Source organism: Pseudomonas sp. Root569, from assembly GCF_001427465.1.
Classification (GTDB): domain Bacteria; phylum Pseudomonadota; class Gammaproteobacteria; order Pseudomonadales; family Pseudomonadaceae; genus Aquipseudomonas; species Aquipseudomonas synxantha.
In genome coordinates this window covers 228,309-284,932 of sequence record NZ_LMGQ01000028.1, presented here as the reverse complement: position 1 = coordinate 284,932, position 56,624 = coordinate 228,309, and the positions used below count along the sequence as shown (strand labels likewise).

Annotated in this window: 57 protein-coding genes (2 of these 57 cut by a window edge); 29 read left to right on the top strand and 28 right to left on the bottom strand. The window is 59.0% G+C overall.

All coding sequences use genetic code 11. The annotated features are described in order from the left end of the window. Together ASD70_RS26290 and ASD70_RS26285 are read right to left on the bottom strand one after the other, a co-directional pair. Positions 1-48, bottom strand: the beginning of a protein-coding gene (locus tag ASD70_RS26290) for a CheR family methyltransferase (protein WP_173664487.1). Its footprint begins 783 nt before the window's first position; only the first 48 of its 831 coding nucleotides appear in the window; its start codon is at positions 46-48; the stop codon falls past the left edge of the window. Next, on the bottom strand, positions 49-3,546 hold the full coding sequence (locus ASD70_RS26285) for a response regulator (RefSeq protein ID WP_056847845.1): 3,498 nt from the start codon (positions 3,544-3,546) through the stop codon (positions 49-51). 254 nt (positions 3,547-3,800) lie between these two features. Here ASD70_RS26285 and ASD70_RS26280 point away from each other — a divergent pair, with 254 nt between their 5' ends. Beyond that, entirely contained in the window at positions 3,801-4,166 is a 366-nt protein-coding gene (locus ASD70_RS26280; protein ID WP_046068185.1) for a response regulator, read from the top strand. Positions 4,167-4,317: 151 nt separating this feature from the next. Next, a complete protein-coding gene (locus ASD70_RS26275; RefSeq protein WP_056847844.1) occupies positions 4,318-5,718 on the top strand; it encodes a DUF1254 domain-containing protein in 1,401 nt (466 codons plus the stop codon). Positions 5,719-5,737: 19 nt separating this feature from the next. On the opposite strand, the gene ASD70_RS26270 is transcribed toward ASD70_RS26275, so the two are convergent. From ASD70_RS26270 to ASD70_RS26250, 5 genes are all read right to left on the bottom strand, one after another. Beyond that, positions 5,738-6,409 (bottom strand): DUF3313 domain-containing protein, encoded by a 672-nt coding sequence (locus tag ASD70_RS26270; RefSeq protein ID WP_043049917.1) that lies wholly within the window; start codon positions 6,407-6,409, stop codon positions 5,738-5,740. 125 nt (positions 6,410-6,534) lie between these two features. Continuing rightward, a complete protein-coding gene (locus tag ASD70_RS26265) occupies positions 6,535-7,029 on the bottom strand; it encodes a hypothetical protein (protein WP_046068188.1) in 495 nt (164 codons plus the stop codon). Positions 7,030-7,116: 87 nt separating this feature from the next. Continuing rightward, entirely contained in the window at positions 7,117-7,662 is a 546-nt protein-coding gene (gene idi, locus ASD70_RS26260) for an isopentenyl-diphosphate Delta-isomerase (RefSeq protein WP_056847843.1), read from the bottom strand. A gap of 79 nt (positions 7,663-7,741) precedes the next feature. Next, positions 7,742-8,542, bottom strand: coding sequence for a class I SAM-dependent methyltransferase (locus ASD70_RS26255; RefSeq protein ID WP_056847842.1), 801 nt, complete (start codon positions 8,540-8,542; stop codon positions 7,742-7,744). After that, on the bottom strand, positions 8,539-10,764 hold the full coding sequence (locus tag ASD70_RS26250; RefSeq protein WP_056847841.1) for a cytochrome P450: 2,226 nt from the start codon (positions 10,762-10,764) through the stop codon (positions 8,539-8,541). The genes ASD70_RS26255 and ASD70_RS26250 overlap by 4 nt, the downstream gene beginning before the upstream one ends. A 258-nt stretch (positions 10,765-11,022) precedes the next feature. On the opposite strand from ASD70_RS26250, the gene ASD70_RS26245 reads away from it, so the two are divergent. Further along, a complete protein-coding gene (locus tag ASD70_RS26245; protein ID WP_056847840.1) occupies positions 11,023-11,715 on the top strand; it encodes an aspartate/glutamate racemase family protein in 693 nt (230 codons plus the stop codon). Positions 11,716-11,727: 12 nt separating this feature from the next. On the opposite strand, the gene ASD70_RS26240 is transcribed toward ASD70_RS26245, so the two are convergent. The 4 genes from ASD70_RS26240 to ASD70_RS26225 form a co-directional block, all read right to left on the bottom strand. Continuing rightward, positions 11,728-13,191, bottom strand: a complete 1,464-nt coding sequence (locus ASD70_RS26240) for a M10 family metallopeptidase C-terminal domain-containing protein (RefSeq protein ID WP_056847839.1) — start codon at positions 13,189-13,191, stop codon at positions 11,728-11,730. A gap of 221 nt (positions 13,192-13,412) precedes the next feature. Further along, a complete protein-coding gene (locus tag ASD70_RS26235) occupies positions 13,413-13,925 on the bottom strand; it encodes a GNAT family N-acetyltransferase (protein WP_046068193.1) in 513 nt (170 codons plus the stop codon). A 104-nt stretch (positions 13,926-14,029) separates the two neighbouring features. Next, positions 14,030-15,169, bottom strand: a complete 1,140-nt coding sequence (locus ASD70_RS26230; protein WP_056847838.1) for a glycerate kinase — start codon at positions 15,167-15,169, stop codon at positions 14,030-14,032. A 100-nt stretch (positions 15,170-15,269) separates the two neighbouring features. Further along, positions 15,270-16,370, bottom strand: a complete 1,101-nt coding sequence (locus ASD70_RS26225) for a sugar diacid recognition domain-containing protein (RefSeq protein ID WP_046068195.1) — start codon at positions 16,368-16,370, stop codon at positions 15,270-15,272. 156 nt (positions 16,371-16,526) lie between these two features. Here ASD70_RS26225 and ASD70_RS26220 point away from each other — a divergent pair, with 156 nt between their 5' ends. Then, complete coding sequence (locus ASD70_RS26220) at positions 16,527-17,837, top strand: MFS transporter (RefSeq protein ID WP_046068196.1); 1,311 nt, start codon at positions 16,527-16,529, stop codon at positions 17,835-17,837. A gap of 112 nt (positions 17,838-17,949) precedes the next feature. On the opposite strand, the gene ASD70_RS26215 is transcribed toward ASD70_RS26220, so the two are convergent. Then, on the bottom strand, positions 17,950-18,654 hold the full coding sequence (locus tag ASD70_RS26215; RefSeq protein ID WP_056847837.1) for an SDR family oxidoreductase: 705 nt from the start codon (positions 18,652-18,654) through the stop codon (positions 17,950-17,952). Between the two features lie 101 nt (positions 18,655-18,755). On the opposite strand from ASD70_RS26215, the gene ASD70_RS26210 reads away from it, so the two are divergent. The 4 genes from ASD70_RS26210 to rarD all read left to right on the top strand — a co-directional run bounded on the left by ASD70_RS26210 (position 18,756) and on the right by rarD (position 22,524). Next, entirely contained in the window at positions 18,756-19,658 is a 903-nt protein-coding gene (locus tag ASD70_RS26210) for a LysR family transcriptional regulator (protein WP_056847836.1), read from the top strand. Between the two features lie 81 nt (positions 19,659-19,739). Beyond that, positions 19,740-20,756, top strand: a complete 1,017-nt coding sequence (locus tag ASD70_RS26205; protein ID WP_056847835.1) for an aldo/keto reductase — start codon at positions 19,740-19,742, stop codon at positions 20,754-20,756. A 301-nt stretch (positions 20,757-21,057) separates the two neighbouring features. Beyond that, positions 21,058-21,549: a DUF2569 domain-containing protein gene (locus ASD70_RS26200; protein WP_056847834.1), complete on the top strand. Its 492-nt coding sequence runs from the start codon at positions 21,058-21,060 to the stop codon at positions 21,547-21,549. A 93-nt stretch (positions 21,550-21,642) separates the two neighbouring features. Further along, positions 21,643-22,524, top strand: a complete 882-nt coding sequence (gene rarD / locus ASD70_RS26195; RefSeq protein ID WP_046068202.1) for an EamA family transporter RarD — start codon at positions 21,643-21,645, stop codon at positions 22,522-22,524. Positions 22,525-22,593: 69 nt separating this feature from the next. Here the strand turns inward: rarD and ASD70_RS26190 are convergent, their stop codons facing one another. The 3 genes from ASD70_RS26190 to ASD70_RS26180 all read right to left on the bottom strand — a co-directional run bounded on the left by ASD70_RS26190 (position 22,594) and on the right by ASD70_RS26180 (position 26,236). Continuing rightward, positions 22,594-23,823 (bottom strand): dermonecrotic toxin domain-containing protein, encoded by a 1,230-nt coding sequence (locus tag ASD70_RS26190; protein ID WP_082561479.1) that lies wholly within the window; start codon positions 23,821-23,823, stop codon positions 22,594-22,596. A 167-nt stretch (positions 23,824-23,990) separates the two neighbouring features. After that, entirely contained in the window at positions 23,991-25,067 is a 1,077-nt protein-coding gene (gene hppD / locus ASD70_RS26185; RefSeq protein WP_046068203.1) for a 4-hydroxyphenylpyruvate dioxygenase, read from the bottom strand. A 245-nt stretch (positions 25,068-25,312) separates the two neighbouring features. After that, positions 25,313-26,236 (bottom strand): DMT family transporter, encoded by a 924-nt coding sequence (locus tag ASD70_RS26180; protein ID WP_056847833.1) that lies wholly within the window; start codon positions 26,234-26,236, stop codon positions 25,313-25,315. A gap of 77 nt (positions 26,237-26,313) precedes the next feature. Between ASD70_RS26180 and ASD70_RS26175 the strand changes: the two genes are divergently transcribed. Continuing rightward, positions 26,314-27,201: a LysR family transcriptional regulator gene (locus ASD70_RS26175; RefSeq protein WP_046068205.1), complete on the top strand. Its 888-nt coding sequence runs from the start codon at positions 26,314-26,316 to the stop codon at positions 27,199-27,201. On the opposite strand, the gene ASD70_RS28730 is transcribed toward ASD70_RS26175, so the two are convergent. Genes ASD70_RS28730 through ASD70_RS26150 form a run of 5 tightly spaced genes read right to left on the bottom strand, consistent with a single transcriptional unit; the run spans position 27,192 to position 33,007 of the window. After that, entirely contained in the window at positions 27,192-28,196 is a 1,005-nt protein-coding gene (locus ASD70_RS28730; RefSeq protein WP_148666877.1) for a fimbrial protein, read from the bottom strand. The two genes, ASD70_RS26175 and ASD70_RS28730, sit on opposite strands and share 10 nt — an antisense overlap. Positions 28,197-28,255: 59 nt before the next feature. Continuing rightward, positions 28,256-29,005, bottom strand: a complete 750-nt coding sequence (locus tag ASD70_RS26165; protein ID WP_056847832.1) for a fimbrial biogenesis chaperone — start codon at positions 29,003-29,005, stop codon at positions 28,256-28,258. After that, the gene (locus ASD70_RS26160) at positions 29,005-31,626 is read right to left on the bottom strand and encodes a fimbria/pilus outer membrane usher protein (RefSeq protein ID WP_056847831.1); all 2,622 of its coding nucleotides are present in this window, start codon (positions 31,624-31,626) and stop codon (positions 29,005-29,007) included. The genes ASD70_RS26165 and ASD70_RS26160 overlap by 1 nt, the downstream gene beginning before the upstream one ends. Before the next feature lie 2 nt (positions 31,627-31,628). Next, complete coding sequence (locus ASD70_RS26155; protein WP_056847830.1) at positions 31,629-32,402, bottom strand: fimbrial biogenesis chaperone; 774 nt, start codon at positions 32,400-32,402, stop codon at positions 31,629-31,631. 44 nt (positions 32,403-32,446) lie between these two features. Further along, on the bottom strand, positions 32,447-33,007 hold the full coding sequence (locus ASD70_RS26150; RefSeq protein WP_056847829.1) for a fimbrial protein: 561 nt from the start codon (positions 33,005-33,007) through the stop codon (positions 32,447-32,449). A 296-nt stretch (positions 33,008-33,303) separates the two neighbouring features. On the opposite strand from ASD70_RS26150, the gene ASD70_RS26145 reads away from it, so the two are divergent. Further along, the gene (locus ASD70_RS26145; protein WP_056847828.1) at positions 33,304-34,845 is read left to right on the top strand and encodes an EAL domain-containing protein; all 1,542 of its coding nucleotides are present in this window, start codon (positions 33,304-33,306) and stop codon (positions 34,843-34,845) included. Positions 34,846-35,043: 198 nt separating this feature from the next. Then, positions 35,044-35,409, top strand: coding sequence for a histone-like nucleoid-structuring protein, MvaT/MvaU family (locus tag ASD70_RS26140; protein WP_046068211.1), 366 nt, complete (start codon positions 35,044-35,046; stop codon positions 35,407-35,409). Between the two features lie 112 nt (positions 35,410-35,521). On the opposite strand, the gene ASD70_RS26135 is transcribed toward ASD70_RS26140, so the two are convergent. After that, complete coding sequence (locus ASD70_RS26135; RefSeq protein WP_046068212.1) at positions 35,522-36,058, bottom strand: DUF4946 domain-containing protein; 537 nt, start codon at positions 36,056-36,058, stop codon at positions 35,522-35,524. Between the two features lie 176 nt (positions 36,059-36,234). Between ASD70_RS26135 and gloA the strand changes: the two genes are divergently transcribed. Beyond that, positions 36,235-36,756: a lactoylglutathione lyase gene (gloA, locus tag ASD70_RS26130; RefSeq protein WP_046068213.1), complete on the top strand. Its 522-nt coding sequence runs from the start codon at positions 36,235-36,237 to the stop codon at positions 36,754-36,756. A 64-nt stretch (positions 36,757-36,820) separates the two neighbouring features. On the opposite strand, the gene ahpF is transcribed toward gloA, so the two are convergent. The 3 genes from ahpF to ASD70_RS26115 all read right to left on the bottom strand — a co-directional run bounded on the left by ahpF (position 36,821) and on the right by ASD70_RS26115 (position 40,145). Further along, positions 36,821-38,386, bottom strand: a complete 1,566-nt coding sequence (gene ahpF, locus ASD70_RS26125; RefSeq protein ID WP_056847827.1) for an alkyl hydroperoxide reductase subunit F — start codon at positions 38,384-38,386, stop codon at positions 36,821-36,823. A gap of 130 nt (positions 38,387-38,516) precedes the next feature. Continuing rightward, positions 38,517-39,080, bottom strand: a complete 564-nt coding sequence (gene ahpC / locus ASD70_RS26120) for an alkyl hydroperoxide reductase subunit C (protein WP_003191303.1) — start codon at positions 39,078-39,080, stop codon at positions 38,517-38,519. 132 nt (positions 39,081-39,212) lie between these two features. Next, the gene (locus tag ASD70_RS26115) at positions 39,213-40,145 is read right to left on the bottom strand and encodes a site-specific integrase (protein ID WP_056847826.1); all 933 of its coding nucleotides are present in this window, start codon (positions 40,143-40,145) and stop codon (positions 39,213-39,215) included. A 168-nt stretch (positions 40,146-40,313) separates the two neighbouring features. On the opposite strand from ASD70_RS26115, the gene ASD70_RS26110 reads away from it, so the two are divergent. Beyond that, a complete protein-coding gene (locus ASD70_RS26110) occupies positions 40,314-41,321 on the top strand; it encodes a DNA-binding protein (protein WP_056847825.1) in 1,008 nt (335 codons plus the stop codon). Here the strand turns inward: ASD70_RS26110 and gorA are convergent, their stop codons facing one another. Together gorA and galU are read right to left on the bottom strand one after the other, a co-directional pair. Further along, entirely contained in the window at positions 41,322-42,680 is a 1,359-nt protein-coding gene (gene gorA, locus ASD70_RS26105) for a glutathione-disulfide reductase (protein WP_056847824.1), read from the bottom strand. Positions 42,681-42,785: 105 nt separating this feature from the next. Then, on the bottom strand, positions 42,786-43,625 hold the full coding sequence (gene galU, locus ASD70_RS26100; RefSeq protein WP_046068218.1) for a UTP--glucose-1-phosphate uridylyltransferase GalU: 840 nt from the start codon (positions 43,623-43,625) through the stop codon (positions 42,786-42,788). A 309-nt stretch (positions 43,626-43,934) separates the two neighbouring features. On the opposite strand from galU, the gene ASD70_RS26095 reads away from it, so the two are divergent. The 12 genes from ASD70_RS26095 (at position 43,935) to ASD70_RS26040 (ending at position 53,814) form a co-directional block, all read left to right on the top strand. After that, positions 43,935-44,120, top strand: a complete 186-nt coding sequence (locus ASD70_RS26095; RefSeq protein ID WP_046068219.1) for a hypothetical protein — start codon at positions 43,935-43,937, stop codon at positions 44,118-44,120. Between the two features lie 491 nt (positions 44,121-44,611). After that, positions 44,612-45,133: a fimbrial protein gene (locus ASD70_RS26090; protein ID WP_046068220.1), complete on the top strand. Its 522-nt coding sequence runs from the start codon at positions 44,612-44,614 to the stop codon at positions 45,131-45,133. 52 nt (positions 45,134-45,185) lie between these two features. After that, positions 45,186-45,746, top strand: coding sequence for a fimbrial protein (locus ASD70_RS26085; RefSeq protein WP_046072465.1), 561 nt, complete (start codon positions 45,186-45,188; stop codon positions 45,744-45,746). A 19-nt stretch (positions 45,747-45,765) separates the two neighbouring features. Continuing rightward, positions 45,766-48,375 carry an outer membrane usher protein gene (locus ASD70_RS26080; RefSeq protein WP_148660741.1) on the top strand — a complete coding sequence of 870 codons (2,610 nt, stop codon included), beginning with the start codon at positions 45,766-45,768 and terminating at the stop codon, positions 48,373-48,375. Further along, a complete protein-coding gene (locus ASD70_RS26075) occupies positions 48,372-49,133 on the top strand; it encodes a fimbria/pilus periplasmic chaperone (RefSeq protein ID WP_046068221.1) in 762 nt (253 codons plus the stop codon). Before ASD70_RS26080 ends, ASD70_RS26075 begins: the two co-directional genes overlap by 4 nt. Positions 49,134-49,151: 18 nt before the next feature. Continuing rightward, positions 49,152-49,733 carry a fimbrial protein gene (locus ASD70_RS26070; protein WP_056847823.1) on the top strand — a complete coding sequence of 194 codons (582 nt, stop codon included), beginning with the start codon at positions 49,152-49,154 and terminating at the stop codon, positions 49,731-49,733. A gap of 10 nt (positions 49,734-49,743) precedes the next feature. Beyond that, positions 49,744-50,235: a fimbrial protein gene (locus ASD70_RS26065; protein ID WP_046068223.1), complete on the top strand. Its 492-nt coding sequence runs from the start codon at positions 49,744-49,746 to the stop codon at positions 50,233-50,235. 29 nt (positions 50,236-50,264) lie between these two features. Next, a complete protein-coding gene (locus ASD70_RS26060; protein ID WP_056847899.1) occupies positions 50,265-50,744 on the top strand; it encodes a fimbrial protein in 480 nt (159 codons plus the stop codon). Between the two features lie 13 nt (positions 50,745-50,757). After that, on the top strand, positions 50,758-51,300 hold the full coding sequence (locus ASD70_RS26055) for a fimbrial protein (RefSeq protein ID WP_046068224.1): 543 nt from the start codon (positions 50,758-50,760) through the stop codon (positions 51,298-51,300). Positions 51,301-51,413: 113 nt separating this feature from the next. Then, positions 51,414-52,382 carry a fimbrial protein gene (locus tag ASD70_RS26050; protein ID WP_056847822.1) on the top strand — a complete coding sequence of 323 codons (969 nt, stop codon included), beginning with the start codon at positions 51,414-51,416 and terminating at the stop codon, positions 52,380-52,382. 50 nt (positions 52,383-52,432) lie between these two features. Then, the gene (locus tag ASD70_RS26045; RefSeq protein WP_056847821.1) at positions 52,433-53,389 is read left to right on the top strand and encodes a fimbrial protein; all 957 of its coding nucleotides are present in this window, start codon (positions 52,433-52,435) and stop codon (positions 53,387-53,389) included. A gap of 143 nt (positions 53,390-53,532) precedes the next feature. Next, a complete protein-coding gene (locus ASD70_RS26040) occupies positions 53,533-53,814 on the top strand; it encodes a hypothetical protein (protein ID WP_005788201.1) in 282 nt (93 codons plus the stop codon). Positions 53,815-53,823: 9 nt separating this feature from the next. On the opposite strand, the gene ASD70_RS26035 is transcribed toward ASD70_RS26040, so the two are convergent. Both ASD70_RS26035 and ASD70_RS26030 read right to left on the bottom strand, forming a co-directional pair. After that, positions 53,824-54,054 carry a hypothetical protein gene (locus ASD70_RS26035; protein ID WP_043051522.1) on the bottom strand — a complete coding sequence of 77 codons (231 nt, stop codon included), beginning with the start codon at positions 54,052-54,054 and terminating at the stop codon, positions 53,824-53,826. Positions 54,055-54,218: 164 nt separating this feature from the next. Next, positions 54,219-54,569 carry a hypothetical protein gene (locus ASD70_RS26030; RefSeq protein ID WP_046068227.1) on the bottom strand — a complete coding sequence of 117 codons (351 nt, stop codon included), beginning with the start codon at positions 54,567-54,569 and terminating at the stop codon, positions 54,219-54,221. 212 nt (positions 54,570-54,781) lie between these two features. On the opposite strand from ASD70_RS26030, the gene ASD70_RS26025 reads away from it, so the two are divergent. The 4 genes from ASD70_RS26025 to ada form a co-directional block, all read left to right on the top strand. Beyond that, complete coding sequence (locus ASD70_RS26025) at positions 54,782-55,084, top strand: DUF1883 domain-containing protein (protein ID WP_003173824.1); 303 nt, start codon at positions 54,782-54,784, stop codon at positions 55,082-55,084. 26 nt (positions 55,085-55,110) lie between these two features. Then, positions 55,111-55,278 carry a hypothetical protein gene (locus tag ASD70_RS29185; protein WP_164486648.1) on the top strand — a complete coding sequence of 56 codons (168 nt, stop codon included), beginning with the start codon at positions 55,111-55,113 and terminating at the stop codon, positions 55,276-55,278. A 3-nt stretch (positions 55,279-55,281) separates the two neighbouring features. Further along, the gene (gene alkB, locus ASD70_RS26020; protein ID WP_056847820.1) at positions 55,282-55,947 is read left to right on the top strand and encodes a DNA oxidative demethylase AlkB; all 666 of its coding nucleotides are present in this window, start codon (positions 55,282-55,284) and stop codon (positions 55,945-55,947) included. 75 nt (positions 55,948-56,022) lie between these two features. Then, positions 56,023-56,624: the 5' portion of a bifunctional DNA-binding transcriptional regulator/O6-methylguanine-DNA methyltransferase Ada gene (gene ada, locus ASD70_RS26015; protein WP_056847819.1), read on the top strand. It continues 445 nt past the right edge of the window; 602 of the gene's 1,047 nt are visible here — the first part of the coding sequence; its start codon is at positions 56,023-56,025; its stop codon lies off the right edge, out of view.

Genomic DNA, 56,624 nt, shown 5'->3' with positions numbered 1-56,624 from the left:
CAGGCGCAGCTCAATATCGCTGTTTTTGTCCAAAAAACACTGTTCCACTTAAATGCGTTCCATCTTCGGTAGCCATACGCGAATCAGTGAGAACAGGCGGTCAAGGTCAATCGGCTTGGCCAGGTAGTCATTGGAGCCTGCTGCCAGGCACCGTTCCTGATCGTCCTTCATGGCCTTGGCCGTTACTGCAATGATTGGCAGTTTTTTCCAGCGCGGGTCCTGGCGGATCAAGGCGGTGGCCTCGTAACCGTCCATTTCCGGCATCATCACGTCCATCAGTACCAAGTCGATATCCTCGACTTCATTGAGTTTGTCGATGGCCTCGCGACCGTTACGCCCGATCACGACCACCGCGCCTTTGTGCTCCAGGGCGCTGGTCAGGGCGAAGATATTGCGTACGTCGTCGTCCACCAGCAGGATCTTGCGCCCTTCGAAGACCTTGTCACGACTGCGGGCAGTCTTGAGCATCTTCTGGCGGTCATGGGACAGCTGGGATTCGACTTTGTGCAGAAAGAGTGTGACCTCGTCCAGCAAGCGCTCAGGGGAGCGGGCGCCCTTGATGATGATCGAACGCGAGTACTTGCGCAGTTCGGCTTCTTCATCGCGAGTCAGGTTGCGCCCGGTGTAGACGATGACCGGCGGGAACGAGCAGATATCCTCGGTGGCCATGCGCTTGAGCAGCTCGTTGCCGAGCATGTCCGGCAGCTTGAGGTCGATAATCATGCAGTCGTAGATGTTGGTTCGCAGCAGGTCGAGAGCTTCCTGGGCGAAGCCGACGGCCGTGATCTCGATGTCATCGTCGCCGATCAGGCGGGCAATGCTGTCGCGCTGCAGGTCATCGTCTTCCACCAGCAACACACGTTTGACCTTCTGCGTCAGCTTGGCTTCCAGGCGCGCGAACACGTCCTTGAGCTCTTCGCGGGTGGTGGGCTTGACCGCATAACCGATGGCGCCCATGTGCATGGCCGCCTCGACGCGATCTTCCACGGAAATCACATGCACGGGAATGTGGCGGGTGTTGGCGTGTTCCTTGAGACGCTGCAGCACCGTCAGCCCGGAATGGTCCGGCAGGCGCATGTCCAGCAGGATCGCGTCGGGGATGTATTCCTCAGCGAGGCTGTAGCCTTCGTCGGCACCATGGGCGACCAGGCAGTGGTAACCCAGCTCATGGGCCAGGTCGAACAGGATACGCGCAAAGTTCGGCTCGTCCTCCACCACCAGGATGCACCGGGTGCTGAACGGGGCTTTTTCACGGTCATCGGCAAACCGTGGAATCTGCTGGGTGTCGGCAACCGGCAGTGGCGAAACCCGCACTGGCATGGGGGCCGGCACCACCACCGCTTGACGCGGTTGTTCCACAGGTGCGGCGTCGTCTTCACGCTCCACGTATTGCTCAGGCAATACCAGGGTAAAGATGCTGCCCTTGCCCGGCTCGCTGGTCACGCTGATGTAGCCGCCCAGCAAGGTGGCCAGGTCGCGGGAAATCGACAGGCCCAGACCGGTGCCGCCGTAACGGCGATTGGTGGTGCCATCAGCCTGGCGGAAGGCTTCGAAGATGCTTTCCTGTTGGTCCGGGGCAATGCCGATGCCGGAATCGCGCACGGTAAAGGCAATGCCCTCCCCTGGCGCGCGGGACACTGTCAGGCTGACCTCGCCCTGTTCGGTGAACTTGATCGCGTTGGACAACAGGTTCTTGAGGATCTGCTCCAGGCGTTGGCGGTCGGTAAACAGCAGGGTCGGCGAGCCTTCCTGCACATCCACCTGGAAGCCCAGCTTGCGATCCGCCGCCAGCGGTTCGAACATGCCGCGCAAGCCGTCCACCAGCCGCACCACGCTGGAATTCTCCGGGCGCACTTCCAACTTACCGGCCTCGACCTTGGAAATGTCCAGGATGTCGTTGATCAGGTTGAGCAAGTCGTTGCCGGCCGAGTAAATCGACTCGGCAAACTTGACCTGCTCGGCGCTGAGATTTTCCTGGGGGTTTTCCGCCAGCAGCTTGGCCAGGATCAACGAGCTGTTCAGCGGTGTACGCAGCTCGTGGGACATGTTGGCGAGGAATTCGGACTTGTATTTGCTGGAACGCTGCAGTTCATCGGCGCGGTCTTCCAGCTCGAGCTGGGCCTGGTTCAGTTCGACGTTCTTGCGGTCCATGGCGTCGCGCTGCTCGGCCAGGGTCTGGGTCTGTTCGGCCAGTTGCTCGTTGGTTTGCTCAAGCTCGGCCTGCTGGGTTTCCAGATGGGCCTGGGACTCCTTGAGGATGCGCGATTGTTCTTCCAGCTCTTCGTTGGCGGTCTTGAGCTCTTCCTGCTGCACTTGCAGCTCTTCGTTGAGCTGCTGGGTCTCGGCCAGCACTTCCTGCAAACGCTGGCGATAGCGGGCGGCTTCGATGGAGGTGCCGATATTGCCGGCGATCAGCTCCAGCAGCTCGACATCACGCTCATCCAGCGCACGCAGGAAACCCAGCTCGACCACACCATTGACGCGGTCGTCATCGCTGGTGGGCATCACCAGCACGCTGCGGGTAGCGCCTTCGCCCAGGCCGGAACTGACCTTGAAGTAATCCACTGGCACATCGTCCAGGCGAATCAGGCGATCCAGCTGGGCAGCCTGGCCCACGATGCCCTCGTCGCTGTAGATCGACTGCTCCTGTCGTTCCTGCTCGCGGGAGAAGCCATAAGTGGCCACGCGCTTGAGGCCACCATGTTCTTCGCGCACGTACAGCGCCGCCACGGCCGAGCCCATGTATTGGGCGAAGAACTGCAGGATATTGCGCCCAAGCATATTCAGGGTCAGTTGGCCGAGGACTTGTTCAGCCAGCTCAGTCTGGCCATTGCGCAGCCAGGCTTGCTGTTCCAGGCGCCGTGCAATCTTCTGTTGGGACTTGAGGTTTGCGCTGTAACTTTCTGAAAGTGAGACTAAATTTTTTCTTCCGACATACGCTAGAAAACCGCTCAACCCGAGTACGAATACCAAGTATAGGGTGACGCTGATCACCGTCGTTCGAGTGACTTCTTCGTTACGGGTGATACGGAATTGCTGCTCCATCGCCACCGCATCGTCGTACTCCTTGCGGATCTCGTCCGTCAGGCGCTTGCCACGGCCGGCCTTGACCGCATTGCGGTAGTCTCCGTTCTGGCGCTGCATATCAATCATCGACTGGGCGTAGTTGTTCCATTCGACCTGCAAGGCTTCCAGACGCTTGAGGCGGTCGACCTGCTGGGGATTGTCCGCCACCAGCTCCTGCAGATTGCGCAGATCGGCAATGATCCGCGGCTTGGCCACTTCATAGGGGTCGAGGAAATGCTCGTCGCCGGTGATCAGGAAACCCCGCATGCCGGTTTCCAGGTCTACCGTCAGCTTGGACGACTCATTGAGGTTATTGATAACCCGGTCGGTGTGCTCCACCCACTGGATCACCGAGAGCAAATAGGTAATCAGGCAGACGAAAAACACCGCGCTGAGCACGCCCACGCCCAAGGGTAGGGCCACGTTTCGGCTCAACAGGGTACGGAAGCTCTTTTCATCGACGGACGACGCGGGAGTCATGGGCATGCCTTGGCCAAGTGCGGAAAAACCGGGAGTTTGCCCCAAAGTGACGCCTGAACGCTATTTTTCTGCGGGGGACGAGGGCAAGAAACATCGGCGATGGGCAAAAAGGACGCCATACAGCTAGCTGGCGGGACATTCGCTCGCCCAGCGTTCACAATGCCATCAATTGCTTCGGAACTTGCTGGCATTGCCGTCACTCACAATCAAGTTGCCTTTAAGCCCTACGCTCTCACTTTTCAGGAATACCCACCATGTCTGCACCCGCCTCCACCATCCTCGTAGTCGAAGACGACGCCATCGTGCGCATGCTGATCGTTGATGTGCTGGAAGAATTGGAGTTCAAGGTGGTTGAGGCCGCTGACGCTGCAGAGGCGCTCACAGCGGTGCAAAACACCGAGCAGGTGATCGACCTGATGATGACCGATGTCGGCCTTCCGGACATGGACGGCAAGGAACTGGCGAAAAAAGTCCGTGAATTACGCCCCGCCCTGCCCATCCTGTTTGCCAGCGGCTACGCCGATAACATTGATGTACCGGCCGGGATGCAGGTCATCGCCAAGCCGTTCTCGATTGATCAATTGCGTGACAAGGTCAAATCCATGCTGCCCGAGGCCTGATTTCTCCCTTACAACCCCGACCTTCTGTGAGTAAGCGCCCGACGAGGCTGAAAGCGTCGCAGGGATTAACGTGACGTGCGGCCAATAAAACTGGAAACTCAGCGCCTTGCCCCCTCGCCCCCTTAAAAGCACTCTGGAAGGACGCTACAACATGATTGGAAAACCGACGCGCCTGCTGTTGGCGAGCCTCTCGATAGTCATCAGTACCGGCGCCTGGGCCGACTTCATTGCCAGCCCCAGTGAAGCCCGTGCCATCGCCAAGGAAGCCTACCTGTACGGGTTCCCGGTGGTGCAGATGTACAAGACGCTCTACACCCAGGCCGTTGATAAAGGTGGCGCCAACTTCAAAGCGCCATTCAACCATATCGGCCATACCGCCCAGTTGCTCACGCCCAAAGACGCAACGTTCGCAACCCCGAACGCCGACACGCCCTACTCCTTCGTGTGGATGGACTTGCGCAGAGAGCCGCTGGTACTGACTCTGCCCAAGGTCGAAGACGATCGCTACTACTCGGTACAGCTGGTCGACCTCTACACCCAGAACCTCGCCTACCTGGGCACCCGTAGCACCGGGAATAACGGCGGCCATTACATGATCGCGGGGCCTGACTGGAAAGGTCAGCAACCGGTCGACATTGACCGCGTGATCTACAGTGAAAGCAATATCGCCTATGCCCTGTACCGCACGCAGTTGTTCGATGACAAGGACCTGGGCAAGGTCAAGCAGATCCAGAGCGGTTATAAAGTGCAGCCCCTGAGCGGCTACGTGAAGCAACCTGCCCCTGCCAAGGCGCCTAAGATCGAATGGCCCAAGCCAACGGCGACCATGACCGAAGGCCCACAACTGTTTCGCTACCTGAACTTTATGTTGGCCTTCACCGTCCCCGAGGACAGCGAAAAAGACTTGCTCGCGCGTTTTGCCAAAATCGGTATCGCCCCGGGTGCGCCGTTCAAGGTCAACCAGTTGAGCATGGAGCAGCGCAAAGCCCTGGAAGAAGGCATCGCCGATGCCCGCGCCGAATTTGCCGCGTTCAAGAAGGACAAGGTCGACACCCACCAGGTGTCCCGCAGCGATTTGTACGGCAGTCGCGACCGCCTGCAAAACAACTACCTGTACCGCTACGCCGGCGCCGAAATGGGCATTTTTGGCAACTCCAGCGATGAAGCGGCCTACCTGACCTACCTCCTCGACAACGAAGGCAAGCCAGCCAATGGTGCGCGCCACAGCTATACCGTGCACTTTGCCAAAGATCAGTTGCCACCGGCCGATGCGTTCTGGTCGCTGACGATGTATGACGGCAAGACCAAACTGCTGGTGCCCAACCACAAGAAGCGTTACCTGATCAACTCGCGGATGCTACCGGCTCTCAAGCGCGACGCCGACGGTGGGCTGACCCTGGCGTTGCAACACCACGAGCCGCCGAAGGCGGAACAGAACAATTGGTTGCCGGCCCCGCCCGGCCCGTTCTATGCGATCTTGCGCATCTACCTGCCCAAGCCCGAGGTGGGTAACGGCCAGTGGAAGCTGCCCCCGCTGACACCGCTTAAGTAACACCACGGGCCGGCTGGGATCAGCGCTTTTTCAGGCGCAGATAGGATTGGTGCAGGTCCGAGGCCCAGCCATCAATCACGCTCTTTACATCGTCGGCCTTCATCACCTGCGAGTCATTGGCCAATGGCTTGCCGGTGCCTTTGCGCACCACTTGGGCCACTACTTTATTGCTGGCGCCATCGAGGAACTGCGCCTCGGTGCCCAAGGTGGTTTCCTGGTCACGAATCCCGGTGCCGGTACTCACCGCCGCCGCAACCAGGGCTACGGGCACGAACTCATAGGGTTTGAGGCTCTCGGTCTTGCTGCTGACGGCGGTGATCGCCGCACGCACCACCATCACCCCGGGGCCGGGAGCGTTGGCCAAGGGCAGCGACTTGGCCAGCTCGCGCTTGAGGGCCTGGTTGAAGTAATCGTTGATACCGCGCAGGGTGCTGTCTGGAATCTTCGTGGTGGCCTGGGGCTTGGGGTAGAACTGGGTGGGTTCGATATACACCGAGGTGTACCGGCTCAGGTCCAGTTGCGGATCAACCCAGCGCATCACCTCCGCCCCCGACGGTGACTTGGCCTCCTTGAGCTGGCTGTAGTTGGAAAGGAACCCTGAATACTCGTCCGGTTGCGGCACCTTGCTCGCACAACCGGCCATGCCGAGTGAGGCGACGCACAGCGTGCTGATCATTAGCCCTAGCTTCATCGTGGAACTCCCTGGCGACCATCATCGTGATGAATGAGTTGTAGGTATAGCCAATGCTTGGCAAATACACCTAATTTAACGCGTCGCCAGTCATGAGTTATTTACCTGCGATTAAAGCGTGCAGGTCAGGCTCGCTCGCGTGGGATCAGGCTCTGCAACTGCGAGGCCAGGAAGTTGGCATCGAAACCGAAGGTGTCGGGGTCTTTAAGGCCGTTGGTTTTCTTCCATAGCCAATCGTTCTTATCGGCCGGCAGTACCAACGACACGCTGCCATGGCGCGCAGCGGTGAGCCCCATTACCGCTACCGAAATCAAACCGCCGGCGCCCATGACATCCGGTACGAACTCAACGCTTTTGCCGGTGATATGCACGCTGAGTTTTTCGCTCTTGAAGGGCGAGCTCTCCACCGGCACGCTCGGGCCGCTGGCGGTGTAGGCCTCACGCTGTACTTCCAGTAAACCCACAGTCTTTACCGGCTCCAGCCATTGTTCGATCTGCTGGAACAACTCACTGAGCTTCTGCGCCCAACGCGCCGACTGCAGGTCAAATTGCTGTTTTTTATGCGCTTCGCTATCGGCGTAGTGACGAAGCATCTCGCCCAGTTGCTGTACATCGTCCATTGCGGATTTCCTTGGGTGAGCCAGGTTGCGAAGCGTGATCATGGCAGATGCCGCGGCCTGGCGTATGGCTAAACATCAGCCCATGCTTCAAAGGGAATGTAAGGCAGGTGTGTCGAACGAAGGGTACTCAGATAGAAGGCGACGCCACTGCATTCGAAACCAGGGTGTGAATTGCGCTTCGGACGCTGACAGCTGGGCTGATATTTCAGCGCGGGTCAGCCATTTGATCTCGCTGACTTCATCGGCATCGGGTGAGGCCACCGCGTCAGATTGGGCCACCAACACATGACAAAGTTCGTGCTCCGCACCGATCGAACCAAAGCGGGCATGGTATTCAAAACTGTATAGGGCGCGGCAGGCAGCCCGAACGCCTAATTCTTCGCGCAGACGACGACTCGCGGCATCCTCGATAATCTCGCCAGGTGCCGGATGACTGCAGCACGCATTCGACCAGAAACCGGGCCAGAGCATTTTACCGGCTGCACGACGCTGAAGCAGATGACGCCCCTGGCTATCGATCAGATGCACTGAAAATGCACGATGCAGACGGCCCGCTCCCAGGTGTGCCTCGCGTTTATCACACACTCCGATGTGCACGTCCTGCGCGTCAACTAACATTACATCATTGCTCATTCTGTTATTCCCTTCAGTGTCGCCACGCGCACCTCACCCATATTTGACGGTGTGCGAGGGTGGCGTTACGCCCTTCTATTCAACCCCGGGCTTGTCCCCAGGCGCTGACTAATGTCAACGCTGCGTCGCTGAACCCTGGATCGGCACGTAGGTTGGCCATGGCATCCAGGTCGTTCTGGGTGAGCAACCCGAGTTTCAGCAGTGCCGGGGCTGCCTGGGCAGTCGTGGCAGCCCAGAAGGTATCGGCTGCGCTGTTGTCGCCGATACGGCCTTCAACAGTTCGATGCCCGACGTTGGAGAGTCCCCGCTCACGCAACCGCGCTGCAAGAGTGTCGGCCCAGAGCATGTCGGACCCAATGGACTGTTCCAGCAGACTGATCCCGGCCTCGGCCACTTTGCGGAACAATGGGTTAGCGGTATTCAAGCTCGGTTGCAGGCTCACGTCCTCGATCACCAACCAGCCTCCCGGGCGCACCCAGGTGGCGGCGCGCGTCAATATCTCTTCGCGCTCGGTGAGGTGGCACAGAAGCGCCCGAGCGTGCACTACGTCAAAGGAGGCTGCAGGAAAATCGTCGGTCGAGGCATTGTGGGTCATCACCCGAATGCCAGGAATATCGGTCAGGAATCGGGTGTCGATGTCGGTGGCGGTGACAGTCGCGTCGGGATATCGCTTGCTCAGCCAGGCGGCGAGTGATCCGGCACCGGCACCAAGATCAAGGATGGCTGGCTTGCCCGAAAGGTCCAACTGGTCAAAAACCGCTTGGCTCAACCCGTCAAAGGCGCGCTCCAGGGTACGCAACCGCGCCAATTGACCGGCGTGCTGATCCGCGAGATAGCTGCTGGTGTAGCCGGGCGCTTCGGTGGTGTCAGGCGTGGTCACAGTGCAACCTCCAGTTGCTCAGGGCAGCGGTTGAGGAATCCCCGTTCGATGGGCTTGAAGCCCGGAGCCCAGCGCAGGTTTGGAAAGGTCTGGAGCAGCATGCGGGCGCTGGTGGTGATTTCCATCCGGGCCAGCATGGACCCCAGGCAGAAGTGGCGTCCCGCGCCGAAAGCGAAATGACTGGTCGCCTGTTCAGTGCGCGACATATTGAAGGTATCCGGATCGGCGAACTGGTCCGGGTCACGATTGGCCGAACCGATAAGACAGGCCAGGGTCGCTCCGGCGGGGATCGTTCCCGATGGCAGGTGCAGCGGTTCACGGGCTTCGCGCAGTACCAGTTGCAAGGGCGGATTGCGTCGCAGGGTTTCGGTGAGCGCGTTATCCATCAAGCCTGGGTCAGCCAGCACCGCCTCTTTGACGCCAGGCTCGTTCAGCAGGTTGACGATCAGGTTCGCCAGGGCACCGTGACTGGTCTCGCTACCCGCAGTCATCAGGATCGCGCAGTAGGAGCGCACGAACGACTCGGATAACGGTTGACCGTCAATCCGGGCCGTCAGGAGCAGGGAGATCAAATCGTCGGTGGGTTCAGCACGGCGAGCGTCGATGTAGGGCTGGATGAAATCATAGAAACTGTCGCGGTTGGATAACCCGCCGGTCAGCAGCGCCGGATCCTGTCGATAGTTGCCCATGTAGGCAAAGCCGATGGCGCACCAACGCTTGAGCCGTTCCACCGCCTCGGGGGTTTCGGCCGGGAGACCCAGCGCATGAGCCATCACCCGCACCGGCAGCGCCGCGGTGAAATCGGCGATGAGGTCTACCTGGGATCGGCCGTGCATGCGCGCCAGCAGGTCTGTGGTCACCGAGATGATGGATGTTTCAAGCGCTGCGAGGGCCTTGCTGCGAAACGAAGGGCTGAGCAATGCGCGATGCTGCGCGTGCTCACAGCCATCCATAGTGACAATCGTGTGCCCCAGCAACGGTCCGATCTGCCAAGTGTAATTGTTGTTGCTTGCCTCAGGGTGGGTCAATGCGGCTTTGACATCCACATGCCGGCTGACCAACCATACATCGGTGGGCTCGTCGTAGGCGATCGGTAGCGTGGTACGCAAAAGATCATACAAGGGGTATGGGTCGATTTCGAACTGCCTGGATTTAAGCGTCGGCGGGGTAAGTTTCAGGTCCACCTGCCGGTGATTCTGTGGCGTAGAGTCGGCGGCATGCAGGTGATAGCGAGAAACGCTCTGGTGCCAATCGCCCGCTGCCCGCACAACCTGCCGCAGCCGGTCCGGGTCGGTGGCGGCGCACGCCCGCTGACCTACCCGCTGGGCGGCGATCGCAGTGAAGTCCGCAACTGCCGAATTCACCATTTGATGGGCGGACTCAAGCGCACTCGGCCAGTCCATACCGGCGGTGTCCGCGAGTATCGATACCAGGTTGTAACGCTCACCACACACCACATCCTTGGCAAGCGAATGGATATCGTTGGTCCAGGCAATGATATCGGCAGCGTGTTCACGCAGCGTGTTCCACCATTCAATGTGCGCTTGCTGCTCGTATGGGTCGAGCGTTTCGGCCGCATCGATAAGATCGAAGAAGAACAGTGCACCAAACGAATCCCGTCGCAACGGCAGATACTCAGCCAGCGTGAGCGCCGAGTCGGTTTCGCGCCCCCGTACCAACGCCGCCTGCGCGCGCAGATGCTGGATCAAATGGCCGACCAACCTGTGCCGCCACCCCGCCCCTCCCCAGCGCTGGGTCTGGGGCCACAGATCATCGACCAGAACAGCGAGCATCGGGTCTTCAAAGCTGCTGGTTTCTCCTGCAGGATCAGCACCGTCGCTCTCGGTCACAACCTGCACGGCGCTGATAAACCGCTCCAACGCGCCGTTCTCCGCCCATGGTCCATCATCAATGCGGTCATCAAGGGTGAGCGCCCACAGGTACCAGCACACCAGCGTCTGCGCTCGCTGTGTGGGCGCCCTGCCGCACAACGCCATTCCCAGCTCGAGCAGTGGCGTGGTGCTCAACCGATGTGCACCGCGGCGGCCGATCAGGTGATATCGCTGCGCCCAGGCGAGAGCATGTGCGCGTAACTGTTCATTGTCGGAACGCGGTGGCGGAGCGGCGAAAGGAAGTCGGATCTGGGGAATAGTGAGCGATATCGGCGGTAAATGAGCGCTGTCGCGGGTGTTGAGTTCGCTTTCACGGAACGGCGGGGGCATGTTGGTCCTTTTGAATTAATTCCTTCAACTGCCGACCTTATTTGAAAACTTAGATCCAAAGGCATGAGAACTGTCTGAAACGATGCGGGAAATCTCGCATAGGCGGTCATAAGCCGCCATGCCAAACACCTTTTGTGGACATATGTACGATCGGACAGGCGTAGTTGAACTGCTCCGGTGAATTTGCTGGCAACTGCCTGTGACCAACCGGCCTTCATTGGTTAAGGTGAAGCCACATCCATTGTCCTGGAGTATCAGATGCGCACCATCGGCCTTATCGGCGGCATGAGCTGGGAGTCCAGCGCCGAGTATTACCGCCTCATCAACCAGCGCGTGCGCGACCAGCTCGGCCCGCTACGTTCGGCGCAGATCCTGATGTACACCGTGGACTTCGGCCCGGTGGAACAGGCCCAGCATGCCGGACGCTGGGACGATACCGCGCTGATCCTGGAAGACGCCGCGCGCCGTTTGCAGGCAGGGGGGGCGGAGTGTGTGGTGCTATGCACCAATACCATGCACTTGGTGGCGCCGCGTATTGAAGCGGCGGTGTCGATTCCATTCCTGCATATTGCCGACGCCACGGCGGGCGCGGCTATTGAGGCCGGTACCTTGACAGTGGGTCTGCTCGGCACGGCGTTCACCATGGAGCAGGACTTCCTAAAGTCCCGCCTCGCCGCCCAGGGCCTGACCGTGCTGGTGCCGGACGCGGATGAGCGCAAGGAGGTGCACCGAATCATCTATGAAGAGTTGTGCGTGGGCACTATCTGTGACGCCTCTCGCCGGGTTTACCAGCGTGTGATCAAAGGCCTGGCCGTTCGTGGCGCCCAGGCAATCATCCTGGGCTGTACCGAAATCTGCCTTCTTATCCAGCCCGAACACAGCGACCTGCCTCTGCTGGACACCACCGCGCTGCATGCGCAGGCCGCGGTGGCGTTTGCTCTGCAGGATTAAGGCTTCAGTGGGTCAGGCCTGGATATCGGTGAGTTCGATTTTCCCATTCACGCTGATCATCACGTCGATGTCTTTATCGCCATTGGTATCAAATCGGAGCCACGTTATATTTGCCGCTGGGAAATATTCCATGTGCGCTTCGCCGCCACGACCGGAGAACTCAGAAACAACATTGATCTGGTCGCGGCCACTCGCAGCTTTAAGCGCTGACACATCCAACTTATCCCGACCACTGACAAAGTCCTGCAATTCGATCAGATTCGTTTCCGCCGCGGGGTCGCCCGCGCCAATGACAAAGGTATTATTACCCGCGCCACCCCATAACTGGTTATAACCGGAGTTTGCCTCGACGTAGAGCGTGTCGTCGCCGTCGTTACCAAACAATTCGTTATCGGCTGCGTTGCCAATAATAATATCGTTGCCGTGCCCACCCTTGGCGATTTCAATCATGGCACCCGGAGCAATGGAAACATTGCCCACGCCGCCGCCTACATTAGAGAAGCTGCCCGGCGTCAAATTAATGACCTGGTTGTCCTTATACTCAGAAAAGTCGAAAGTATCCTCGCCCCCACCGTCCCACACAGAAAATAACGGAAAATCATTCTCCGTAGTTAAGTTGAACATGTCGCGATCAGCAGTTGAATTGAACCCATAAATCGTATCCCCCGAGCGCGTTTGATTATTCGCGCCGTGGAGTTTTTGGAGCGTGGAAATATCATCCATCATCGGTGCGCTGGAATATTTATTCTCCAAAGGACGCTTCCAAAACTGCATGTTTGAGCGTGCTTCCAACTTGGGACTGCGCAGCGAATACGCCAGGGAGTCTTCTGCATATTCGGTTCCTGGCGCCACACTGGCCGTCGAAGGAAGCCCCAGTTTAAAAGCCGCAGCCTTGGCAACGACGTGGCTGCCGTAGTTATTGGGTTGCTCCAGCTCTTGCGCGTGACGCTGCAACAAAGGCACCTGCGACGGCGCCCCTTCTTCATTGTTTGAGGGTACATAAAATGGATCTTTCCAATCAAAACGACTGTCATCAATTTTGAATTGCATATGGTTGGACGTGGCCATGGCGCCCTCTTTGAACTGTACTCTCGCCACATCGCTGAAATGCGTGAGGGTTTCCCGAATGGTGTTTTTCTGGCTTTCGGAGAACTGGCTTACGGTATTGCCGTCGGCATCCGGCTGCGTTGCGTTGGCGAAATCATACGTGACCACAGCATCGTCCCCCGCAGGTAAAGAGTGTGGATGCCCACCCGCACGGATGGATGCCTCGACAACCTGTTCGGAGGACAATGTAGGTTTTCCATCCTTGAACCCGTCACCTCGACGGTTTTTATCGAGAATATCTGCAATATTCCTGTGCACAAGATTGGTGAGGTGGTGTTTTGCATAGGTAATATTTAAATTCGTGTTCACGACTTTGCAGCCCACATAGTTAAGTTGAATTTGAATTGGCAAGCCAGCGACATCACTCATGTGCTTATCTTAGTGTCAGGCGCAGATGCTCAGTTCCAGTATTCACTGCAAGTAACTATTGGGCGGTTAATGCGTATGCGCACCACAGCTTTTAGGATTTCGCTTATTTAACTAATGCGTGGTGGCTGTTCGAGACGTGGCATTACACTGGAGGGGCCAGTTTCGCTTGTTTACCCCCGCGCCTGCGGGTGCAGGTCTCACAGGCGCGTGTTTTTACAGGCTTATACCGAATGGCGCAGGCGCGCCATGCTCAAGGCGTCGACAAATACACCATCACGCAGGGCGTAATCGCGCAACGTCCCCTCCACTTCGAAGCCGAACTTGCGGTACAGGTTATGCGCCGCTTCGTTGTCGGCGTAGACCGTCAGCTCCACGCGGTGCAGGTTCATCCAGTTGTCGGCCACATCCAGCGCGGCAGTCAACAGCCGAGAGCCTACACCCTTGCCCTGCCAGGCAGTCGCCACGCCCATACCAAACGAACCCACGTGACTCTGGCGTACGCGCAGGTACTGCTCCAGCCCCAGCTGACCAATGACCTCACCGCCGTGCAACGCCACCAACTGCAGCCGACGCTCGTTGTCCATCACCAGGCGTTTGCGCCAGGCTTCCACCGATTGAAAAGGCATTTGCAGCACCTGACGGCACACGGCCGGTTCGTTGTAGAGCGCGGTGACGCCCTCGAGGTGGGCCTCGGTAAAGCGCTGGATCACGATATGGGGTTCAGGTGCGTGCATTGCGTTTCATCCTATGAAAGACAAGTGGCCGGCCAGTGTAGAGGCAAAGTTGCCCGACTGACGAGCCTCAAGTCTTCCCGCAAATCAACCCGCGTCATACAGGTTCAGCGACCAGCAGCGAGGCGCCACACCCGTGCGATATCCGCGGCCCGCTCACGCAACAAACGCGGCGCTTCGCTGCACGCCTGCTCCAGGCTCATCGGCCCCGATGGCAAGGCAAATGCTGCATCCACACCGTGAGCGTACATCTGCTCGTAACCGTCGCCCAATGTGCCGGCGATCACAATGACCGGCACGCCATGCCGCTGGGCGACACGCGCCACCCCAAACGGGGTCTTGCCGCGCAGGGTCTGGGCGTCGAAGCGGCCCTCACCGGTGATGACCAGGTCGGCGCCGCGTACGGCGTCATCGAGGCCGACCAGTTCGGCCACCACCTCCACCCCTGGGCGGAACCGTGCACCGAGAAAGGCCTTGGCGGCAAAACCCAGGCCACCGGCGGCGCCGCTGCCGGGTTGGTCGCGCACGTCGTTGGCCAGCACTTGGGCGCAGTGATCGGCGAAGTGGCCGAGTGCGGCGTCCAGTTGGGCGACTTGCTCGGGGCTCGCACCTTTTTGCGGGCCGAAAATCGCCGAGGCGCCGTGGGGGCCACACAGCGGGTTGTTGACGTCGGCAGCAATCTCAAAGCGCACCTGTGCCAGGCGTGGGTCCAATGATTCGAGGCTGATATGCGACAGGCGCGTCAACGCCAGCCCACCTGGAGGCAGTGGCTGACTGGCTGCGTCAAGAAGTTGCACACCAAGGGCCTGCATCGCCCCCGCCCCGCCATCATTGGTGGCACTGCCGCCAATCGCCAGGATGATGCGTTGGGCCCCGGCGTCCAGGGCGGCACGGATCAATTCACCGGTACCGTAAGTGGTGCTGGAACACGCGTCGCGCTGCTCCGGCGCGACCAATTGCAAGCCGCTGGCCTCGGCCATTTCGATCATCGCGGTGTGGCTGTCGGCCAACCAGCCCCACCGCGCCTCAACGGTGACACCCAATGGCCCTTGCACCAATTGCCGACGCAACTGGCCGTTACAAGCGGCAAGCACTGCGTCCACCGTTCCTTCCCCCCCATCGGCCATAGGGCACTCGACCAACTGCGCATCCGGCCAGACTTGGGCCAACCCTTCGGCAATGGCCTGGGCAGTGCCTGCGGCACTGAGGCTGTCCTTGAATGAGTCGGGAGCGATGATGATCTTCATGATGGGCTTTCTCCGGTTTTTATAATGCCCATGCTGCCAGTTGGCTGGGCTAATGACGCCGGTCAATTGCACAGATGCGGACAGGGTTTGTTGGTCATTTCTACAAAGTCTGGGGCAACAACTGCACCCCCAGGTACAAGGCCAGCATGCCATCGAGCGTCAAAGGGTCCACGCCGCTGAGTTCAGCAATGCGTTCCATGCGATAACGCAGGCTATTGCGATGAATGCCCAGCGCGTCTGCGCAGGCCTGGCTTTGCCCGTCGTGTTCGCACCAACTGCGCAGAGTGGCGAGCAGTTGCCCGTTGCTGTCCTTGGCCAGCACTTTACGCAAAGGGTTGAGCAGTTCGTCCAGGGCATCGTCATTGCGGTGACGCCAGAGCATGACCGGCAGACGATAACGGTTGAGGGTCAACAGCCGCATGTGCGGGAGGATATCGCGGCCATACGCAAGTAGATCGCCCACCCGGCGATAACAACGGCGCAGCCCCGCCAAGCCCTCCGCTTGCCCACCAATGGCAACGCGCAGGATGTTCCAGCCCAGGCCGTCGAGCTTTTCCAGCAAGCGGGGGTTGTCGACCTGCAACGCGGCGGATCGGCACCACAGCAGGGAAAACTGCGCGGGGCTGACACACCAACTGTCCGGGTAACGGCTGGTCAGCCATGTACTCAAGTCTTGCGCCGTTTGGCCCGTGCCCAGTTCGAACAGGTAAGGCGTGCGCGACAGCTGCGGCTTGAGCCCCAGTTGCCGGGCTTCGTCCACCAGGCGTGGTGAGTCGCCACTGTCGGCCAGCAGCAAGGCCAGCAGATCATCGCAGCGCTGGCGCCGCCATTGCTGTTCGGCTTGCTGGTGGCGGTGGCTGACCAGCATTTCAGCGGTCATACGCACAAGCTCGGCATAGGTGCGCAGCCCGTCCGGTTCACCGGTGATGCCCAGCACACCGATCAGGCGTTGATCATGCAGCAACGGTAGATTGATGCCCGGCTGCACGCCCTTGAGATGTTTGGCAGTCTGCCCATCGATCTCCACCACCCGGCCATTGGCCAGGACCAGTTGCGCGCCTTCGTGGCGGGTATTGATGCGTTCCGGCTCGCCGCTGCCAAGGATCAAGCCCTGACTGTCCATGACGTTGACGTTATAGGGCAGGATGGTCATGGTGCGATCGACAATCTCCTGGGCCAAGGCGTGATCGAGCTCGAACATGGGGCTAATTTCCTAAAACAGTTGTTCACTGGCACAGCGCAAAGCCTGCTTGACTGTGCGCCAGCACAAAGACAGTCGCCCATCACGTCATCGAGACTGTCGGGGCGGTCAACGTTAACCTCGCACCGCGAAAAATCATAATAAAGAGAGATTCCCATGTCACAGAGCGCCACTGCCGCACTGGCCAGCGATGACGATAAAAACGCCATCTACAAGCGCATCACCCTGCGCCTGATCCCCTTCATCTTTATCTGCTACCTGTTCAACTACCTGGACCGGGTAAACGTTGGCTTTGCCAAGCTGCAGATGCTCGATGCGTTGAAGTTCAGCGAAACCGTATACGGCCTGGGGGCCGGGATTTTCTTTATCGGCTACGTGCTGTGTGGCGTGCCGAGCAACCTGGCGCTGACCAAGTTCGGCCCACGGCGCTGGATCGCGTTGATGATGATCGTGTGGGGCACGCTGTCTACCTGCCTGCTGTTTGTGACCACGCCGACGCATTTCTACACGTTGCGCCTGTTTACCGGTGCCGCTGAAGCCGGTTTCTTCCCCGGTGTGGTGCTTTACCTCTCGCAGTGGTTCCCGACCTTCCGCCGTGGGCGGATCATGGCGCTGTTCATGTCGGCGATCCCGGTGTCCGGCTTGCTCGGCAGCCCCTTCTCCGGCTGGATTCTCAACCACTTTGCTGCCGGTCAAGGTGGCCTGGCGGGCTGGCAGTGGATGTTCCTGCTGCAAGGCATCCCGACCGTGATCCTCGGCGCCCTCGCCTACTTCCTGCTCAGTGACAGCTTCGCCAACGCCAAGTGGCTCGCGCCCCACGAGCGCGCAGTGCTGGAAGCCGACCAGGCCACGGACCTGGCGAACAAGCCTAAAACCACCAGCGACTCCCTGGCCGAAGTGTTCAAGAACCCGGCGATCTGGGCATTTGGCCTGATCTACTTCTGCATCCAGAGCGGCGTGTATGCGATCAACTTCTGGCTGCCATCGATCATCAAGAACCTGGGTTTCAGCGATAACCTGGTGATTGGCTGGCTCAGTGCGATCCCGTATCTGTTGGCGGCAGTGTTCATGTTGCTGGTAGGCCGTTCGGCCGACTTGCGCAAGGAACGTCGATGGCACCTGGTGGTACCAATGCTGATGGGTGCCATCGGCCTGGTGATCGCGGTGAACTTCGCCACCACACCCGCCATCGCCATCATCGGCCTGACCATCGCTACCATGGGCGCCCTTACTGGCCTGCCGATGTTCTGGCCGGTGCCTACCGCCATGCTCAGCGCAGGTGCCGCGGCGGGTGGCCTGGCATTGATCAACTCCATGGGGCAGATGGCGGGTTTTCTCAGCCCATATATCGTGGGGTTTGTGAAAGACGCCACCGGGTCCACGGATGTGGCGCTGTATCTGCTGGCGGCCGTGATTGTCGCCGGTAGTGTGCTGGCGTTGCGCATGACGCGGACCTTGAAGGCATAAGACGGTCCAATGTGAGAGGGGCCTTGCTCCCGATGATTTAGTGTCAGTGAGCGCATCTGTGACTGAACCACCGCCATCGGGGGCAAGTCCCCTCCCACACTTTGGCCTGTGTCTACAGCAAGCCGCCGCCATCGATATCGATGACGGCGCCGGTCATGAAGCCGTTCTCCATGGCCAATACATACCCCGCCGCCACTTCTTCGGCCTGCCCTACCCGGCCAACTGGCAATGCCTCGCCGGTCTTGGCAAACATCGCCAAACGCTGCTCTTCGGCCAACCCGGCATAGGCTGGGGTGTCGATCACGCCGGGGCTGATGACATTGACGCGACGCGGCGCCAGCTCCTTGGCCAGCTGCTTGCCCAAGGCTTCGGTCGCGGCATTGATGCCGGTCTTGATGAACTGTCCTGCTGCCAGCTTGCGCCCCAGTTGACCGGAAGTCAGGCTGATACTGCCGTGCTCACCCAGGAATGGCAGCGCCTGTTGAATCGCACGTAGCGCGCCCCAGAGTTTCACATTGAAATTGTCCTGGGCTTCGTCAAGGTCGGTTTCGATCAGCGTCTTGGCCCGTACCGCAGGCCCCGAGGTGTAGACCAAGTGGTCAAAGTGCCCCACCGTTTCGAACAAGCGCTGCAACGACGCGCTGTCGGTGACGTCCACCGGCTCACTGCGTACACCGTTATCACTGCCGGAGTTCAAGCGCCGCCCGGCCAGCACCACGTGCGCACCGCGAGCGGTGGCTGCCTGTGCCACTGCGGCGCCGATGCCGCTGCTGCCGCCAATCACGATGATGGTTTTACCGCTGAGGGAAGATGTCATGGGAGAACTACCTGGGTGAGAAAGTAAGCGTTCATCTTCCCAGCTTGGCAATCAGCAAAAAATCCCGGTAAAACGACAAGATCTTTAAAGGATTTTTAATAATGAGCTCAATTCTCGATCTTGAAGTCTTTGTGCGCAGTGCCGACACCGGTAGCCTGACAGCTGCCGCCCGTGGGCTTGGCTTGACCCCGGCAGCGGCCAGCATTGCCCTCAAGCGCCTGGAAACCCGGCTCGGTATCCGCTTGCTCGCCCGTTCCACCCGCAGCATGCGCCTGACCGAAGAAGGCCGGCGTTATCTGGACAGCGTGCGGGTGGCGCTGGAAGCGTTGTCGGAGGGCGAACACGCCATCAAGCAACAGGGCCAAAGCCTCAGCGGTTTATTGCAACTGGCGGCGCCCTCGGATTTCGGTCGCAATGTTCTGCTGGGTTGGCTGGATGAGTTCAAATACGAGCACCCCAATATCCGCCTGCAACTGTTGCTCAACGACAGCAATGCCGATCTGTTTCGCGACACCGTCGACATCGCCCTGCGCTTTGGCGTGCCGAGGGACTCCAGCCTGGTAGCGCTGCCGGTGGTGCCCGGCCACCAGCGCATTGCCTGCGCCAGCCCTGACTACCTCGCGCGCCACGGCACACCGCGCACGCCCGCGGACTTGGCGCAGCACAGTACGTTGCGCTACATGCGCCGCGGGCAGGCCAATAGCACGTGGTACTTCCGCCAGGGCGCGCTGCTCCAGGAGGTCGACGTCAGCGGCGATTACCTCAGCGACGATGGAGAAATCGTCCGTCGCTGGGCGCTGGCGGGCCACGGCATCGCCTATAAAGCCAACCTGGATATTGCCCGTGATATCCAGGCCGGTCGGCTGGTAGTGCTGCTGCCCGACTGGCAGGGCGAGCCGACCCCTTTCAACCTGATGTGCCCCCACCGTCTGCAAGTGTCGGAACGGGTGAAAGTGCTGCATCGTTTTCTACAGGCCCGCTGCCAGACGTTACTGGGTGCATGAAGAAACGCGCCCAGGGCTTGTTCCAGAGGCGTCGGGTCTGGTATTGCAGTACTCACGTTTCCCTGCCATGAGGAGCTCTCCATGATTTACCGCACATTGGGCCAGTCAGGTTTGAAGGTCAGCGCACTGACCCTCGGCACCATGATGTTTGGCGAACAGACCAGTACCGAAGACTCGCTGCGCATCATCGACAAGGCCTGGGGCCAAGGCATTAACTTTATCGATACCGCCGACGTCTACACCGGCGGGCGCTCCGAAGAGATAGTCGGCGAAGCCATTGCGCGTAACCGCCAGGACTGGATAGTAGCCAGCAAGGTCGGCTTCGGCCCCGCCGATGGCTTGCCCAACCGCAGTGGTTTGAACCGCAAGCGTATTTTCAACGCCGTGGAAGCCAGTCTTGGGCGCCTGGATACCGATTACCTGGACATCTACTACCTGCACCGTGAAGACCATGACACGCCGCTGGAAGTGACCGTGTCGGCCATTGGCGACCTGATCCGCCAAGGCAAGATCCGCTATTGGGGCCTGTCCAACTATCGCGGTTGGCGTATCGCCGAGGTGATTCGCGTGGCCGAGCGCCTGGGGGTGGATAAACCCATCATCAGTCAACCGCTCTACAACATCGTCAATCGCCAAGCTGAAGTCGAGCAAATCACCGCGGCGGCTGCCTACGGGTTGGGCGTGGTGCCTTATAGCCCGCTGGCCCGAGGGGTGCTCAGCGGCAAATATGCACCGGACGTTACGCCCGAACCCGGCAGCCGGGCCGCACGGCAGGACAAGCGCATCCTGGAAACCGAATGGCGGATGGAGTCGTTGCGCATCGCCCAGCAGATCCAGCAATACACCCAAGGACGTGGCGTAGGCATGGTGGAGTTTGCCATTGCCTGGGTGTTGAACAATGCCGCAGTGAGTTCCGCGATTGTCGGGCCGCGCACCGAGGCGCAGTGGGATGCGTACACCGGGGCGCTGGCGGTGGAGATCACTGCTGAAGATGAGGCATTTATTGATTCGTTGGTCACGCCCGGGCATTCATCCACACCAGGGTTCAATGATGTCGGCCATTTCGTCTCAGGCCGTGTGGCGTGGCGCGTTGGCTGAAATCTACATGATGCACTCAGATTAATGTGGGAGGGAGCCTGCTCCCCGATAGCGGTGTTGCAATCGGCTCATCTGTCGCTGACACACTGCTATCGGCGCCAGGTCGAATCGTCGTACCGCTCCTCCAATATTTTATTTCTCGCAAAAACCGCCATACTCCGGCCCTGGACCGGATATGATCAGGCAAACTATTATTTTGAGGAAACTATTAAGCCAATCGAATATTTTTGGCCTCTTCAGTTGAGGGCCTTGGTGCAGCTAAGGCGATTATTCCGTAAAATCAATTTTCAAGGGAGTGAAGATGAACGAAAAAAATCAGTTGAACGGCTTACAAGGCTGGCTGTTGTTGGTAATGATTGGATTGTTTTTGAGTCCCTTGCGTATAGCGTATGAATTATTTCCATCGTACTATCATTTCTTTACAACACCTGGCGCGATCGAATACATAAGCACTCCTGGCGCAGGCGAATACCACCCCTACTTACTCACGTTTATGATGTCAGAAATATCATTCAATATTCTGATGGTTATAGCCCAGGTGTATTTAATATATTTGTTTTTCTCAAAGCATTACCTTTTTCCAAAGCTATACATAACCGTGGTTATTGTTTCGTTTGTTTTTGTTATTTCCGATGCCTGGATTGGCTCTCTTGTGTACCCGAAAATATCAATGTTTAACCCCGAGACCAACAAAGAAATAACAAGGTCATTATGCGCCATCCTAATCCTGGTCCCCTATATGCTCATATCCAAAAGAGTTAAAGCAACATTTATAGAGGGTAAGAAAAGCTAATTGGATGGGAAGAGCATGGTCTTTTTTTTGCTATCCGAGAGTCACTCGGTAAATAATATCACTTGCTAATGAATCGGCTTTCGCGAGGGCAGCGTGTCTAAAGGTGTAGTGTTATCGGTATTGGCCTCGGTGTTGTTTGCCGTGATGTATTACTTCACGTCGCTGCTCACGCCCTTGAGCGGCCTGGAGATTTTCGGCTGGCGCATGCTGCTGACCGTACCATGCATGACCGTGTTCATGATCGTCAGCGGTGAATGGCGAAGGGTGTTGGAACTGCTGCGCATGCTTGCGACCAAGCCACGTCTGGTCGGCGGTGTGTTGGCCTCTTCGGCCTTGCTGGGCGTGCAATTGTGGCTGTTCATGTGGGCGCCGCTGAATGGACGCAGCCTGGATGTATCGGTGGGGTATTTCCTGTTGCCGTTGACCATGGTGCTGACGGGGCGCTTGGTGTACGGCGAACGCTTGTCGCGGCTGCAGCAGATTGCGGTGGTGCTGGCCGCGCTTGGCGTTTTGAATGAGCTGTATCAGGCCGGCGGTTTTTCCTGGGCAACCCTGGTAGTGATCATCGGTTACCCGGTGTACTTCGTGGTGCGCAAGTACCTGACCACCGATCATTTGGGTGGCTTGTGGCTGGACATGGCGCTGATGCTGCCAGTGGCTTGGTGGTTTGTGCAGAGTGGCGAACAGGGATTTGCCGTGCTCGATGTGCACCCAAGGCTGTATGCATTGATTCCGATGCTGGGTTTGATCAGTGCCTCGGCGCTGGTGAGCTATATCATCGCCAGTCGCTTGCTCGCATTCAGCTTGTTCGGGCTGCTCAGTTACGTAGAGCCGGTGTTACTGCTGGTGGTGGCGCTATTGCTGGGAGAAGGCATCAAGGGTGGCCAATGGCTGACTTACATTCCCATCTGGCTGGCGGTGATGGTGCTGGTATATGAGGGTTTCAAGCATTTGGTGCGTCAACGTCGGGTTTGAGTAAAAGACTGGGAATGGGTGCCGGTTGCGGGGGTATCCGTACCCCTTCTGTACTGCAGGGGGATGGCCTCAGGTCATTACCTGAGTCGGGGACTCTTCGGGCGTACCGACCACGTCCTCGATGAAGTCGGCTGCGGTATTCAGGTTTTCCCTCGCTGTGCCGTAGCGGGGAATATTGCTCTGGACCTCATTACCGAAACTTTCCAAGTATTGATCCATAATCTCTTTCTCAACACCAAACACATTGCCGAGCCGATTGTCGTGGTTCAGCTCAAGCAGCGTTCCTGTGACGGGGTTTTTCACGATTTCTTCGATGGAATTGGCTATATCGTCAGGAACACCAAACTGTTTCAATGCAGTCCCTAGACCGTGCCCTGGGTTTCTGAGCTGCTTGACGAGGTAGGCCCAGAAGTCACTCAGGTCATTAGGTCCTGCTTTGTCCATAGCCTGGCGCGCGACATGCTGTTTGGCGAACTCTACGGCGGACTCTGAACTGGGATCGCCGAGCGGTTCTTTACTGTTCAGCCCGTCTTTCACGAAATAAAAACCGTCCTCACTGCCACCCCGAAAGTTCCCATAAGCATCGTAATCATATACGACATGTTTTCCATCCTCCCGTGTACCGACATAGGTCGCTTTACCATCGGAAGCGAGGTCGTAACGCCTGGTGTTGAATAGTCCGTTGACCTCCACTGGCGGAACCGTTACATCCCTGTTCAAACGCGCGAAAATATCATCGCGTTCTCGACCAAAACTCCCCACCGCAACGCTGGATTGTTCATCCTTGCCAAAATCCTTTAGTTTCTCCCTGACCCGCTCCTCCTGCCCGGGAGCTTCAGGGTGAGAGAAGTGCCCGGCTAATCGGTCTAGTTCGGCAGGGTCTTGGGCCATATTCCTAACCCATTCAGTCATCTCTTCAGCGGTTTCGAACGTGTGGAACGACATGACTTCATCCTCCGGCATATACACGATGAAATTAGTCATCCCCTCCGTTACAGGCACGCGCTTGATCACCATCATGTCTTGGGATTGAGCGCCATCGACGGCAAAAGTCGAGACACTCACGAAAGGTGCCCCCGGTTTGTCTGGATTCACCACCGCCTTTATCAACTGATGCTCGTCGGCAGTTAAATCACCATTGAGGTGCTGTAATTCACCTTCGTCGAGAAAACGCTTTCGCGCCACATCGATCGGGTCCCCTTCATCGGTCGAGCGGACATTGCGAATGGGGCCAGCCTGTTGCGGCGGGATCGGATCACCTAACCTTGGCAGAAGAGTAGGAGTATGCACAGTCGTCATATGAGGGCCTCATCTAGATTAGGGTGCAGGGTTTTTCCTACGCCCGGCCCTTATGTGATACTTGATGAAACATCTGTTCCCGTTTGACCGTCGCTAAATTGCAACTCAATGCAACACACACGAAAAAGCCCGGTATAAAGCCCCGGGCTTTTTGCTTATCCAGTGGGTCAGTCGGCGGTCAATACACCACGACGCACTTGATCACGCTCAATCGACTCGAAAAGCGCCTTGAAGTTGCCCTCGCCGAACCCATCGTCGCCTTTGCGCTGGATGAATTCAAAGAACACCGGCCCCATCAGGGTTTCCGAGAAAATCTGCAGCAGCAGGCGTTTGTCGCCCGCAATCGATGAGCCATCCAGCAGAATGCCACGTGATTGCAGTTGCTCGACAGGCTCACCGTGGTTCGGCAGGCGGCCTTCAAGCATTTCGTAGTAGGTGTCCGGCGGTGCCGTCATGAAGCGCATGCCGATCTTCTTCAAGGCGTCCCAAGTCTTGACCAGGTCGTCGGTGAGGAACGCCACGTGCTGGATGCCCTCGCCGTTGAACTGCATCAGGAACTCTTCGATCTGCCCGGCGCCCTTGGAGGATTCTTCGTTCAACGGGATGCGGATCTTGCCGTCTGGCGCGCTCATGGCCTTGGAGGTCAGGCCGGTGTATTCGCCCTTGATATCGAAGTAACGGGCTTCGCGGAAGTTGAACAGCTTCTCGTAGAAATTGGCCCAGTAGATCATGCGTCCGCGGTAGACGTTGTGGGTCAGGTGGTCGATAACCTTGAGACCGGCGCCGACCGGGTTGCGATCAACACCTTCGAGGTAGACGAAGTCGATATCGTAGATCGAGTTGCCCTCGCCAAAACGGTCGATCAGGTACAACGGCGAACCGCCGATACCTTTGATTGCCGGCAGGTTCAGCTCCATCGGGCCGGTTTCAATGTGGATCGGCTGGGCACCCAGCTCCAGGGCACGGTTGTAGGCCTGTTGCGAGTCCTTGACGCGAAACGCCATGCCGCACACCGACGGGCCGTGCTCGGCGGCGAAGTAGGCCGCCAGGCTGCCCGGTTCGTTGTTGAGGATCAGGTTGATCTCGCCCTGGCGATACAGGTGCACGTCTTTGGAGCGGTGGGTCGCCACTTTGGTGAAGCCCATGATCTCGAAGATCGGCTCCAGCGTACCCGGGGTGGGCGAGGCGAATTCGATGAATTCAAAGCCCATCAAGCCCATTGGGTTTTCGTATTGGTCGGTCATGTTCGTGCCTCATCATTCTTGTGGGTAGCAATCGTCTATTTGCAAGCAAGGATGAGGTCTGAGGGTGGCGCGCAGGAAAGGCCTCGCACGCTGCGGGCGAGGAAGTCACCAAAGATGAGGGGAGAGCCAAGTAGCTTCATGGTGTCATCAGTCTCTGACGGCCGAGGCTTGCGTGAGCGCAAGTCCATATTCTTGTATGCGTAAATCGATTCTACACAGCGTAAACCAATTTGTCCGTACTCTTATCAAATCGCCGTTGCCCTGCCCTGTGCAAGGGGTTTATTGCACAAGTAGATGCCCAGCAGGATCACCGCGCCACCTGCCAGCATCGGCGTGGTCAAGGCTTCGTCCAACAGCAATGCGCCACATATCACCGCTGTCAGCGGGTTGAGGGCGATGAACACACCGGAGCGGGTCGCGCCGATTCGCCGAATGCCCTCGTAGTAACCAATATAGGCCAGCGCCGAACCCAGCACACCCAGATACAGCAGGCTGTACCACTGCGCCAGCTGCAGCGCGGCGAAACCTTGCAACGTCAGCCGACCGGTGGCGAGGGTCGTCAGGGTCAACATCAGCGTGCCCCACAGCACCGACCAAGTGACTGTTTGCACCGGTCCCAACGCCTGGTTGAGTTCCCGGGACAGCAGCGAATAGGCGCCCCAGGCCATTACGCAGCCCAGGATCAACAGGTCACCGATCCAGGCGTTGCGCGCCCCCTGCATGAGGTTGGGATTGCGGCTCACGATCACCACTGCCGCCCCCAGCAGGCACAGCCCGATACCCAGCCACTTGACCCGGCCCAGCCGCTCCTTGAACAACAACCAGGACGCCAGGCCAATCACTGCCGGGTTCAATGCCACGATCAAGGACGCCCGCGACGCATTGATGTAGTGCAGGCCATAGAAAAAACACAGGTTGTAGAAAAAGATGCCGCATAGCCCCAGCAGCATCAGCCGCGCCATTTGCCCCGTAGTTGGACGCGCCAGTGGGATCCGCGCACAGGCCAGGAACAGCAGCAACGCCAGGCTGGCCAGCATAAATCGCAGGCAGGCTGCGAGCAGAGGGTCGACCTGGTCAGCCAGGAAGCGCCCGGCAACAAAGGTACCCCCCCAGATCATGGTGACAGCGGCCAGCTTCAGGTAAGTAAGTCCTTCGCGAGCGTGATGCATCAGGATGTGCTCAATGTGAGAGAAGATCGGGGTATTCTTTGACTAATGATTAGTCATCGTAAAATGAGGTATTACTCATGACCCTGACCCAGTTGGAAATCTTCTCCCTGGTCGCCGAACTGCGAGGTTTCACCAGCACGGCGCATCGGCTGGGCATCAGCCAGTCGGCGGTATCCCATGCGATCAAGGCTCTGGAGCAGGAACTGGGTGTGGAGTTGTTTCGCCGGCACCAGACCCTGGTGGAACTGAGCGATATCGGCGAGCAGTTGCTCGGGCGCGCACGGGGCATGTTGGGGCTGGCCAACACCTTGCAACAGGAAGCCGCCGATGCCCGCGGGATGAAGCGCGGCACATTGCGCATAGGTTCGTTCGGCCCCACCGCTTCGAACCGTTTGCTACCGACCATTCTCAGCCACTTCCGAAGGGACTATCCGGGTATCGAGGTACACGTAGACGAGGGGCCGGACCGGCAGGTCATCCAATGGCTGGACCAACGCCGGGTGGATGTGGGCTTCGTGGTATTGGAGCATGAACGCTTCGACACCGTTGCCCTGCTCGAAGACCAACTCGTGGCGCTGATACCGGTCGGCCATGCCTTGGCGGCAAGCGTGGCGGTACCCTTGCACGCGTTGTGCGATGACCCGTTCATCCTAACCGAGGCAGGCTCCGCAGAGCTGGTCACGCGTTTGTTCGGTGAAGCGCAGTTGCAGCCTAAAGTGCGGTATCGCTGCACCCAGTTGCTCAGCACTTTGGAGGCGGTCAGTCGCGGCGAGGGCCTGAGTATCGTGGCCCAGGGCTCACTGCCGGCCAATGCCGACCCGCGCTACATTGCCCGGTCCCTGTTGCCCAGCGTAACGCGGCGCATAGGCCTGGCGGTACTGGATCGACGCCAGGCCTCTCCCGCTACCCTGGCGTTTATCGCACTGGCGCAAACGCTGTACCCCGATCCAGGTATTCACCGGTAACTCAGGGTAAACGAGGCCAGGCCGTTGGCGGTTCCGGGCTTGATGGTCGACGCAGTTTTCACATAGCGGGAAGTCAGCGTAATTGTCAGGGTGCCGTTGGCAGTACTACCGACCTGCCATTGGTTCGGGTTACCCACGCCAGAGGAGTCGGGGCCATAGCTGATTAACTGGGCGCCATTGAGCAGTTGCAGGGCCACGCCACGGGCAGTCGAAGTGCGGGTCAGGGACAATTGGTCGCTGCGATTGCCGGGCTCCGTCTGGTCGGTCACCGTGATCCATACATCCAGGATGCCACCGTTACCGCCGCCGCAGTCCAGGGTGATGTTGCGACTGACGCTGCCGGCATGGCTGCCGATATCCTTGAAGTCTCGACTGGGTACCTGCCCCAGTGGCATCGATATCGACGGTGTGGATACGCGGCAAGTCGGTTTTTGCGGCGGCAATATCACCGTGTCGCCGAAGTTGATCGAGGCATGGCCGGGGCCTTCAATATTGACATTGCTCAGCACATACCTGCCGACTGTGCTTGCGCTGATCGGGCCCGACGCGATCGGGCCCGTCGCCACCAGATACACGCGCCCTTGCAGTGTCCAGGCCGTGGGCTTGTTGTGCTTGGTGTCCACCAACGTCGTGCCGGTGTGGGTAATCACGCGCAGAGGCTGGGACGGATCCCCGGCCATCATGGCGAACCCTACGCCGGGGTAAGGAGTGGCGTAGACCGGCATCGACAAGCCGTTGGCATTGAACGTCATGCCGGTCGCCGCAGCATTGACCACACTCAGGCTCGCCGACACTGGATGCGGCAATAACCAGTCGGTGTATCGACACTGCATCACAGCGCCATTGCTTGCGAAGTCATACCCGCCTGGATAGCCAATTGCCTCGCCCACTTTCAGGTCGCCTGGCAAGGTAATCGGCGGGAAGGAAAGCGTCACGGGCGCCTGGGGGACGCAGGCGCCTGCATTGAAATGGGCATGCGCGTCCATCGCGGACATGCAGGCCCCCAGGCACGCGCCGACCTGTAGAAGCCTGGTCGTAAACTGCCGGACGCTGTTCATATCGCCAAATCCTTACCGCGGCCTAAAGACAGAGAATGTTCGTGCGTCATGCCATGATCATCCAGCACGGTAAAACGCAGCAAGGCCGGCCCTTCCCCTGGCAGCGCCCGCCCCTTCAACGCGATGCTGACTACCGAATGTGGCGACAGCATGGGCGGGTCATCATTGCGGTACTCAACCCCACTGACGGTCAGCCGGACGCTGGACAGGCTCACATGAAAGGCACTGGGGTTACGCACCCGCAACACCGGGCCGTCACCTTTGCGCTGCCACTGCAGCAATTGAATCGCCTCCTGCGCCTGGCCCGACAAGCCGTCGGGGCGCAGAAACAGCTTGATCCGTGTGCGAAAGGCAAATTGCAGCTGGTTGCCGGTATCCACAGACGGACGGATCCCCAGCACATTCAGCCAGTACACCGATTCCTGGGGCGCGGCCAGGGCCTTGTTTTGGGTCGCGTGGTACATCACCCGCAATGCGCGGTGCTTGCCGGCATCCAGGCGCAGGATCGGCGGGGTCACCGTAAAGGGCACATCACTCGACTCAGGCGCGACCTGCGGGTCGCCCGCATCGATCCACACTTGGACCAATCGCGGGCCGTCGGCCTCATTGTGCAGGTTGACCGTTACCCCCGGGGCGCTGGCCGTGTAAATGATACGTGTGCGGTCAATGACGATTTCCCCATGGGCCAATACTGTCTGCACCGCCAGGGCCAGGCCAAGCACCGCGTTGAACAATCGATGAGTCATCAGCTGCGCTCCTCGTCCACATCGCCATGGTCGGCACATTGACTGACCAACTGGTCCGCGTTTTCCTGACGTTGCTCGGGCCTGCGCGGCGGCAAACGGTAATGGATGAAGCATTGGTCACCCGCCCCTGCATTCCAGCGCACCGTCAACCGTCCCTGGTCGGCAACCCCGCGCACAAAAGCCTTGCCAGCCTGGCCGATCACGCCGATTTCGACGCCGCGTTCGTCAAACACCTGGGCGGCAAATGGCAACGGCTTGCCATTCATATGAGTGGCCTTGATCACCACGGCTCGGCCACTGACGGTCTCGAACCTGACCAGTGAGACCGCCCCCAGCGTCGGCACCACGGCGTGACTCGACTCCTTGAGTTCCACATCCATGGGCATGCCCTCGGGATCGATATCTACTTCATTGCGCTGATAAGCCCTGAGGGCTGGCAGCACCGCATAGCCTTGCTTATCGATACGCGCCCCGCTGCTGCCCAGCCGGGCACCTTGTGCATCCGGCGCATACACCAGGGCCGAGGCTTCACCGAGGTTCTGCGCGAAGGTCAGGCCATGCCCGTGGGCAATCAGCCCGCCATCGGCGCTCATGGAAAGTTGTGAGCTGTCGCGGGCCTGGGCATAGCCGGCCCGCAGGCTCGCAGCGCGGCTGCGATAGCCGGCGTAGGCATTGAAGCTGGAGCCTTGCTGGTGGCCCGTGCCACGGCTGCCGGTCAGCCCGTAGCTGGCTTCACCGGCGTCACCCAGCAAACCATTGACCCCCACCTGATGCTGGCTGCCGCGCGAATCGCCAGCATCGTGCGACAAGCTGCTGCTCAGGGTCGGCGCACGCGTTCCTGCGCCCAATGGCATGGACAGTGTCAGCACCAGGTGATTATCCACGCGCCCGGCCTGCGCCGACCGGCCAAAAAAGATCTCGTCGCTGCGCTCGTGATCGTTCAACTGATGGGTTTCACTGACACGCGAGCGCTGCGCCGAGAGGTTCCAGTTGAGTGACTTCCAATTAGCTGCATAACTGAGGGTGAAGGAGGTCTGGCGCCCTTGGCGGCCTGCCCAGTAGTCGATGGAGCTGCCATAAAGGCTCAGCGAGCCTGCGCCCAACTGCTGGCTGATTGTCAGGTCGAGGCGGCTTTTCTGCCTGGCGTAACTGTTGATACTTCCGCCTTGGCGGGCCAGTTCCCGCACATTGAGCGCATCAGGCAGGTTCAGGTATCCGGCCGTGGAGAAACGATAGGCGCCCAACGCAAAGTGCGTTCCCGAGAACGGCAGGTTCTTGTTATAGGCCAGGCCCCAGCTTTGCCCGCCGACTACCCCTAGCCCCTGTACCTGGGTGCGCGAGTGGGTGCTGTCGAGGGAGAGCGCGCCAATCGGAGTACTCATCGCCAGGCCGGCCTTGGCCTGGCCGTAGCCTTGGGAAAACGTGCTGCCACCATAGGCGCTCAGACGATCGCCCAGGCCATGCTGCAGCGTACCCTGGAAGATCAGCGGGCTGGCGTCGCTGACACTGTATTGCTGCAACTGCCCCAAGGTCGCGCTGTAGTGGCTGGCACCGTCACGCAGCAGATAAGGCGCCACGGAGTAAGGCACCACGAAGCTGCTGCGCCGGCCGTCGACCTCGGTAACACTGACGTGCAGGTCGCCGCCGTACCCGGTGGGGTACAGGTCATCGATGACAAACGGCCCCGGGGCCACGGTGGTTTCGTAAAGGGTGTAGCCGTTCTGGCGCACTGTCACCGTTGCATTGCTGTCGGCAATGCCCCGCACCTGAGGCGCATAGCCTTGTTGCGACTGGGCAAGCATGCGGTCATCGGTGGCCAGGGTGATGCCGCGTACACGCACACCGTCGAGGATCTGACCACTGCTGAAGCTGTCGCCGACGGTCAGTTGTGAGCGCCACGCGGCAAGGGACCGCTGCAGGTAGGTGGCGGTGTGTTGATAAGGCGCCAGGCCACGACCGGATGCCCATGCCTGCCCACCCTGATGGCGTAACCGCCAGTCGCCCAGGTTGAGACCGCCGTTGAGGCCCAGGTAGCCACGATCCTCACCGGCGCCCGCTGTCGCCGTCGCGGCACTGAAGTTGTAGTTGAGCAGCGCGGCGTCAATGCCATTGTCCCACTCAGACGGGTCAATGTAGCCGCGCGCGGAACGGTTGATATAGACCTGGGGGATGCTGACGTCCAGGGTCAGGGTCTCGATATCGACGCGGCTGCTGGCCATGGGTATCCACTCGGCAAAATCCCGGCAGGCATGCTCGGTGTTATCCGCCAGCGCCTGCACAGAAACCCCCAGTTGGCCAAGCTCGGCAGCGTTCAAGCAAGGCTGGGCGTCGTCCTGCCCGGCAAGGGGGGCGAAGGTGATCTCGCGGCGTCCCATCGATTGCCCGTTGAGCATCACATCCACGCGATAGACACCAGGCGCCAACACGTTGCTGGTATTGAAGCGCGAGATATCTGCCGAAGAGGACAGGCCGCTGGCGAACGCCTCGATGTCAAACAACAGTGGCGCGGCCTCTGCCGACATCAATAAGGTACTGAGCAGGCCCAGCCATAGCAGCAACCTGGGGTTGGCAAACAGCCAGGCAGTGAAGCGGTGAATGGGTATTTGCAGTAAGGCATGCATGGTCAGAACTTCAGGGGAGCACGCTGCGGCGCGGAGAATGCGCCGTAATCATTGATGTATTTGAAATGCACCTGGGCGTCCGCGGGCAATGCCTTTACGACATCCCTGACGGGCAGCTTCAGGCTGCCACCGGGGGGCACCATGCCCTCTCCCGCCGGTAACAGGCGAGCACCCGGGCCCGAGCCCATGACCAAGGCAACTTCATTGAAGGTCACGTGATAAGCCGATGGGTTGTGCACTTCCAGTAGCGGTCCCTGGGTACTCCGGTGCAGGGTCCAGCGTAATTGGGTGGGCGCCTCGTCCGCCGAACCCGGCAATCGGGCCGGGCGGAAAAACACTTTGGTGCGGATACCAAAAGCGAACTGCAGGTGGTTCGAAGGGGCCGCTTGCGGGCTGCCCGGTGCCACGTTGACCTTGGGCGGTATCTCCAGGGCGTTGAGCCAAAACAACGATTCGCGGTCATCCGGCAGTGGGTCCTGGGTATAGACCAGTCGCACTACCTGGCTTTTGCCCGCGTCCATGCGAAACACTGGCGGCGAAAGACTGAAAGGCACCTCGCTGCCGGAGGGGTCTTGCGCCGGGTCGCCCTGGTCCAGCCACACTTGGACCAGGCGCGGCGCCCGCTGATCGTCATTGGTCAGGCGTAGCGTGACTTCTCGACGCTGCTGCGGATAGATGTGCCGCGTGCCGTCGATCACTACGCCGGCGTGAGCGACGGATAGCAACCCGACACTGATCAGCAGGGGGGTCATCAATAGCAATGTTCGGGCAAGCATTTGTCTGTCCTTGCCTGACGCACGGCCAGGCAACCGGGCCTCGATCAGGGGAACGTCACCGAATACAGCACTTGGGAGCTGACCGGGCCTGGCGTAGCGGTGCCCGTGGCGATGTATTGGGCGGCAAACGGCAGCGACACCTGGCCGCTTTCCGGGACTTTCGCGGGGCTGGAGTTCTGGCCCAGGCGCAGGTCCATAGGCCGGTGGGTGACGCCATCCACGAGTTGCACCTCAACGAAGGTGGCAGGCGCCGGCTTGGCGGGTGCCTGGTTGACCAGGTTACCGGTCGCCGGGTTGATCGCGGGGCTGCTGCTCTCATACATCACGGCGACGGTCGTATCCTTGGGGCAGGAACCGACATGGATGTAATAGGGTTTCGCCCCGGCAGTCTGGCCTGGCGCCTTGAGCGCACTGGCCTGGACCTTGCTGAGTGGTACCGAAAAGTCCGGGCTGGTGCCGGGGGCCGAGCCCGTGCCGCCGCTGATGCTGCAGGTGGTGCCGGTGATTTCACCGGTCAAGGTGATCTTGCCGTCTGCGGCAACAGCAGGCAGAGCGGCAACGCTGGTGACCGCCAGAAATACAACGGCCAATGCGATAGTTTTCATTACAAATACTTCCCAGTGAATGTCATTAAAAGTGTTGCAAGCCATGAATCGTCAATCGAAGGGCGAGACGTAACCGTCCCGCCAAAATCGGGCTGCGTGGCTATGAAAGAGGCTGTAGGGGTTAAGTGCTACTGAGTCTCTTACGTTTTGCAACGAAGTTTATGTTGCCAAGTTGAAGAGCCCGCCACAACTGACCGAACGGCTAGGTCAGTAGGCGTTAAACAAGTGAGCAGCCCCGTGCAATGCCATCTATCATCGGCAGAGACCACTCTCTTTTTTCACGATTAATTGCCCCTATGCCCCTGACCGCCAAAGGTCCAAGAAGCCGAGCTGCCCGCTATTTCATCAGCACCCTCTGCGGGCTGCTGCCCGTTCTGCTGGGGTTTGCAATTCTTTACTGGCAAGCCGAGCGCACGCTTGAGCAAAGCACGGCCCAAACCGCTCAAGAAGCGGTGCGCCAGTTCGACCTGATGCTCGACAATACCGCCCTCGCCGCCCAGGCTTTGTTGCCTTGGGCGGGTAAGCCATGTGACAGCGAGGCGCAACTGGCACTGCGCGAACAGGTGACGCGCCGGCCGTTTGTACGCGCCACCACCCTGTCCTGGCAGAAAAACATTTATTGCAGCTCGCTGTTCGGCGGCAACTCTCAGTCACCGGTCAACCCGGACGACTACGTGAATGGCCGGTTGTGGCTGATGAATGGCAACCCCGTCACGCCGGATACCGCGCTGTTGGTCTATCGCCTGGTGGAAGGCGACCAGGGCGCGTTCGCCTCGATTGACAGCTACCACCTCACCAACGCCTTACGCTTGATCAGCCGTTACGCCCACCTGGTTTTGCAAGTCGGCCCCCATTGGCTCGATGCCGACGGCAAGGTGCATGACCGCGCGGTACCGGAATTTGCCGTGGCCCATCATCATCTGGCGTCCGAGCGTTATGACTACAGCGTCGAGGCGGGTATGCCGGAGGGGGAAACCTGGCGTTATATGCAGGCCCGCTATCCGGCGTTGTTCAGCCTGGTGGTGTTCTTCGGTGTACTGGCCGGCATCCTTGCGCATTGGCTGCAAAAACGCTCGTCCGCCCCGACCCAGGAATTGCAGCGTGCATTGAGTGCCAACGAATTCATCCCGTATTTCCAGCCAGTGGTACGCGGAGACACGCGTCAATGGGCAGGCTGTGAAGTACTGATGCGCTGGAAACACCCGAAAGAGGGCCTGGTGCGGCCGGACCTGTTTATTCCCCTGGCCGAAGACTCGGGCCTGATCGTGCCGATGACCCGCGCCTTGCTGCGTCAGACCGCTGCGCAACTGGCGCCCCACGCCGCGCGTTTCAGCCCCGGCTTCCATATTGGCGTGAATATCACCGCGCGCCATTGCCAGGACCTGGCCCTGGTGGAGGATTGCCGGGAGTTCCTTGCCGCCTTCGCGCCTGGCCAGGTCAGCCTGGTGCTGGAGCTGACCGAGCGCAAGCTGATCGAGCCCACCGATATCACCCGCCAGCTGTTCGATGCACTGCACCTGCTGGGTGTACTGATCGCGATCGATGACTTTGGAACAGGCCATTCGAGCCTGGCTTACTTGCGCAACTTCAACGTCGATTACTTGAAGATTGACCAAAGCTTTGTCGCCATGATCGGTGCGGATGCGCTGTCAGGGCATATCCTGGACAGCATCATAGAACTGTCCGGCAAGCTGGACCTTGGCATTGTTGCCGAAGGCGTGGAAACAGCACAACAGTGTGAATACCTTGTCGCCCAAGGCGTGGACTTCTTGCAAGGTTATCTGTTCGGCCGACCGTTACCCTGTGATGAATTCATTAATTCGTTGGGCAACCCGTGAATACCCCTGCGCTACCGTTGATGAAAGATTGTTCTTTTGCTGGCAGACATGATTTACTCGAGATGAATTAACTACTACAATTTTTCCTACCTGTGCAGAACTCGCAGAGGGGGCTATTTCGTTGAGTTACCTTAACGTTCCTGGCTTATAGCTGTGTCTGCAGTTGATCTCAGCAACTACACTATTGGAGTACAGATTTTGTCCAGACTCGCCGAATTTCGCGCAGCAGAAAAAGCCCTTCAAGAGCAGCTTGCGCAGCTGGAATCCTTGAAGAACGACGCAGGCCTGAAGAAAGAAATCGAATTCGAAGAAAAGCTCAAGAAGCTGATGGACAGCTACGGTAAAAGCCTGCGCGACGTCATCGCCATTCTTGACCCAACCCCACGCAAAGCTGGCGCGTCAGTTGCCACTGCGCCTAAACAGCGGCGTGCACGGGTCGTCAAGGTTTACCACAACCCGCATACCGGCGAGTTGATCGAGACCAAAGGCGGCAACCACCGCGGCCTTAAAGCCTGGAAAGAAGAGTACGGCGCCGCCACTGTAGATTCCTGGCTTCGCGGCTGATCAACAGGCACTAAGAACAGAACCCCGCATCGCGGGGTTCTGTTGCTTTATAGGTTCGAAAGCGAACTTTCCCACCCTCCTATTTTGTTCAGATTCGCTCAACTTGGCCGGGTCATAATTTCAGGCTATTGCGTACCGAACTCACTTCATCCTTGCTCGCTTCATAGGCTTGCACCTGGCCTGCGTATGAAAAGACATAGGCTTTATCAATATCCACAGCACCGACTAAAGTTTGTGACAGAACGTGCCGGCCATTCTCGGTAATCACGCAAGTAGTTTCGAGCGCTTCAAGGCGACTCAATGTGCTGGGGTGCATCTTGCTGCACACGCTTTGATAACCGCTTCGGGCAAAATCCTTCTGGATGGATTTGCGCATCTCCAGCAATACGCCTGGAAGATTAACTTTATGTCCAGCTTCAATCGGTGTACCGGTCAACTCCATAACCATCAGCGTCGCGCCATTTTCATCATTCTTGATCGCACGCTGGCGCGACACTGCTTGAGGCTTGGCGGGTGTTTCGCCGTCAGGCACGACTTCCTCGACCTGCCAACCACTGGGCCAGTGAATCTCTGGGTCGGCGGCCAACACCCACGGACTGGACAGCAACCCACACACAGCGCTCAACAGCAGTCTACGAAACTCGATCATTGCAAAAGACACCCAAAGTTCAAGCAGCAAAGTTTGCGGCCCAGCCGGTGCGGGTCGCAAGGGCTGCCTGTGCTTTTTCATTTGGCGCAGCGGGCAGGCCTTGCGTATCATGGTCCGGCTGCACGGAGGCTGCCGCAAGCCAAGGGACCGCTTTGCCCCATTTTTCTGGAGGGCCCATGAGCCTGCACGAACTGAATACTTTCCCGGGCGTCACCGCCCAGCCTGATACCGCGACGACGAACTTCGTGTTCAACCACACCATGCTGCGGGTCAAGGACATTACCCAGTCACTGGATTTCTACACCCGTGTCCTGGGGTTCTCACTGGTTGAAAAGCGCGACTTCCCGGAAGCCGAGTTCAGCCTGTACTTCCTGGCCTTGGTGGACAAGGCCCAGATCCCGGCCGACGCCGCCGAGCGCACCCAGTGGATGAAGTCGATCCCGGGCATCCTGGAACTGACCCACAACCATGGCACTGAAAACGATGCCGACTTTGCCTACCATAACGGCAACACTGACCCTCGCGGCTTTGGCCATATCTGCATCTCGGTGCCGGATATTGTCGCGGCATGCGAGCGTTTTGAAGCACTGGGCTGCGACTTCCAGAAGCGCCTGACAGATGGCCGCATGAAGAGCCTCGCCTTCATCAAGGACCCGGATGGCTACTGGGTCGAGATTATCCAGCCAGCGCCGATGTAATCCTCGCACGACAGAAAACAAAAAGCCCCACGAGCAATCATGGGGCTTTTTTTCAAGGGCTCGGTTATGCCGGAGCTGACGTACGAATCAAGTGATCAAAGGCGCTCAACGAAGCCTTGGCCCCCTCACCCACCGCGATCACAATCTGCTTGTAAGGCACGGTAGTGACGTCACCGGCGGCAAACACGCCTGGCAATGAGGTCTCGCCACGGGCATCGACGATGATCTCGCCGCGCGGAGTCAGCTCTACAGTGCCCTTGAGCCAATCGGTGTTGGGCAGCAAGCCGATCTGAACAAAGATACCTTCCAGGTCGATGGTCTTGAACTCGCCGCTGTCGCGATCCTTGTAGGCAAGACCGGTGACTTTCTGGCCGTCGCCCTTGACTTCACTGGTCAGCGCGCTGGTAATCACATCCACGTTCGGCAGACTATAGAGCTTGCGTTGCAAGACCGCATCAGCGCGCAACTTGCTGTCGAACTCGAGCAGCGTGACATGGCTGACGATCCCGGCCAGGTCAATGGCAGCCTCAACACCGGAGTTACCGCCGCCGATCACCGCCACGCGCTTGCCCTTGAACAATGGGCCGTCGCAGTGCGGGCAGAAGCAAACGCCCTTGGCCTTGTATTCCTGCTCGCCCGGAACGCCCATCTCTCTCCAGCGGGCGCCAGTGGCCAGGATCACGGTCTTGGACTTGAGGGTCGCGCCGCTTTCGAAGCGAATTTCGTGCAACTCACCAGGATTTTTCGCCGGCACCAGGCTACTGGCACGTTGCAGATTCATGATGTCCACGTCGTACTGGCGCACATGCGCTTCCAACGCACTGGCCAGCTTCGGCCCTTCGGTTTCCTGTACCGAGATAAAGTTCTCGATCGACATGGTATCCAGTACCTGGCCACCAAAACGTTCGGCGGCAACTCCAGTACGAATGCCTTTGCGCGCCGCATAGATGGCTGCCGAAGAACCGGCCGGGCCACCGCCGACGACGAGGACGTCAAAGGCGTCTTTGGCGCTGATCTTTTCCGCGGCTTTTTCGATACCGCTGGTGTCGAGCTTGGCAAGGATTTCTTCCAGGCCCATACGGCCCTGGCCGAAGTTGACCCCGTTCAAGTAGACACTCGGCACCGCCATGATCTGGCGCTCGTCGACCTCGGCCTGGAACAGCGCACCGTCGATGGCGACGTGGCGGATGTTCGGGTTCAGCACGGCCATCAGGTTCAAGGCCTGTACCACGTCCGGGCAGTTCTGGCACGACAGCGAGAAGTAAGTCTCGAAGCTGAACTCGCCTTTGAGGGCACAAATCTGTTCAATTACCTCGACACTGGCCTTCGACGGGTGGCCACCGACTTGCAGCAGGGCCAGCACCAACGAAGTGAATTCATGACCCATGGGGATGCCGGCGAAGCGCAGGCTGATATCGGCACCCGGGCGGTTGATGGAGAACGACGGCCTGCGCGCATCATCGCCATCGGTTTTCAGGGTAATCAGCGTGGTGAGGCTGATGACGTCCTGTAAAAGAGCAAGCATTTCCTGGGATTTCGCGCCGTCGTCGAGGGAGGCGACGATCTCGATCGGCTGGGTGACCCGTTCCAGGTATGACTTCAACTGAGCTTTAAGATTGGCGTCCAACATACGGGCGATTTCCTGTTCATTCGGTTTATTGCAGACAAAAAAACGCCCGAGCGAATCTCGCCCGGGCGTTTTGAGGGCGGATGCAGCTTACTTAAGTGCGGATTCCCGCCCTTGATACGTCTTCACAGACTTAGATCTTACCGACCAGGTCCAGGGACGGAGCCAGAGTGGCCTCGCCTTCTTTCCACTTGGCTGGGCAGACTTCGCCTGGGTGGGCAGCGACGTATTGAGCAGCCTTGATCTTGCGCAGCAGCTCGGAAGCGTCACGGCCAACACCGCCGTCGTTCAGTTCAACAATCTTGATCTGACCTTCTGGGTTGATCACGAAAGTACCGCGGTCTGCCAGGCCGGCTTCTTCGATCAGTACGTCGAAGTTGCGCGAGATGGTCAGGGTTGGGTCGCCGATCATGGTGTACTGGATCTTGCCGATGGCTGGCGAAGTGTTATGCCAGGCAGCGTGGGCAAAGTGGGTGTCGGTGGAAACGCTGTAGATCTCGACGCCCAGTTTCTGGAATTCGGCGTAGTTGTCAGCCAGGTCTTCCAGTTCGGTTGGGCAGACGAAGGTGAAGTCGGCTGGGTAGAAGAACACCACCGACCACTTGCCCTTCAGATCAGCGTCGGTCACATCGACGAAGCTGCCGTTTTTGAAAGCGGTGGCTTTAAACGGTTTTACTTGGCTGTTGATGATAGGCATCGTTGACTCTCCGTCAGGGGTTAGTAAGTTGATGAAGTGAATCCTACCGGCTCTCTCGGTCGATGGCTCATTGGCAAACCTGATGTTGGCGATTGGCTTTCTCTATCAGGCAACAGTATTAATAGAAGAATCTTACAACAGCGGTTGAGTAGCCAGGGTCATACCAAGAAACGGCGTCGCTTCAACATAGCGCATGGCGGATTTCATGTCGCTCCAACCGACGTAACTCATCAGTGACTTCAAATCCCAGCCACTGCGATGCGCCCAGGTAGCGAAGCCTCGGCGCAGGGAATGACTGGTGTATTGCTCAGCCGCAATGCCTGCGCGTTCAAGGGCCTGGCGCAATAAGGGGATCACACTGTTGGGGTGCAAGCCCTCCTCGCCCAGATTGCCCCAGCGGTCAATGCCGCGAAAGACCGGGCCGCGCACGAGGGCCGAGACGCTGAGCCACTCGCTGTAGGCCTGCACTGGGCACAGGCGCAGCAGCGCTGGGGTCTGGTAAGTCTTGCCGAGATTGTCCCGGTCGCTTTTGCTGCGCGGCAGGTAGAGGCTGATGCCGGCACCCGGCACTGCCTGGACATGCTCGATACTCAACCGACACAGTTCATCACTGCGAAAACCGCGCCAGAAGCCCAGCAGGATCAGCGCGGTGTCGCGCTTGGCGCGTAGCAATCGAGGGATGTCCTGATCAGCAGCGGCCTGCCTCGCCTCACTTTCCAGGGACGCGACTACCTGCTCCAGGTGCTTGAGCTGCAAGGGCTCGGCCTGTCTTTCTCGCGCCGGGTGCACCGCACGGATCCCCTTGAGCACCTTGCGCACCACCGGCGCCTTGGTCGGGTCTGCAAAGCCTTGGCTGAGATGCCACTGCGACAAAGCCGAGAGCCGCAGCTTCAAGGTGTTCACTGCCAACACTCCGGCATGCGCTACCAGGTAACGCGCCACGCTGTCGCTGGTGGCGGGCAGGAACCCGCCCCATGTCACTTCGAAATGCTCGATGGCAGCCCGATAGCTGCGGCGCGTGTTGTCGCGGGTGGCGGCGTTGAGATATCGGTCCAGGTCGCTCATGGGCGTCTTTCGTACTGTTGGCGGGTGGAGTGGCAATGAAAACTGCCGTGACACGGGATAATACGCCAACATCCCGCCTGTTAAATCATGAATTTCTACGATTTTTTAGACATGCTATAGTACGTATATACATAATACGTACCACATTATCAAATCGACGGAGACCCCATGGCTCGCGGCGGCATAAACAAAGCAGTAGTTCAGACGGCACGCCTGGCAATCCTTGCCCGAGGCGAAAACCCCAGCATCGATGCCGTACGCATCGAGATGGGCAATACCGGCTCGAAAACCACTATTCATCGCTATTTGAAGGAGTTGGACGAGAGCGAGACCCGCCAGGCGATCACCCAGGCGCCGATTGACGACGAGCTGGGCGAACTGGTCGCGCGCCTGGCCCAACGCCTGAAAGAGAAAGCTCAAGAGCCGATTGACCTGGCCCTGGCCCAATTCGAACAACAGAAAGCCGCCCTGCTCACCCAGGTTGAAACCCTGGAAGAGGCGCATGCCCAGCTTAAGCAGCAATTTGATATCCAGGCCGCGGCCCTGACGGAAGAAAGCGCCGCCCTGCAAACCGCCAGCACCAGCCTGCAGGCCGAACAGACCCGCAACGCCGGGCTGAGCCAGGCGTGCAGCGATTACGAGCTGAGGATCAGCGACAAGGACGAGCAGATTCGCTCACTGGAAGAAAAGCACCTGCATGCCCGGGATGCGCTTGAGCATTACCGCAATGCAATCAAGGAACAGCGTGAACAGGAGCAGCGCCGCCATGAAGGCCAGTTGCAACAGATCCAGGCCGAGCTGCGCCAGGCCCAGCAAAACGCACTGGTGCGCCAGGATGAAATCACCCAGCTGCATCGGGACAATGAACGCCTGCTGATTGAGCAGCGTGTGACGGTCAAGGAACTCAATACGCTGCAAGAGCAGGTCCGCAAGGATCAAGCCGCACAACTCAAACTGAACGAGCAGCTCAGCCGGATCGACAGCGAGCGCACCCTGCTCCAGGAACGCTTGCGTGTTGCCATGCAGGACAGCCAGTCGCGCCATGAGGCGCTGCTTGAGCACCAACGGCACAACAAGGCGCTGGAACTGGCCCTGATCAAGGCCCAGGCGATTATCGACGCGCTGCGCCTGGCGGCCGTCGTTGCGACGGCGCCAGAGGCAACGGAGCCAACCTGATCAGTCGGCCACAGGCGTGCGCATGGTGACGAATTCTTCCGCCGCCGTAGGGTGCACGCCGATGGTCTCGTCGAAATGCTGCTTGGTCGCGCCCGCCTTGAGCGCGATCGCCAGGCCTTGCACGATCTCACCAGCATCCGGGCCAACCATGTGGCAACCCAGCACTTTGTCGGTGTCGGCGTCGACCACCAGCTTCATCAGGGTCTTTTCCTGACAGTCCGTGAGGGTCAGCTTCATCGGCCGGAACCGGCTTTCGAAAATCTGCACCTTGTGGCCTTTGGCACGCGCATCCTCTTCGCTCAGGCCTACGGTGCCGATCGTCGGCTGGCTGAACACCGCCGTTGCGATATTGGCGTAATCCACCGCACGGTATTGCTCGGGCTTGAACAAGCGCCGAGCCACGGCCATGCCCTCGGCCAATGCCACGGGCGTCAGTTGCACACGACCAATGACATCGCCAATGGCCAGGATCGACGGCTCGGCAGTCTGGTACAGCTCATCCACGGCGACAAAACCACGCTCATCCAACTTGACCCCGGTATTTTCCAGGCCCAGGTTGTCCAGCATCGGGCGGCGACCGGTGGCATAGAACACGCAATCGGCCTCCAGCACACGCCCATCCTTCAGAGTGGCCTTGAGGCTGCCATCGGCTTGCTTGTCGATGCGCTCGACGTCGGTATTGAATTGCAGGTCCAGGCCGCGCTTGGTCAGCTCTTCCTGCAAGTGCTTGCGCACCGAGCCATCAAAGCCGCGCAGGAACAGGTCGCCGCGGTACAGCAATGACGTCTGCGCGCCCAAGCCGTGGAAAATGCCAGCGAACTCAACCGCAATGTAACCACCGCCCACCACCAGCACACGCTTAGGCAGCTCTTTGAGGAAGAACGCCTCATTGGAACCAATGGCGTGTTCGCGCCCTGGAATCTCCGGGATCTGCGGCCAGCCACCGGTGGCGATCAGGATATGCTTGGCGGTAAACCGCTCGCCATTGATCTCCACCTGATGGGCATCAACCAGGCGTGCATGCCCTTCATGCAAGGTCACGCCACTGTTGACCAGCAGGTTGCGATAAATGCCGTTGAGGCGATTGATCTCGCGATCCTTGTTGGCGATCAGAGTGGCCCAATCAAAGTTCGCCTCGCCCAGCGACCAGCCGAAACCGCTGGCCTGTTCGAAGTCTTCGGCAAAATGCGCACCGTACACCAAGAGCTTTTTCGGCACGCAGCCGACATTCACGCAAGTACCACCCAGGTAGCGGCTTTCAGCCACGGCCACCTTGGCGCCAAAGCCCGCGGCAAAGCGCGCCGCGCGAACACCGCCGGAACCGGCGCCAATTACATACAGGTCAAAATCGTAGGCCATTTCATTCTCCTCGGCAGGACGCCAGCATACCGACTTAAATGGGGCCGAAAAACGAAAAAGCCACCCGAAGGTGGCTTTCTGTTGAAACAGACGGGTAAGCGTGAATCAGTAAGCCTTGCCAGTCTTGTAGAAGTGCTCGAAGCAGAAGTTGGTCGCTTCGATGTAACCTTCAGCACCGCCGCAGTCAAAACGTTGGCCTTTGAACTTGTAGGCAATCACGCAGCCATCTTTGGCCTGCTTCATCAGCGCGTCGGTGATCTGGATCTCGCCGCCCTTGCCTGGCTCGGTTTCTTCGATCAGCTTGAAGATATCCGGGGTCAGGATGTAGCGACCGATGATTGCCAGATTCGACGGCGCGTCTTCCGGTGCTGGCTTCTCGACCATGTCGCGCACGCGAATCAGGCCATCACCAATATCGTCACCGGCGATAACGCCGTACTTGTTGGTCTGCGATGGATCAACTTCCATCACCGCAACGATGGTGCAGCGATACTTCTGGTAGAGCTTGACCATCTGGGTCAGCACGCCATCGCCGTCCAGGTTCACACACAGGTCATCGGCAAGCACGACTGCGAACGGCTCGTCGCCGATCAGCGGGCGACCGGTGAGGATGGCGTGGCCAAGGCCTTTCATCTGGGTCTGGCGGGTGTAGGAGAACGAGCACTCGTCAAGCAACTTACGAATACCGACCAGGTATTTTTCCTTGTCGGTGCCCTTGATCTGGTTTTCCAACTCGTAGCTGATGTCGAAGTGGTCTTCCAGGGCGCGCTTACCACGACCGGTCACGATGGAGATTTCGTTCAAGCCGGCATCCAGGGCCTCTTCGACGCCGTACTGGATCAGTGGCTTGTTCACCACCGGCAGCATCTCTTTGGGCATGGCCTTGGTCGCTGGCAAGAAGCGAGTGCCGTAACCGGCTGCTGGGAACAAGCATTTCTTGATCATATGAGTCCTTACAAAGGGCTGTGCGTACGGAATTCGGCGCAGTCTAATCAGGCCGCAGTCACCTTACAATGGGGGCTGCTGGCGTTGCGATGTCATCATAGAGAAAAAATGTCGGCGTAAGTTCCGCTGATCTTACAAAGGGCTTCACCAATGGCCAGGCAAAAAACGCCCGTCCCCTTTATTTAAAAGGCTGCCAACCGTTTTAGCACGCTTTCAGCCGCCGGGCACTGACCTGCAACATCTTGCCCGCCCCCAGGGTATTTGGCGCTATCATGGGCAGCTTGAACCCGACCACGAGATTGCCAATAGATGTCAGAACCAAAAGGTGTAAACGGCTACCTGATCACAGAGCGAGCGGACGGCTGGCACTTGATCAATTTCCACGGCGACAGCGTTGCCGGGACATTTGCCACCGAAAGCCAGGCGATTGCGGTCGCCGAAGTGTTTGTGGATGAAGCGGGCCATGCATCGAGCAAAAGGCCGAAAGGCAAGTAAACCTCTCCTGCAGCACAAGAAGCCCCGGTTAACGGGGCTTTTTTGTGCGCGTCGATCCTGGTAGTGCATTGAAACCATCTCTAAGTTGCTCACCTCGCCTGGACGCTGTTATTTTTCAGGCGTTGTAATCCCCTTCTTACAGTCTCGTATCTAACTAAAACATTCTCATTAAGTCGCATGTAGTCCATCTCTTACAGCTTAAATTTAAGTTTTGGCATATTGCCATAATCCTCCTATAGCACGTGATACCGCGCAGCTACACGACTTAGCGAATCAGGCGACTTACTTACACAGGGCGAGCGTGGACAATCACCTCGCCTCAAATGTGACGCGAAATTGCAATGCAAGTAGTTGGAAAAACACTTTCTTGACTACAACTCGGCAGACGCTTGATCGGGTTTTCCGCGAGCCACTTTTGAAGCGAAGAAGTAAGTCCCGCACACACCGTGGCGAGGCTCAATCAATGACATCTTTTATGTAGGCATCTGCAAATGAAAACTAAATTTAAAACTGCGCTGTTGACCATCGGGTTGTTCGCGGGTTCGATCTCCGCTGCCCATGCGGCGGATGGAACAGTTACTTTTTTGGGATCGGTCCACTCGGGTGCCTGCTCAATCAAGCCTGAATCCATCGATCAGACCGTCAATCTTGGCGCTATCGCAAAGCATCAACTGCAGGCAGGCGGCAAGTCTGAGGCCCGCAGCGTGAAAATCGAACTGGAAGGCTGCGACCTGACCGATCTCACCGATAACACTGTGACCACCACGTTCACCGCCGCTCCCTCCAGCGATGTGCCGGGCGCGATCGGCACCGTTGGTGGCGCTGGTCGCATCGGCATCATGATGACCCATGGCGGCAGGCCCGTTGAGCTGGGTGTCGCCACCACCCCGCAAGCGATTTCCACGGGCGATAACACCCTGGAATTCGGTGCCTACGTTCAAGGCGCCGCTACCGGCGACATCGTCCCCGGTGATTTCAGCGCAGTCACCAACTTCACCCTGGCTTATCAGTAAGGCTTTCCCCCCGCCATCGATGGGKGGCGGGGGGAACTGGTGGGAGATAACGGTGAAAAGATTCTTAAGTCTCGCAGTCACCTCCACATTGACGATGTGCATCAGCCCCTGGGTGTTTGCCCAGGAACCGTCGCAAGGCGAAGGCGTCGTCACCCTAGGTGGAGAGATCGTCGACTCTGCGTGCGGGCTGGAACTGACCAGTGCCGACCAGTCCATCGAGATGACGCCCGAGCCCATAGGCAGGCTGCTGCGCAATGCGCTGGGGGAGCCGCACCCGTTTGAGTTGCGTCTGGTCAATTGCACCCTGACGCGCCCGGACCCTTCGCGCCCCGGCGCCACCTTGCCTGACTGGGAGCATCTGCGGGTGACGTTTGACGGCCCTCGCGACAGGGACGGCCGCTCCTTTGCTGCCTTCGGTGACTCACAGGGAGTGGCCTTCCATATCTGGGATTCGGCTGGACAGGAGAGCGTGCCAGGCGAGCCGATGGCTCCGCACCCCCTGGCCGAGGGTGACATCACACTTCACTACACGCTCCGCCTGGTCGGCAACGGGCTGCCACTGGCGCCAGGTGCTCACCGTGTCGCGGTGCGGTTCAAGTTGGAATACTTTTGAACATTGATGGGTTGCTTTCATGCTGAATGCGTCGAAGATCAAAAATACACTTCGCCCCGGGCTGGTTGGCGGGCTGATGTCACTGGCAGGCACTGCCTTGGGTGCCGGCGATATCGAATTCAATACCGACGTTCTTGATCTGAATGATCGCAGCAATATTGATTTGTCCCGGTTTGCGCGAGGCGGTTTCATTCTGCCCGGCACCTACACAATGTTCGTGCAGATCAATGGCCAACCAATTTCCGAGCAAGCGGTGGCGTTCTACCCCCCCGAAGATGATCCCAAGGGAAGCCAGGCTTGCGTGTCCCCCACACTGGTGGAACAGCTGGGCCTGAAGGCATCCGATGCCGCCAGGCTCACCGCGTGGAAAGACGGCGAATGCCTGGACCTCCAAGGCCTGCCGGGGGCGCAGGTCAGTGCGGACCTGGCGACCTCCACGCTGGACATCAACCTGCCCCATGCCTATCTCGAGTACAGCGCACTTAACTGGGATCCACCCGCGCGCTGGGATGAGGGAGTGCCGGGGTTGCTGGTTGACTACAACCTGACGGCGCAGTCCAACGCCCAGAAAAACGAGCGCACGCGCAATCACCTCAGCGGTAACGGCACACTGGGGGCCAATGCCGGGGCCTGGCGCCTGCGCGCCGATTGGCAGGGGCGTGTCGACAGCGCAAGGGATCGGTCCGCCGGCGAACAGAAGCTGGAATGGAGCCGCTACTACGCCTACCGCGCCATTCCGTCATTGAAGGCGCGACTGGTGGTTGGCGAAAACTACCTGTATTCGGACCTGTTCGACAGCTTCCGCTTTACCGGTGCCGCGTTGAATTCGGACGAAAGCCAACTGCCACCGAACTTGCGCGGCTATGCGCCGGAAGTTGTCGGGGTGGCCAAGACCAATGCCAGGGTGGTTGTCAGCCAGCAAGGGCGTGTGCTGTATGAAACCCTGGTGGCTGCCGGCCCCTTTCGCATCCAGGACCTCAATGATGCGGTGACCGGGACGCTGGATGTGCGCGTGGAAGAGCAGGATGGTTCAGTACAGACCTTCAAGCTCAACACCGCAGGTGTTCCCTACCTGACGCGCCCTGGGCAAGTTCGATACAAGCTGGCGACTGGGCGGCCTTCTGATCTTCAGTATGGAGCCGACGGTAACTTCTTCGGTACCGGGGAGTTCTCCTGGGGTATCAGCAATGGCTGGTCGTTGTTCGGTGGCGCCATCACCGATAACAACTACCGTGCGGCCACTGTCGGTGCGGGTCGTGACCTGCTGGTGCTGGGCGCGTTATCCCTGGACGTCACCCAGTCCCACGCAAACGTGTGGAATCAAACACTCTCGGGTAAGTCCTATCGCCTGCAATATTCGAAGAACTTTGAACAATATGACAGCCAAGTAACCTTTGCCGGTTATCGCTTTTCCGATAAGAACTTCCTGAGCATGAGTGAATACCTGGATGCGCGTCACTACGGCATGAACGGCGAACTCGCAGGACGCGGCAAGTACGATGAGTTCGGTCAATACGCCGGCGAATTCAAACCGATTGGCGGCAGCAAGGCGCTGTATACGGCGACCGTCAACAAGCAGTTTCGTGACCTGGGCGCCACAGTGTACGCCAGCTATAACAAACAAACTTACTGGTCGCGGCCAGCCAGCCAGCGCTGGAACTTGTCAGTGTCTCGTTACTTCAATGTCGGCACTGTCAAGAACATGAGCCTGTCCCTCAACGTTTATCGCTCTCAGGACTACAACTATAAGGATAACGGCATGGCACTGACCGTCAGCCTGCCGCTGGGACGCAGTGGCACCCTGTCGCTGGATGCCAACCGGGCCGCAGGCAAGAATGGCTTTTCAACGCGCTACAGCGATCGCCTGGATGAGCGCAACAGTTACCAGCTCAGTGCCAGCGACAATTCCGCCAGTGGTTACCTGAGCCACACCGGTGAGCAGGCTGACCTGACACTCGCTGCCAGTCGCCAGCAAGGCAACACCAGCCTGAGCATGTCGGCTCGCGGCGGCGGTACGCTCACGCGCCACGGCGCAGCACTGCATCGCACCGGCAGCATGGGCGGCACGCGCTTAATGGTCGATACCAGCAGTGTAGCCGATGTGCCAGTGCGCGGTTACGGCACGCCGACGCGCAGCAATGCCTTTGGCAAAGCAGTAATTGCCGATCTGAGCAGCTACCAGCGTACGGCGGCCAGCGTGGATCTGGAGCGTCTGCCGAAGAACGTCGAGGCCACCCAATCAGTCACGCAGGTGACCCTCACCGAAGGCGCCATCGGCTACCGGTCCCTGGAAGTGATTTCCGGTGAGAAAGCCATGGCTGTGCTGCGCCTATCAGACGGCAGTGCGCCGCCCTTCGGCGCGCAGGTCAAGAACGCCAAGCAGCAAGACACCGGCATTGTGAATGATGGCGGCAGCGTCTACCTGAGCGGTATCCAGGCCGGCGAGCAGATGTTCGTCAGCTGGGGCGAACGCTCACGCTGCGTCCTCACGCTGCCGCAGGCCTTGCCGGCTGATGGCCTGTCCCATGCCCTGCAACTGGACTGCCGGATGGTAGCCACAGAACAAACCTTGTCCGCGCCGGCAGAGCTGTCCGGCAAGCCCACCGCCACGGAGCACACATCCTCATGAGCCTTAACACCCGCCTTACCCTTTCGTCCCTCGCATTGCTTGCCATCGGCATGTGCCAAGGCGCCAATGCTGCTATCGCGCTGGACCGTACCCGCGTGATCTTCGATGGCGGCAAGGACGCCACCAGCGTGAACATCACCAACAACAACACCCAGTTGCCGTACCTGGCCCAGGGCTGGATTGAAGATGAACAAGGCCAGAAAATCACCGCGCCGCTGATCGTGCTGCCACCGGTGCAGCGCGTGGAGCCTGGAAAACAGAGCCAGGTGAAAGTCCAGGCGCTGCCCGCGGCCAAATCCTTGCCCCAGGATCGAGAGACGGTCTACTACTTCAACCTGCGGGAAATTCCGCCACGCAGCGATAAAGCCAACACCCTGCAAATCGCGCTGCAGACCCGCATCAAGTTGTTCTACCGACCGCAAGCCATCACCCCGAGCCAGCAAGACCTGGCCAACCCTTGGCAGGAAAAACTGACCCTTTCCCGGCAGGGCGAACATTACCAGGTGAACAACCCGACGCCGTACTTCGTGACCCTGGTGGATGCGCGCAGCACCAAGGATGGCAAGACCGTGCCCGGTTTCGAGCCGCTGATGGTGCCCCCCAAAGGCTCGCTGGCCCTGGGCCCGACGGCCAAGGCACTCGGCACCGCCCCTTACCTGGCCTACGTGAATGACTACGGCGGACGTCCGCTGCTGGCGTTCACCTGCAGCGGCGAGACTTGCAAGGTGAACCCGCAAGCAGCCCCGCTCACACAGTAACGCCCGCCGGAGTCAGTGATGAAATCGCATTATGTGAAGGTCTTGGGCGGCCTGCTACTGGCCGTTGTCGGCAGCGCACAGGCCCAGGACGAAGACGATATAGAAGGCATGAGCGGACGGCTGAATATTTCCGGGTCCATGCATGAAACCCCATGCAGCCTGGAGATGACCTCGCTGCATCAGACCATTGACCTAGGCGATGTTTCTACCAGCCAGTTGCGCCGGCCCGGTGACCAGGCAAGGGCGGTGCCTTTCCAACTGCGCTTTACCGATTGCAACCGCATCGCCGGCAGCATCCGTAGCGAGCGCACGGGGAACCTGACCTGGAGTGCCTTTCAACCGGTGCTGTCGGTGGCGTTCCTGGCACCGGCCGATGCTGATGATCCACGCCTGGTCAAGATGCAAGGCATCACCGGGATGGGCCTGCAGTTGACCGATGTGCTTGGGCGGGATGTCAACCTGGGCCAACGGGGCGAACCTTTGTTCCTGCCCCTGGGCGGCAACACACAGACCTGGAAGGTTCGGCCCACGCGCACCTCCGCGCCGTTGACCAGCGGGGCATTCCGAGCCGTGGTGGATTTCAGGCTCAATTATGAGTAAGGGCAGAATAATGGCTAAGTCAAACGGCCCATGGGCCGTGTTTATGGGCGGCCTGCTGTGGGCCGCCAGCCAGGCGGTGCAGGCCGAGACCAGCCTGACCATCCGCGCAGTGATCATTGCACCGCCGCCGTGTGTCATCAACAGCGGCAGTACGCTCAACGTGCCGTTTGGCGATGACCTGCTGACCTCACGGATCGACGGGGTCAACTACCGCCGCGGTGTGCCCTACACCGTCACCTGTGATGCGCCGTACAGCAATGCACTGACACTGGAGCTCAAGGGCACCGGCGCCGCGTTCGACAATCGGGTGCTGGTGACGCGCAAGCCCGATCTCGGGGTGAAGCTGTTCGTCAATGGCGCTGACTGGCCTTTGAACACAGCAGTGAACTTTACCTACCCCAACTTCCCGGTGGTGCAGGCCGTGCCGGTCAAACGTCCAGGCAGCAAATTGACCGGTGGCGCCTTCGATGCGACCGCCACCCTGGTGGTGGATTACCAATGAAGCCGATCAACCATGAAGAGAAACGCACCATGACTTTTTGGCCGCAGAGAACGTTGCTCGCCCTGTGTGCCATCGGCCTGTGCAATGTCGCCTCGGCCAACCTGACGTTCAGCGGCACATTGAACGAGCCGCCGCCCTGCACCATCGATGCCGGTAACACCATTGAAGTGGATTTTGGCGATGTCGGGGTAAAACGTGTCGACGGTGTGAAATACCGCCAGGGCCTGAGCTACACCATCAGCTGTGGCACCGACACCCTGCCCTGGGCGCTGAAGTTGAGCGTCAACGGCACCGCGACAACGTTCGACGGCGCAGCCGTGCAGACCAGTGTGCCGGCGCTGGGCATCCGGGTGTTCCAAAACAACCTGCCGTTTGCCCTCAATACACCGCTTGAAATCAGCCTGTCGTCGCCGCCGGTATTGGAAGTGGTGCCGGTCAAGCAACCCGGTGCAAACCTGGCCCCCGCCCGGTTTACCGCGGTGGCCACGCTGTTGGCCGAATACCAGTAGGAGTTGGAAAACCATGGGACATACACCTACTCACAAGGGTTGGACCTTCGCCGCGCTGGTACTTGGTGTGGGCCTGATGGCCGAAGGCAAGGCCGCGGACAACCTCAGTTTCAAGGGCAACCTGGTTGAAGAAGCTTGCACCATTCGTCCCGGTGACGAGGCCATCACCCTGGAACTCTGGGACCTGACCAGCAAGTACCTGTACCTCAACACGCGATCATTGGGCAAGGCCTTCAAGCTTCACTTGGTGGACTGCGACACCACGGTGGGCAACACCGTCACGATCACTTTCGGTGGCAGGGAGAACCCGGCACTGCCCGGGCTGCTCGCCCTTGATGGCGGCAGCGGCGCCACCGGCATCGGCGTGGGCATCGAGACACTGGCTAACAAGCCTCTGCCCCTTAATACGGTGAGCGACAGACAGGCGTTGAGCGATGGCAACAATGTGATCGAACTCAAGGCCTATGTGCAGGGAGAGCCGCGGGCCATCCAGGACCAGACCATCGGGCATGGCGCCTACACGGTAACGTCCACGTTCACGCTGGACTATCCGTAGTCATTCCCAGGCTGAGAACAGCCTGGGAAACCTTCGAATCTCTTCCGGGCGGCGCAACACGGGGTTGGATGCCTGTGGCCGCTGTTCGGATAGAAGAGCAACGAGAGATAACCATGAAACGACTCTACGGCGCTATTTTGCTTCTCGTCCTGCTGAGTGCTGCCACCACCGTGCGAGCAGCTGATTGCCGCGTGAATGGCGGAAGATGGCAATACGTAGGCGACGGTGGGATTCTGAACCTGGAAGTCCCCGTTACTGTCCGCGTAGGTTCGGACAGTACCCGCCTGATCCTTGAAGGGGCATGGTTGGAGTGCCGATTTACGCCCTCGCCTGCCCACCCTACGCGCATTGACTATTGGGGAACATCCGCGCAAGCCGGCCCCCCTTGGGTACCCGGTCCGAAATTTTCCCTGCAAGGTACCGGCTTGCGCATAAACGGCACGTTTTACAACACGCCTGTGCCGTTTAACATCCGAATCGCGACCATGCCTAATAACGGCGCGGGGTATTTGATCAATGTAGCCCCCTATATCTTGCTGCGAAACGACCCTAGCAACCCTATCGATGTTCGAATAGGCGATATCCTGGGCGCGTTGAACCTCCACCAGACCAACAATTACAGTTCGGGAAGTACGAGGCTCGTACTGACGTACACCGCCGCAAACAACTTCGACATCTCCCCCTCAACCTGCACCATCAACAATAACAACCCCATCGAAATCAACTTCGGCGACGTACAGCAGCGGGCGATCGGCAGCGATCCCCTGACAAGTGCCATCCGCACCAACCGCAGGCTTACCTACGCTTGCCCGGATGGCGGCATCACCACCCCTATAACCATTACCTACAAAGGCATCCCGTCGTCGTTCGACAACCGGTTGCTGACCATGACCAATCCGGACGTGGGGACCGCCTTGGTCCGTGCGGGGGCCGCGGTTCAAGTCAACGGTTCATTCCGTACCCAGATTACCAACAGCGTGGGCGGCGACGATGTGACGTTCGCTCTGGTTCGCCGCGCGGGATCACTCCCCACGGCAGGGGCAATAAGCGGCAGCGGCGTGCTGGTGATGGGTGTGCCATGAAACAGGCAAAAGAAGTGGGAATACCGATAGTGGAGCAACGAGAGAACACAATGAAACGATTGCATGGAGCCGCTGGGCTTCTCATCTTCATGGGTACGATATCGAACGCGCTGGCCGTCGATTGCCGGGTCAATGGTGGCAACTGGCAGACGGGTAATCCCAACTTGCGCGTTCCGGTTATGGTGACCTTAAGCTCGGACCGTCAGAGGATCATGATGGAGGGTGCCAGGTTGGAATGCATGTATTCCCCTGGCCAGGGCCCTGCCTGGGGGGAGGATTACTGGGCAACGGGGAACGCCTCAGGGACACCCTGGACCCCCGGCCCTCTTTTCGGTAACGAAAGGGCCGGTTTGCGTATCAACGGATCGTTTCTGAACAATCCGGTGCCGTCGGGTATCCGCGTGGCGACAATGCCCAATAACCGTGTCGTTTACCCCATCAATATCACCCCGTACATTCTGATGCGCAACAGTCCGTCCAACCCGATCAACGTCGTCGCCAATGACCTACTCGGTATGTTGCGCATCAGCAGCTCGAACAACTGGGACAACACCCGACCGCAAGTGACCGTTACCTATATCGCTGCCAACAATTTCACCGTGTCGCCGTCGACCTGCACGATCAACAATAACAACCCGATCGAGATCAACTTCGGCGACGTCCCTCAGCGCGCCTTGGGCAGCGATCCCCTGACCACCCCCATTCGCGTCAACCGCAGGCTCAACTACTCGTGCCCGGATGGCGGAATCGACTCGCCCATCACCATTACCTACAAAGGCATACAGTCGTCGTTCGACAATCGACTGCTGATGATGACCAATCCGAACCTGGGTACAGCCATGGTGCGTGGGGGGGCCGCGGTGCGGGTGAACGGTTCATTCCTGACCCGGATCACCAACAGCGTAGGCGGCGATGACGTGACGTTTTCACTGGTTCGGCGTGCGGGTTCCCTACCCGCCACCGGGGCCACAAGCGGCAGTGGAGTACTGGTGATGGGGGTGCCATGACGCACCGGTGGGGCTGAGGAAAAAAGGGGCGCGGGCGAAGATCTTGTATCAGGGACTGTGCACTTGGTGGCAGTTCGCTATAATCCGCGCCAACGCCCCACGACAGTGTCAGCGCCCTCCACTTCTCTTAACGATGACCCACTATGAACAAGATCCTGGCACTGACTGCGGTACTGGCGCTGGCCGGTTGCACCACCACATCCGACACCCTGCTGAAAAATGGCGAACAAGGCCTGACCATCGACTGTTCGGGCGAGGCCAACTCTTGGGCCAGTTGCTACGAGAAAGCCGACGCGTCCTGCGCGGGCACCGGCTACCGTATCGTCGGCACCAATGGCACGCCTGCCCTCAAGGAGAGTGACAAGACCCTGGGTCAGGATGTGGGCAATTTCAAGGGCCGTAGCGTCGTGGTGGTCTGCAAATAAGCCGGCGTGCTACAGATGCACTTCGGCGAACTTGATCCCCAGGCCACGCAGTATTTCGATCAGGTCATCCAGGCGCGGGAATGACTCGACTTCATCCTGGTCGTCCACCAGGAAGTAGCTGCGACCGCCGCTTTTCTTGAAGAATACAATCCACTCGCCCAGGTCGGCGGGGTTCTGGATGACATGGGTCGCCGCAATCTGACCTTCAGCATGGCGGGCTTTGACGAGTTCGCGTTTCATAACAGGCTTTCCAGAAAAAACAAATGCCGCTCAAACCCAAGGTCTGAGCGGCATCTTTATAGTGAATGCCCAACAGTTTAACGGATGCCCTGCCCCAAATGCATGTCGCCACTGACGGGTGATGCTTTTTTTATCGGCTCCGGTGCGCAGGATAGGCCTGGGGCTCAGCCAGAAATGCAGTCTTCCCCGGCTTTCTTCACGTCGCCGGGGCGAATCGGTACATTGGACATGCTTTCATAGAGCTTGATGCTGCTCCCACTGGAGCGGTCTTCGATTACGAAGATCGCCGAAGGATCCGCCGAGAATTTCTGCGGCACAATCACCTGGATCCCGTCTTTATGGGGCTCGATCTGCGGTGGCCGGCGGGTCGCCTCCAATTTACGCACTACACAGGCCGCATATTCCTGCGGCTTCTTGCCTGAGATGACCACCAATGTTGGCGGGGTCTGCTTGATATCTGCAACCGAAGCACACCCACCTATTGCCAAGGCCAGCACCAACACACTCCACTTCATACAAAAACCTCCGATAAAGACCCTACGACAGCGGGGATGGTAAATTTCTCCCACCAACGTAGGATTTATCTCTGATTACAGGGTAAATAACTGTTTTAAATTGTCGAAGTCGTCGACGACGGCCCGATAATAAACGCGCTGGGGCTGATAAACTCCATCTTAACCTACGTATCGTTCTGATTTTTCAGAAAAAGCCCTTCTGGAGACACCCCATGAAATTCATCCACCAGCGTGAGCACCTCAACGAGGGAGACATTGTCGTCATCGAATGCTCGCAGACCTGCAACATTCGCCTGATGAGCGACGCGAACTTCCGCAGCTTCAAAAATGGTGGTCGCCATACCTATCACGGTGGCGCATTCGATAAGTTCCCAGCCAAGATCACCGCGCCCAGCACTGGGTTCTGGAACATCACCCTCGATGTGGTGACCCGTCGCGCCATCAGCGTGACCCGCAAGCCGGCGCTGTCCCACAAGATTCGCATCGTTCGTCGCACCAGCACCAAGTTGAGCTGATCCGAACACCTGAAAGGAAGAAAGCTGTGACCCCTACGACCAAATACGTCATCAAGTACAAACTCAACGGCGAGCGCCGCTTTGAATTTGCCCAATTGCAAACCGACAGCGTCGAAGAAGCCAAGCAAGCCCTGGCGAAAATTCATGATGCCAGTGACGAAATCACCGACATCAATGTGAGCAAGGCGCTGTAAGACATGTCGGGGCCGACTGCCGATTTATTCGCCGATGGCGCCCTGCAACAACCCCCAGGGCGCGAGCAGATTGGCGAAGAGTCCTACGTACTCAGGGGCTACGCCCTGCCCTGGATTGACCGGTTGCTGCCCGAGCTGCGGCGTATCCTGGCCCAATCTCCGTTTCGGCAGATGGTCACACCCGGTGGTTTCACCATGTCGGCGGCGCTGAGCAGTTGCGGCGACCTGGGCTGGACCACCGACACCCGCGGCTATCGCTACAGCCCCCTCGACCCGCGCAACCAACAGCCATGGCCCGCCATGCCAAACGCGTTGCGGCAGCTGGCGGTGTCGGCGGCAGCCGAGGCCGGTTTCAGCGGCTTTTTACCTGACGCCTGCCTGATCAATCGCTACGTGCCTGGAGCAAAGATGTCACTGCATCAGGACAAAAATGAGCGTTGCTACAGCGCCCCCGTAGTCTCGGTATCCCTGGGCCTGCCGGCTATTTTCCTGTTTGGCGGCCATCAGCGCAGTGACAAAACGCAGAAGGTCTCGCTGTTCCATGGCGATGTGGTGGTCTGGGGCGGCGTTGATCGCCTGCGCTTTCATGGGGTGATGCCAATCAAGGAAGGCGAGCATCCCGTCATGGGCCCGCAACGCATCAACCTGACCTTTCGCACTGCCGGCTGATTTGACCGCAAGCTTCGGAGTGTCATGGGCAACCGACACGGTTAATCTGCTGGTGAACCGTCAAGAGTGCAGGCCATGAACAACGAACACGATCCGCGCTGGGCCGCCATCATTGCCCGCGATGCCAAGGCCGACGCCCTGTTTGTCTACGGCGTGAAAACCACCGGCGTATATTGCCGGCCCAGCAGCGCTTCGCGTTTACCTCGCCCGGAAAATATCGAATTCTTCGACACCCCGGCGCAGGCCGAAGCCGCGGGTTATCGTGCGAGCAAACGTGCCGCGGGCGATCAAACTCAACTGGCCGCCCATCATGCGCGGTTAGTCGCCAATGCCTGCCGGCAGATCGAACAGGCAGAAACGGCCCCGAGCCTGGAAGCACTCGCACACCAGGCCGGATTGTGCCCGTTTCACTTTCATCGTGTGTTCAAAGCCAGCACCGGCCTGACCCCCAAGGGCTACGCCCGGGCCCTGCGTTCGCGCAAGGTTCGCGACGGCCTCAAGGGCCAGCACTCGGTGACCGATACGCTGTATGACGCAGGTTTCAACTCCAACAGCCGCTTCTACGAAGCCGCCGATCAATTGCTCGGCATGAAGCCCCGCGATTACAAAAGCGGCGGTGCCAATAACACCATTCGCTTTGCCGTGGGCCAATGCTCGCTGGGGGCGATTCTTGTGGC

Bases quoted from the DNA above. Each gene is read 5' to 3' on its own strand.
- ASD70_RS26285 (WP_056847845.1), bottom strand. From the start codon at position 3,546: ATGACTCCCGCGTCGTCCGTCGATGAAAAGAGCTTCCGTACCCTGTTG.
- ASD70_RS26280 (WP_046068185.1), top strand. From the start codon at position 3,801: ATGTCTGCACCCGCCTCCACCATCCTCGTAGTCGAAGACGACGCCATC.
- ASD70_RS26275 (WP_056847844.1), top strand. From the start codon at position 4,318: ATGATTGGAAAACCGACGCGCCTGCTGTTGGCGAGCCTCTCGATAGTC.
- ASD70_RS26270 (WP_043049917.1), bottom strand. From the start codon at position 6,409: ATGAAGCTAGGGCTAATGATCAGCACGCTGTGCGTCGCCTCACTCGGC.
- ASD70_RS26265 (WP_046068188.1), bottom strand. From the start codon at position 7,029: ATGGACGATGTACAGCAACTGGGCGAGATGCTTCGTCACTACGCCGAT.
- idi (WP_056847843.1), bottom strand. From the start codon at position 7,662: ATGAGCAATGATGTAATGTTAGTTGACGCGCAGGACGTGCACATCGGA.
- ASD70_RS26250 (WP_056847841.1), bottom strand. From the start codon at position 10,764: ATGCCCCCGCCGTTCCGTGAAAGCGAACTCAACACCCGCGACAGCGCT.
- ASD70_RS26245 (WP_056847840.1), top strand. From the start codon at position 11,023: ATGCGCACCATCGGCCTTATCGGCGGCATGAGCTGGGAGTCCAGCGCC.
- ASD70_RS26240 (WP_056847839.1), bottom strand. From the start codon at position 13,191: ATGAGTGATGTCGCTGGCTTGCCAATTCAAATTCAACTTAACTATGTG.
- ASD70_RS26235 (WP_046068193.1), bottom strand. From the start codon at position 13,925: ATGCACGCACCTGAACCCCATATCGTGATCCAGCGCTTTACCGAGGCC.
- ASD70_RS26230 (WP_056847838.1), bottom strand. From the start codon at position 15,169: ATGAAGATCATCATCGCTCCCGACTCATTCAAGGACAGCCTCAGTGCC.
- ASD70_RS26225 (WP_046068195.1), bottom strand. From the start codon at position 16,370: ATGTTCGAGCTCGATCACGCCTTGGCCCAGGAGATTGTCGATCGCACC.
- ASD70_RS26220 (WP_046068196.1), top strand. From the start codon at position 16,527: ATGTCACAGAGCGCCACTGCCGCACTGGCCAGCGATGACGATAAAAAC.
- ASD70_RS26215 (WP_056847837.1), bottom strand. From the start codon at position 18,654: ATGACATCTTCCCTCAGCGGTAAAACCATCATCGTGATTGGCGGCAGC.
- ASD70_RS26210 (WP_056847836.1), top strand. From the start codon at position 18,756: ATGAGCTCAATTCTCGATCTTGAAGTCTTTGTGCGCAGTGCCGACACC.
- ASD70_RS26205 (WP_056847835.1), top strand. From the start codon at position 19,740: ATGATTTACCGCACATTGGGCCAGTCAGGTTTGAAGGTCAGCGCACTG.
- ASD70_RS26200 (WP_056847834.1), top strand. From the start codon at position 21,058: ATGAACGAAAAAAATCAGTTGAACGGCTTACAAGGCTGGCTGTTGTTG.
- ASD70_RS26190 (WP_082561479.1), bottom strand. From the start codon at position 23,823: ATGACGACTGTGCATACTCCTACTCTTCTGCCAAGGTTAGGTGATCCG.
- hppD (WP_046068203.1), bottom strand. From the start codon at position 25,067: ATGACCGACCAATACGAAAACCCAATGGGCTTGATGGGCTTTGAATTC.
- ASD70_RS26180 (WP_056847833.1), bottom strand. From the start codon at position 26,236: ATGCATCACGCTCGCGAAGGACTTACTTACCTGAAGCTGGCCGCTGTC.
- ASD70_RS26175 (WP_046068205.1), top strand. From the start codon at position 26,314: ATGACCCTGACCCAGTTGGAAATCTTCTCCCTGGTCGCCGAACTGCGA.
- ASD70_RS28730 (WP_148666877.1), bottom strand. From the start codon at position 28,196: ATGTCCGCGATGGACGCGCATGCCCATTTCAATGCAGGCGCCTGCGTC.
- ASD70_RS26165 (WP_056847832.1), bottom strand. From the start codon at position 29,005: ATGACTCATCGATTGTTCAACGCGGTGCTTGGCCTGGCCCTGGCGGTG.
- ASD70_RS26160 (WP_056847831.1), bottom strand. From the start codon at position 31,626: ATGCATGCCTTACTGCAAATACCCATTCACCGCTTCACTGCCTGGCTG.
- ASD70_RS26155 (WP_056847830.1), bottom strand. From the start codon at position 32,402: ATGCTTGCCCGAACATTGCTATTGATGACCCCCCTGCTGATCAGTGTC.
- ASD70_RS26150 (WP_056847829.1), bottom strand. From the start codon at position 33,007: ATGAAAACTATCGCATTGGCCGTTGTATTTCTGGCGGTCACCAGCGTT.
- ASD70_RS26145 (WP_056847828.1), top strand. From the start codon at position 33,304: ATGCCCCTGACCGCCAAAGGTCCAAGAAGCCGAGCTGCCCGCTATTTC.
- ASD70_RS26135 (WP_046068212.1), bottom strand. From the start codon at position 36,058: ATGATCGAGTTTCGTAGACTGCTGTTGAGCGCTGTGTGTGGGTTGCTG.
- gloA (WP_046068213.1), top strand. From the start codon at position 36,235: ATGAGCCTGCACGAACTGAATACTTTCCCGGGCGTCACCGCCCAGCCT.
- ahpF (WP_056847827.1), bottom strand. From the start codon at position 38,386: ATGTTGGACGCCAATCTTAAAGCTCAGTTGAAGTCATACCTGGAACGG.
- ahpC (WP_003191303.1), bottom strand. From the start codon at position 39,080: ATGCCTATCATCAACAGCCAAGTAAAACCGTTTAAAGCCACCGCTTTC.
- ASD70_RS26115 (WP_056847826.1), bottom strand. From the start codon at position 40,145: ATGAGCGACCTGGACCGATATCTCAACGCCGCCACCCGCGACAACACG.
- ASD70_RS26110 (WP_056847825.1), top strand. From the start codon at position 40,314: ATGGCTCGCGGCGGCATAAACAAAGCAGTAGTTCAGACGGCACGCCTG.
- gorA (WP_056847824.1), bottom strand. From the start codon at position 42,680: ATGGCCTACGATTTTGACCTGTATGTAATTGGCGCCGGTTCCGGCGGT.
- galU (WP_046068218.1), bottom strand. From the start codon at position 43,625: ATGATCAAGAAATGCTTGTTCCCAGCAGCCGGTTACGGCACTCGCTTC.
- ASD70_RS26095 (WP_046068219.1), top strand. From the start codon at position 43,935: ATGTCAGAACCAAAAGGTGTAAACGGCTACCTGATCACAGAGCGAGCG.
- ASD70_RS26090 (WP_046068220.1), top strand. From the start codon at position 44,612: ATGAAAACTAAATTTAAAACTGCGCTGTTGACCATCGGGTTGTTCGCG.
- ASD70_RS26080 (WP_148660741.1), top strand. From the start codon at position 45,766: ATGCTGAATGCGTCGAAGATCAAAAATACACTTCGCCCCGGGCTGGTT.
- ASD70_RS26075 (WP_046068221.1), top strand. From the start codon at position 48,372: ATGAGCCTTAACACCCGCCTTACCCTTTCGTCCCTCGCATTGCTTGCC.
- ASD70_RS26070 (WP_056847823.1), top strand. From the start codon at position 49,152: ATGAAATCGCATTATGTGAAGGTCTTGGGCGGCCTGCTACTGGCCGTT.
- ASD70_RS26065 (WP_046068223.1), top strand. From the start codon at position 49,744: ATGGCTAAGTCAAACGGCCCATGGGCCGTGTTTATGGGCGGCCTGCTG.
- ASD70_RS26060 (WP_056847899.1), top strand. From the start codon at position 50,265: ATGACTTTTTGGCCGCAGAGAACGTTGCTCGCCCTGTGTGCCATCGGC.
- ASD70_RS26055 (WP_046068224.1), top strand. From the start codon at position 50,758: ATGGGACATACACCTACTCACAAGGGTTGGACCTTCGCCGCGCTGGTA.
- ASD70_RS26050 (WP_056847822.1), top strand. From the start codon at position 51,414: ATGAAACGACTCTACGGCGCTATTTTGCTTCTCGTCCTGCTGAGTGCT.
- ASD70_RS26045 (WP_056847821.1), top strand. From the start codon at position 52,433: ATGAAACGATTGCATGGAGCCGCTGGGCTTCTCATCTTCATGGGTACG.
- ASD70_RS26040 (WP_005788201.1), top strand. From the start codon at position 53,533: ATGAACAAGATCCTGGCACTGACTGCGGTACTGGCGCTGGCCGGTTGC.
- ASD70_RS26035 (WP_043051522.1), bottom strand. From the start codon at position 54,054: ATGAAACGCGAACTCGTCAAAGCCCGCCATGCTGAAGGTCAGATTGCG.
- ASD70_RS26030 (WP_046068227.1), bottom strand. From the start codon at position 54,569: ATGAAGTGGAGTGTGTTGGTGCTGGCCTTGGCAATAGGTGGGTGTGCT.
- ASD70_RS26025 (WP_003173824.1), top strand. From the start codon at position 54,782: ATGAAATTCATCCACCAGCGTGAGCACCTCAACGAGGGAGACATTGTC.
- alkB (WP_056847820.1), top strand. From the start codon at position 55,282: ATGTCGGGGCCGACTGCCGATTTATTCGCCGATGGCGCCCTGCAACAA.